Genomic DNA, 57,671 nt, shown 5'->3' with positions numbered 1-57,671 from the left:
TCTCGACCGCGACGGAGTGCACCACCGAGTCGTCATAGACGTCCGCAGAGGAGTCCGCTCCGCCGTCGGTCACCGTGGTCACGCCGGGGTCGGCCTGGACCGTGCATCCGGTGACGACCACCGACGCCACGGAGGCACCGGCGATTCCCTGGGCGGCCCGCCGCCTCAGTCGGCTCAGCGGGTTGCTCGGCGGGCTGCTCGGCGGGCGCTGGCCGGGCGTGGTCAGACGGTGGCTCATGGGTGCGGATCTCCTTCGGGCGGGGGAGACCATCGTCGAGAGACCACGTCACAAGACCCTTGAACCAGGCTGTGAGCCGGCTACGAGGCCGGCTCGGGGAAGGGGCGACTTCCGCTCAGCCTCAGGTGGGCTCTGCGTACAGCAGGCGTTCCTCGTGCGCGAACCCGTTGCGGGCGTACATGGCCACGGAGCCAGGTGAGGTGTGGACGGTGACGTGCTCGGCGCCGTGCTGGACCGCAGTGTCGAGCACGGCGCGGACGAGCCTGCCTCCGATGCCGTTGCCGCGGTGCTCGGGCATGACGTAGCAGGACTGCAGGTCACCCGAGAGGCGGTGGATGGCGCCGACCTTCGGCACCCGCGGGGCGAGCGCGAGCCAGGCCATGCCCACGACCGCCCCGGCCAGGACCGCGACGTGCGGCACGTGCGTGTCCCGGTGCTCGCGCGCCCACGCGGCGGCGGCCGGGACGTAGTCGGCCTCGTCGCCCGCCGCGGCGGCGCCTTCGCGCTCGGCCGTCCATCGCCAGCGCAGCCGGACGACCTCCTCCAGCTCCTCGTCGCGCGCGACCCGTACCTCGACCTGTCCGTCGGTGCCTTCGACCATGGCCGAAGCGTAGGTCTCGCACGGCGTGACCCGTTCACCGGACCCACCTGGGCGCGCGATGGCGACCACCGCCGGGTGGCGGTTGACTGGAACACACGGACGACCAGTCCCGGGCCGCCCGGTCATCCGAGCACAAGGAGGTGCGCCATGGGACAGGCACGCGAGTTGATGGACCGCGGCACCCGGGCGGGGATCGCAGGAGACCTCGACACGTTACGCGAGATCTACGACCCGGACGTCGAGGTCACGACGCCGGACGCAGGGACACTGCGGGGCGTCGAGGCGTTCATCGAGTGGAACCGCGGCTTCATCGACGCGTTCTCCGAGCGCGAATACCGCCTCGAGCGATCGCTCGACACCGAAGACAGCGCCATCGACCAGGGCGTGTTCATCGGAACCCACACCGAGCCGCTGGCGCTCCCCGACGGGACGAGCATTCCACCGACCGGCAAGCAGATCCAAGTCCGGGCCGTCGACATCGCCACGGTCTCCGATGGAAAGATCGTCCGTCACGACTTCTACTTCGACCAGCTCGAGATGCTGACCCAGCTCGGTCTGAGTCAGGGCGGCGCGCCGACCACGTAGCGGTGCTCGTGCGCCGGTCAAGCGGCGGGTGTGTGGGGCCGGGCGAGCCAACGGCTCGCCCGCCCCACACCGTGCGGTCACACCCTCGTTCAGATCCCGGTGAACGCGTCCTTGTGCGCGACCAGCCATTCCTTGAAGGACTGGAGCGACGGATTGAGCCGGCGCACCTCGTCGAGGTCACGCCTGCCCGTGAACTCGTCGGCGAACTCCGCGTAGTACTGGAACATGTTCCCGAGCTCGTCGGCGGCGGGGAATCCGGCCGCACGGAGCCCCTCGAACGGGACCGCGACGTAGCGGACCGGCTGGCCCAGCACCTCGGAGAAGGTCGCGGCGATCTCGGCGCCGGTGAGGTGCTCGCCCGCGATGCTCACCGTCTCGCCGACGAGCTCCTTGCCCCGCTTGAAGGCGCCGAGCGCGGTGCGGCCGATGTCCTCGGCGGCGATGCCGGCCAGCTTGCTGTCTGCCATCGCCATCGCGAGGACCAGGCTGCCGTCCTCCTGTCGCTGCGGCGTGAAGTAGGCCAGGAAGCTCTCCCAGAAGAAGGTGGTCTGGAGGAAGGTCGTCGGGACCCCGGCCTCGGTGAACAGGGCGTTGGCCTCGCCCTTGACGTCGAAGTGCGGGACCTTGTACTGCCCCATGAGGGTGGGCATGCGGTCGTCGTCGAGCGGGACGCTCTCGCGGGTGTCCTCCAGCGTGGACCAGATCGCGTGCTCGACACCCGCGGTCTTGGTGGCCTGGGCCAGGTTGCGGGCCTGCGCGTACTCGCGCTCGGGCGAGCCGTGCTCCCAGAAGTTGGTGACGAGGTACGCGCCGTAGGCGCCCTCGAAGGCCTTGGCCACGCTGGCCTCGTCGTCGAGGTCGGCCTGAACCACGTCGGCGCCGAGCCGGGCGAGGTCCTGGGCCTTGTCGGAGTCCGGGTTGCGGGTGAGCGCGCGGACCGAGAACTCGGATTCCGGGTCGGCGAGGATCGAGCGGGCGAGCCCGCCGCCCTGCTGACCGGTCGCGCCGACCACTGCGATGATCTTCTGCTCTGCCATGTCTTCCCTCTCTGGATGTCGCGTCGTGCCTGCAGGTAGACTATTTGCTGACGCACGCAAATATCTGCTCGCTTGGCAGAACCGCAGGTTGTCACCTGAAATTCCCGCACGACCGCTTCAGTAGGGTGGGCCGCATGAGCAACCACGAGGCGCCGTTGACGCCTCAGGAGGAGGCGGTCTGGCGCGCGCTCGCACCCTTGCTGGCGAGGCTGCCCAAGGCGCTCGACAACGACCTGCGGACGGGCGCGCGTCTGAACGTGGCCGAGTACGCCGTGCTGATGAACCTCTCCGAGGCACCCGACCGGCAGCTGCGGATGAGCGAGCTGGCCGGCCGGGTGGCTATGTCGGCCAGCCGGATCAGCCGGATCGTCGACGCGTTCGCAGAGCAGGGTCTGGTGACCAAGGCGCGGGTGGACGACGACGCGCGCGGGAACCTCGCCAGGCTGACCGAGGCCGGTTTGGAACGCCTGAAGGAGGCTTACCCGACGCACCTGGCGAGCGTCCGGCGCCGCGTTGTCGACCACTTTGCAGGGCTCGATCTTCGCGAGCTGGCGGCCGCCTTCGAGTCGATGTGCGACTCGCTGAGGGACTGAGCTGTACCGGGCGGGGGGGGGGGGGGCCGCCGGGCCCCCCCCCCCCCCCCCCGAGGACAGCGGGGCGGCCGGGGGGGCCCGCGCCGCGCGGGGGGGGGGGGGGCGGGGGGGGGGGGGGGGGCGCGGCGCCCCCCCCCCCCCCCCCCCCCCCCCGCCCGTTCGTCAGCGGGCGCTCCGTGCGGTCACGGCGTCCAGTGCTGGTTGGTGCCGCCGTTGCAGGTGTACTGCTTGAGCCGGATGCTGTTCGCCGTCGACGAGCCGGGCACGTCGAGGCACTTGCCCGAGTGGCGGGCGACGAGCTCGACGTATCCGCCGGTCACGCTGCGCAGCTGCCACTGCTGGTTCGTGCCGGTGCCGCAGGTGTACTGGATGATCGCCGCGCCGTCGACCGTCGAGGCGCTGTTGACATCGAGGCACTTGCCGGAGGACTGCGACACGATCTGGTGGTAGCCGTTGCCGAGGTTCTGGAGGCTCCACTGCTGGTTGGACCCGCCGCTGCAGGTGTACTGGATGATCTCGGCTCCGTTCGCGGTCGAGCCGGCGACGACGTCGACGCACTTGCCCGAGTTCCGGTTGACGATGTCGGTCACCCCGCCGGACCCGTTGCCGGCGTTGGGGTCGACGTTGTCGCCCCAGGCCCACCGAAGGCGGTTCGCCCCGGAGTTGCTGCGGATGGTCACCGAGAGGTTCGTGCCGCTGCCGCTCTTCATGTACATCGAGTACCCGTCGTAGCCGATGTCGCCGGGCTTGCCGCCGATCGCGGGCCAGTAGGTGCCGCCCATGCCGGTGTCGCGCATGACCTGCGTGACGGCGCGGATGTGGCGGACGAAGTTGTTGGTGCTGTTGGCGTCGCCGTAGTTCAGGTTGGCGTTCATCGCGCCTCCGAACTCCGTCACGACGGCGCGGGAGGCGCAGCTGCCGAGGCGGGTGTTGATGTGGCTGCGCCAGCCGTCGTACGTGTTCTCGCCGTAGAAGAAGGCGTAGTGGTGGAAGGACAGGAGCGTCCCGTTGAAGCGGCTGTCGTTGCACACGTCCCGCAGGTCGGCGCTGTAGCCGACGCCTCCGATCAAGACGCGGGCCGGAACCGCCGAGTAGTGGTAGTCGAGCCAGGCCGCCGCGATGTCCCGCCACTCGGTGGAGCTGTAGCCGTGGGGCTCGTTCATCGGCTCGAAGTACACCAGGGAGTTGGAGCCGTACTGGTAGGTCACGGTGGACCACATCGAGTTGAACGCCGACATGTTGGTGATCCGGCCGCCGGAGGCAGCGCCGTCCTCCCAGTAGGCGAGGATGACCTTCCAGCCCCGGGCGGTGGCGGCGTCGATCACGCCACGGTAGTTGGCCCACCAGGCGGTGCCGACGGTGTGGGTGTTGATCGGCAGGCGGACGGTGTTGATGCCGAGGGTCGACTCCATGTCGTCGAACACGGCGTTGGCCTTGGCCTGGACGGTGGCGTAGCTGTCGGAGCTGCTCAACCCCTCGATGACGAGCGGGCCGGTGCTGAAGTTGTCGCCCAGCACCGCCCAGTTCATGCCGCGGAACTGGCTGGTGGCCGCCGTCGCCGGCGTGGCGAGGGCCACGGCGGTCACCGGCAGCAGGAGCAGGGCGGCCAGCATGCTGACGACGATCTGGTGGAGGGGCCGCCTGGAGGGCGGGTGGGGTGTGTTCACGGCGTGGTCCTATCTCGTGCCTCGTTGCACATGTCCGGACTTGAGTTCACGACGACGTTGGGTGTCGGATGTTAACGTCAACATCGGGGCAAGTTTCACATCTCGGCAGGGTGTGGTCAAGGATTGGCCGGACCACGGGAACCTCACACCGAGGAAGTGCTTCGCTCGAGGGCATGGTCGACGGCGACGCCGTGGAGCGCATTTCGGCGCCGTGCCCGGCGACACCCCCCCGGGTCTACGCCTGCCGCATCTCGGTGATCGCCAGCGCGGAGTCCCACGCGAGCCGGCTCTTCGCCTCGCCGCGCCCGGTGCGCACACGGTAGGACGCCCAGCGGGCGTACGAGCCGTCAGCGCGCCGGGCGAGCACGGGCACCGCGCGCACCCGCACTCCCTCGCGGGGGATCTCCTCGCCCGGGAAGGTGAGCGGTGTCGGCCGCAGAGTGACGCCGGCCGCGAGCAAGGGCTCGCCGTCGCGCAGCATCGCGCCCTTCCGCAGCACGACCTGACCGGCGCGCGACGCGATCGGCACCAGCGGGATCCAGCTCGCGGGCACCCGGGACTGCAGGCGGTAGACGCGCTCCTCGGGGCTGAGGCCCGCGGGCCACGGGTCGGGCGGCGGCTGCAGCTCGGCCGACCGTTCACGCGGGTCGCCGCTGCGGCCCTGCACGGTCTGCTCGATCGCCCATGCCATGTTCGCCTGTTCGTCGCGGAGGAAGAGCACCTCCTCGAGCGGGGCGCCGCTGACCGTGCCGGCCGCGGTGGGCGGCAGCAGGACGCCCTGGAGCGCGCCGCCCCCGGAGGCCGCGACCTTGAACATGGTGAAGCGGGGGTCGTCGAGCTCGCCGACCTCGACCGTCTCGCCGAAGTCGTCTGTCAGCTCGACGCTCCCGATGCGGTTCAGGCCGCCGAGGAGCGCGTCGACCGGCACGACGAGCCAGTCGTCGCCCGACGACATCGCGAACTCCGCCAGGGCGAGCTTCGCGAGGTCGTGCGGTTGCGCCTCGATCGCGCCGAGGTCGACGGCGCCGTCCTCGAGCTGCCAGTAGCGGTCGGCGGGCATGCCCGGGTAGCGCAGCGGGGTCGCGAGCACCGTCGCGGTCGACTCGACCGGCGTGCCATCGGGCGCGCCCCCCGGAGACCCGACGACGGCGTCGGGCACCCACTCCAGGTCGCTCCACCGCACCTCGGCCGAGCCGAACTGTGTGCCTCGCGTGACGACCGCCTCGCCGCCCTCGCCGAACCGCAGCGCGAACCGGTACTCGAGCCGCTCCGTCGACCACGCCCCGCCCGAGTCGGGCGCGCCGAACAGCCACGCCAGCCACTCCTGCAGCACGAGCCGCACCGCGCCTGCATCGTCGGCGCCGGCGAGCCAGTCCGGCTCCGCAGGCGCGAGACCCACGAGTTCCTCGGCGATCGCGACGCCGTCGGCTACCTGCCCCGCGAGCAGCGACAGGAGGCGGGGCGCCTGAGGATCGAGTCTCGCCTCGGGAGCGTCCGGTTCCGGGTCGAGCGCGAGCGGGTGCCTCGTCAGGAGCGCCGCGACGACGTCGTCGGCGCCGGCGTCCTCGAGCAGGTCCGCGAGCTGGCGGCCCGCCTCGGCGCGCTGGCGCAGGCCGCGCTCGAACGCGAGGGCCGGCACGTCCTGCACGAGCTCCTCGAGCACCGAGCCCGCGCGCCACGGTCGCCACAGCGCGCCCTGAGGGGAACCGACGGTCGTGTCGTCGAGCGGTGCCCACGCCGTCAGCGGCAGTGCCGACGACCGCACCCGCACGCTCACGACCGAGCCCGCATCCTCGCCGATGAGCTCGCCCACCTGCCACTGACGGCCGAGCATCCAGGCAGGGTCGGCGATGCGCGCCTCGGTGCCGGGCCTCGGATCGCCCGTGGTCGAGTCCGGCTCCAGCCGGACCATCGCCGGCGGGTCGACGATCTGCAGCTTCCCGGCGAGGCTCGCGAGCTCGACGCTGTCGATGGAGCTCGCGACGAGCTTGATCGGATCGGCCATCAGTCCACCTCCGAGAGGAACGGCGCCAGCTGGGGATCCCATGCGACGGCGGCGAGCTCTTCGAACCCGAAGCCCTTCCTGGCCTGCAGCCACGGGCTCGCGACGTAGATCGCGGGCAGCACCGCCGCGTCGCCCGGCACATGCTCGAGCGTCACGAGCCGCGCCTTGGCGAGGTCGACAGCGTCGAGCACCGTCTGGACGACCGAGTCGGTCGTCCAGCGCCGGCCGTCGGGCGAGATCGCCGAGAGCAGGACCTGCGGCGCGCGCGCCGACGCCTGCCGGGCGCTGACGGCGAGTCCGGTCGCGGACCGCGCCGCGCGCAGCGCCGTCTCGGGTGCCCGAGGGTCGAACGCCTTCACGTCGGGCTGGAACGGGAGCGCCTCGACCCATGCCTCGATCGCGAGGCCCGCGAGCGGCCCGGCGACGTCGTCGGGGTCGGGCGGCAGCTCGACCACAAGGTGCGTGGCCGTCGAGTCTGGCCACGGCACCTCGTCGGCGAGGGCGCCCGCGAGCCAGCGGTCGGTGCCCGGCGCCGGCCCGGTCTCCGTACGCTCCGTGAGCTGTACGGCCGCGAGGTCGACGCGCCGACCGAGCGCCCCGCCGACGAGCTGCGCCTCGGCGAGGGCGGCCATGCCGTCGAGGACGGTCGCGTGGTCGCGCGCGAACGCGTGCAGGCGCGCCCGGCCCGGCGCCGTGAACGCCGGGTCGGTGACCGCCTGCGCGAACGCGTCGGGCTCGCCGGTCGCCGCCGCGGGCGGGCTGAGCAGCGGCAGCAGGCGGAAGCCGTCGCCGAGCACCGCCTCGGCCGCCGACTGGGCGGCGTCGCAGAGCTCCTCGGGACCGGGCGGCTCGGCGCCGACGGGCCGCGGCGCCCGGACGCCGTCGAGTGCGGCGCGCGCCTGCCGGAGCCGCGACGCCGCGGCCTGCCGGGCACCCCACGCCCACGCGACGTTGCCGACGAGGTCGGGGTCCGTAGGCGGCACGGTAGGCACGCCGAACGCCGCCAGCGGCCGCACGGCCTCGACGATCGCGGGCGCGTCGGCGGGTTCCACGGCGAGCGTGGCCGGATCGAGCGCGGCGATCACGCCGGCGCCCGAGTCGAGGGCGTCCTGGAACGCGCCGAGCAGCCGGTCGACACGCTCGAGCAGCTCGTCGGTGTCGACGGCGCGCTGTGCAGGCGCACCGACGCGCACGAGCGCCGACGGCCCGAGGCGGGTCGAGCGGGCGATCACCGTGCGCAGCGACTGCGCGAGCGCGACCACGTGCCAGAGCGGCTGCTGTCCGGCAGGCCACCCGTCACCGCGCTCGGCGGCGAGCGGGGCGTCGCCGAGCGCCGGCATCGCCGCACGGATCATCCGCTCGACGGCCGTCGGGTCGTCGGCGTAGACGAGGTCGAGTGCGGCCAGGCCGGAGGCATCCAGCGTGTGCCGTGTGCCACCGGCCTCGGCGACGACGACGTCGGCCGGGTCGCCGAGCCGCCGTGCGGCCCAGGCCTCGAGCCGCGGGTCGGCGAGCGCGCGCGGGCGCGTGGCCGACCACCCGGTCGCCCCCTGCGGCAGGACGGCGATCGCGGCCTGGGAGAGCTGCCGGCTCGGTGCACGGACGCTGAGCACGTCGAGCTGCGGGTCGACGCTCGCGCCGCTGCCCATGGCGTCCAGGGCGGCCGATGCCCGCGCCGCGTTGCCCGAGGCGTACTGCACGACCGACTCCGCGAGCAGCGCGTCGGAGAGCGCGTCGAGGGTCTCGGAGGCCGCCGTCAGCGCAGCCACGACCAGGGCCCACTCGTCGTCGCCGACGGCAGGCCAGGTCTCGAGGAACACGCTCTTCGGCCGGGCGGCGAGCCTTGCGCGGAGCGGCGGCTGCGGCCCCGAGAGCGACGCGACCGGGAACTGGCGCAGCAGCGACACGCCGTCCACGACGTCGGCGACCGCGGCGCGCGCCTGCGCCCGCTCGGCGTCGGTGTCGACCGCCGCGAGCTCGTTGCCCAGCTCGTCGGTCGCCATCGGCGCGAGCTCGCGAAGCGTGAGCTGGAACCGCGCGGCCTGCGTGCCCGCCAGCCCGCGCTCGATCTGGTAGCCGAGGAGCGCACCGATCGGCTGGCCGCCGTGCACGCCCTCGAGCACGCGCCGCAGGTCGGCGCCGCGCCGGCTGGTGAGATCGATCGCGAACGGGTGGGCGCCGTCCTTCGCGCCGATGTTCGACCGGTGCGCGCTCGCGAGCACGCCCGCCGCGACGGCGTGGGCGGTGCTCGGCGCGTGGATCCAGCCCTCGGGCTCCCCGCGCTCGGCCGTCAGGCGCAGGTCCTCCACGTACCCGAACGCGCCGAGGGTGAGGCCGGTGGGGTTCGCCACGGCGAGGGTCGCCCGGCGTGATGAGGCGAGCGCCGTCGCCCAGGCGTCGGCCCGGTGCGAGGCGACGTCGAGGGCGTGCGCGACCGCGGTCCGGCGTTCGCCGATCGGCGCGGCGGCGAGCGCGACCATGGCCGCGCGCACCTCGGCGCGCACACCGAGCCAGTCCAGCAGGCCGGAGATCGCGTGCGAGCCGATCCAGCTCGCGTGCGCGTCGTCGCCGAGGTCGAGGGCGACCTGCGCGAGCGACGTGCGTGCCTCCGCGACCGGCTCGATCGCCGCGATCGACAGCTGCTCGGCGGGCTGGCCATCGACGTGCACCACGGCGCGGACCGACTCGGCGGCCGCGAAGAACCGCGCCGAGACCGCGCCGGCGTCGCGGCCGCCGCCATCGACCTCGCCTCCCGGGCGGTCAAGGCCCGCGCGGACGAGCTGCACGACGTCGGGTGGGAGCTCGAGCCGCTCGAGCAGCGGCGAGACGAACTCGTCGGGCGCGACCCGTAGCCGCACGCGCTTCACGTCGTCCCAGGCGAGGTCGAGCAGGGCCTGAAGCACGCTGTCGACCTGCGGCGTGCGGTCGGCGAGGATCTCCGTCACGACGGAGGCGTCGCGCTCCGACACGAACGGCAGGTTGATCGTGCGGGTCTGGTCGTGCAGCGACGCGGGCAGCACGAGCCGGGCCGCGTCGGCCGAGTACTGCGCGAGCACGGCTCGCTTCAGCAGCACCTCGGCGTCGACCGAGGCCCCCGCGCCGGTCGCCGCGGCGAAGAGCGTGAGGTCCGGCCCGTCGACCGCGGGCCGCGCCCGCACACCGACGGCCTCGGGGCTCGTGCCGAGCAGGTCGAGGAGGGCCTCGTCGGTCACCGAGTCGCCGGGTCGCACGCGTGGGAGCGCCGCCGCCCGGTCGGTCCAGCGGCGGAGGGTGCGCCGGATCACCGCCACGAGCGAGGCGGTCGTCTCCCCGTCGCGCGGGCTCCATGCGTCGAGGTCGGCAACCGGCAGCACGCCGTACGGCTGAGCGCCCACGCGGATCGCGGGCGCCGGGCCTGCGCCCCGCACGTGGTCGCGGTGCAGGCGCCGCGCCGACTCGATCGTCGCGGGAGTGACGCCCGGCACCTCGGCGTCGTCCAGCCGCTGCAGCACGGGCTCCCAGGTCGCGAACCACAGCGCGGTGTTCGCCGAGCGCTCAGCGGCGTCGAGGCCCGATCGCGGGGCGGCCGGATCGAGGAGGTGCTCGATCGCGACCGGGTCGAGCCCGAGCACGGCCGCGAGGGCGCTGACGTCGGCGCCCGGCTGCGGGGCGTCGATCGGCGGCTCGCCCGGGGTGTCCGACGCGCGGTACGGCGACCGATCGGCGTCGGCGTTGTTGGTCGGTGTACCTGGGGCGAGCAGGCCGAAGCCGTCGCTGAACCGGTGGCTCAGCAGCAGGTCGGCGAGCTCGGCCGCGTTCTCGTCCTCGGAGGCGCTGCCGCGCACGCCGACGACGACGAGCCGGTCGACGACCTGCGTGCCGACCGGAAGCGTGAGCTCGACACCGAGCCCGACGGCCTTAGCCGCCTCGAAGTCGGCGATCCACTCCGAGCCCGCCGGCAGGGTGAGACCCTCCGCCGCGTTCGCGACGTCGTCGAGGTTCGAGAGAGCGACGGGGGAGATGGGGATGTCCCGCGCCAACGTCTCGCCGCGCGCCGTGACCGGCGCCGACCCTCGCGGGAACGCGCGCACGACGAACCTGTCCGGCAGGCAGCGGGCGACCGTGCCGCGCGTGACCTCCTCCGGGGTCTCGGCGAACACCGGTGCGCTGCCGGCGGCGCCGCGCTCGGCGAGGTTCCCGGGTGTGGTGGCCTGCGCGACCCAGCCGGCTCGCCGGGCGCCGACCGCGGCGACGAGGTCGCCCCACGCGGCGGGGTCGGCCTCGTCGTCCCACCGTCGGGTCCAGTAGGTGCGGCCCGCGGCCGTCTCGTCCGGCGTGACCGCGCGCAGCAGCGCGTCGACGTGGACCTCGTCGGGCGTGATCCGCACGCGCAGCGTCGACGTGCCCGGCTTGAGCTTCGTCTCGACGCGCACCGGCAGCAGCACGAGCGGCACCTCGGGTGCCGCGTCGCACGGGTCGACCCGGTCCCGCAGCGCATCGATGACGGTGGCGATGCCGAGGTCGACGCGGCCGAGCTCGGCGAACGGCAGCCGCCCGCCCGAGGCGATGAGCGTGCGCCGTTCCTCGGCGAGCCGAGCGACCTCGGCTCGTGCGGCGGCGAGCTCCGCGGGGATCTCGAGGGGCATGTCTACTCTCCCGTCACGACGAGGTCGGTCGCCTCGAAGGCGACCCGCGTCGGGTGGTGCAGCCGGTCGAGCGCGAAGGCGGCGCCGTCCGGCTTCGTGCTGCGCAGGTGGTCGGGCGAGCTCGGCGCCGCCTGCTCGCCGCCGGGCAGCTCGAAGCGCGTCGCGCTCGGGTGCTCGGCGATGACGATCCACCAGCCAGGCCCGTCGAGCTCCTCGACCGACAGGTCGACGCCGACGAGCGCGATGTCGGGCTCGAGGTGCTCGGCGAACAGCACGGTCGCCGTCTGCTGCGGGCTGCCGGGCGCCTCGAACACGGGATCCTCGGGCGTGCCCTGGTTGCGGATTGCCTGGATCACGAGGTCGGGGAACCGGCGCACGAGCTCGCTGCGCACGACGATCACCGCGCGGCCGAGCCGGTCGTCGCCGTCGTCGGGTGCGGCCACCCCACCGACCGCGACGTGCCGGCCGAGGCGGGTGCGCGAGAACGCGTGGATGGGCGTCAGCACCTCGTCGTGCTGGGGGCTCCAGAACCGGTGGAAGTACGTGCCGCGGCGGTCGGTGGGGTAGCCGCGCCAGAGCAGCTCGCGCCCGAACTCGTCGCTGAGGCCGACGAGGAACGCCTCCATGAACTCGTCGTTCGTGGAGAGGACCGTCACGAAGTCGGAGTCGGGCAGGAGTCCCAGGCCCGGCACCAGCCAGTCGCGGTCGTAGTCGTCGAGCGCGCGGTACATGGGCCGGTCGAACCGTGGGGCCGCCATGACGGGCGCGATGAACGGCTTCAGCCGCCACCGCTCGGCGAGCCGGCCGGAGAACCGCAGCCGCCCGTCGAGCGACTGCCGCACGGTGACGCGCGGATCGAGCGCGGCAGTCAGCTGCGCCGAGGTGACGCTCAGCCGGTCGCGGTGTGGCACCGGCGCGATCTGGAGCAGCCCGCCCGGGTCGACGAGCACGGTCATCGCCTCGCGGATCTCGGCGAGCTGGATGCCGCCGATGGACTCGACCACCGGCGCGAGCTTGCGATCGGCCTGCGCGCCCAGCGTGCCGAGCGCCTCGGTGCGCTCCCGGCCCTGCGCCTGCCCGATCCTCGTCAGCTCGCCGACGTCGATGCGCGTGCCCTGGCGGGCGAGGCGGTCGCGCCGGACGTCGATGCGGTCGATGCCGTCGGGGCGGGCCCGGCCCGGCCGCACCGGGCCACCGCCTGGCGGCAGGACCGGCCCACCGCCCGGCCGCACCGGGCCGCCGCCCGGCCGCACCGGGCCACCACCTGGCGGCAGGACCGGCCCGAGCCGGTCGATCAGCCCGTCGTTGATCCGCACCGCTGCTTCCTGCAGCTCCGTGCCGATGCGGGTGCCCGACGCCGGCTTCGCGAGCCCGAGCCCGGCGATCACCGGCCCGAGCCGCTCGGCGCGCACCGCCTCGAGCGCGGGGATCGTCGACCGTCGCAGCAGTCGTTTGCCCCAGCGCTCGGTGAACACGCGACCTGGTTCGAACGTCGTGTCGATCGCGCCCCAGCGCTCGGGACGGGTGAGGTGGCTCGCGAGCCCGCCGAGCACGAGCTTCGACGTCGCCGTCTCGAGCTGCGCGAGTACGGTCTCCGGCGCGAGGTCGAGTGCCTCCGCGATCACCGCGCGGTCGAACGTGCGCAGCACCTCGGCCGAGATCGCGGCCACGCCCTCGGGGTTGGCGTAGACGCGCGTGAAGTCGCGCAGCCCTGAGTCGTCCGCCACGAGTCGGCCCGCGCGCTGCCGGGTTCCGACGTCCGCCCGCCGCGCGAGCGGCCCGCCCGGCCGCGTGACACGCCGGAACGCGCCGAGCTTCACGGTCGACGGCGTCGCGCTGCGGTCGACGGCGGCCGAGAGCGTCGTGCCGGCGGTGAGCGTGACGCGCGAAGAGAGCGGGGCGACGACCTGCACGAGGCGGTCGATCGCGAGCGCGTCGAGGCGCGCGTGCAGCCGCGAAGCGAGCAGCTCGGCGAGCTGCGCGAGCGCGATCGCGCGGTTCGCGGCCTCGACCTCGCCGAGCTGCGCCCACGCCGACTGCATGAGCGGCTCCTGGTCCTTCTGCACGACGCGCGTGCCGACGCCCGCGACGATGCGCGAGACCGGCCGCAGGTTGAGCTCGGCGAACCAGTCCTCGTCCTCGTCGCCCGTCACGGACGCCACGCCGCGGTGCAGCTTCGCGTAGATGCGGGGGCCCACGATCGGCAGGTCGGGGATCTCCGGGGCCTCTCCGTCGCCCCCCGCCGCGCGCTCGATGACGCCGGCGCGGTCGAGCTCCTGCCGCAGGTCCTTGGTGAGCGCGTCCGGCCACGTCGCCGTCTCGGCAACGGCCTGCTCCGGCGAGCGTGGTGGCGTCGGCGAGAACAGTGCGCACCGGAGCACCTGCTTGCCGCCGGGCTCGCCGGCCTCGAGCGCACGCAGTGGCTTGCCGGGGATCGACGCGTCGATGAACCGCCGGCCGACCTCGTACGGCGCGACGACGCCCCGCAGCCGTAGCGCGAGCTCCTTGAAGTCGCCGTCGGGCCCGGTCGAGAACTCCCACCGGTCGAACGCGGGCAGACGCACCGGGTCGTCGGAGCCAGGCCCCCACGCGGGGTCGAGGGTGCCGCCCGTCAGCCCGAGCCCGCCGCGCACGCCTGCGTCGGTCGTGGGCACGAGCGCGGCGACGTACGTGGTGCTGTCGCGCAGCACGCGCGGCGAGACGATGCGCGACAGGTTGACGGGCGCGTGCGCGGGGGAGAGGCGCACCTCGAGCGGCTTGTCGGCGGCGACGTTGCGCGACGCCTGCGCGTGCGCCCACAGGTGCGACTGGGCGAGGTCGGGCAGCTCGTCGAGCGGCGCGTGCAGCACCGGCAAGGACCCGCCCGGCGGGATCGCCTCCCACTCGACGAGCTCGCGCGGCACGACGACGAGCGCGAGCCACGGCCGCACGGGCGCCCCGGCGGCGGGTGCGGGGCTGAAGGCCCACGGCACCTCTGGGCGGTCGAACTCGATGTGCGCGAGGACGGTCTCCTCGGCGGTAGCAGTGCCCGGCGTGGGGTACCGGCGGATCACCTGCGCGCCGTCGAGCGCGCGCACGTCGCCGGGGCCGAACAGCGTGACCGTGAGCGACGCGGTCTCGCTGCCGCCGTCGCTGTCGGCGAGCGGGACCGTGATCGTCGAGGTGGAACGGATCGCCCCGGCTGCCGGCGGCAGGGCCGCCGCTCCGAGCCCGCCGAGCGCGGACGCCACGAACTGCAGCCGCTCGAGCGCCACCTCGCTCTCGACGTACTCCTCGTCGGGCGAGAGGTCGAGCCTCCACGCGTCGCGCACGACCTTCGTGCCGGTGACCGTGGCGGCGAGCGGCGCCACGACGCTCTTCGCGACGGCGTCGATGTCGGCCATGTCAGCTCCTCACCGTGAGTCGGGTGGTCGGGATGCCGGCCGCCGCGACGGCGTCGGCGACGAGCGCCGCCTCGCTGGAGCTCAGCGCTCCGAACGCCGCGAGCGCGCCCGCCCCCGAGACCACCGAGGCGGACGAGAGCACGTCGGCGGCGCTCACCGCGTCGGCGACCAGGGATGCCCCGTGCGGCGCGACCTTCACCGGGTCGTCGGGCGGTGTGACGGGCAGGTACGGGTTACCGCGCCGCTCGAAGGCGCGACCCGCGACCGACGTGCCTGCGAACGCCGTCGAGACGGCCTCGAAGGCGCCGAGGAACTCGGTGAGGACGAGCCGGTCCGCGGGGTTGCGGACGTACGTGTGGTAGACGACGTCAGCGTCGACGGAGGCCCCCGCCTTCGGCGTCGTGGCCGCGGCCATCCGGCAACCGCCGAGGAGGTCCTCGAAGCCCGAGCGGGCAAGCAGCTGCTCGCCCTCGAGGTCGAAGTAGTGGCCGGGCGCGAACGCGGTGCGCGCCTCGCTGACGGCGGCGAGCTGGCCGGCCGACGTCGTCGGGTCGCCGATCGTGACCATGGCGGCCTTGACGGGGGACTCGCCGATGTGGCTGATCTTGACGCCGAGCGGCACCACGGACTGAACGACCTCCAGCGCGGCGAGCGGGTGTGCCATCCGGCCCGGCACGTCCTCGACCTCGGCGAGGGTCACGAGCTGCGCGGCGTGGTCGGGCAGCTCGATCTTCCAGGCGTCGTCCTCGCGCATCGCCTCGGCCGCGAGCACGAGGGCGTCGACCTTCGGTGCGATGGGCCGGGGCTTCTCGCCCCACTCGATCGGCCCGAGGTCCTCGTCGAACGTGGGCAGGAACCAGACGTCGATGCGGACGTGGCCCTGGAGCCGGTAGGGGGTGGTCCCCTCGAGCGCGCCCTTGAACTGCACCGACGCGAAGGAGCAACCGAAGACCTCGATCTCGACGCCCACGTCGATCGAGACCTTGAACAGGAACCGCGGCGACCAGACGAAGATCATGTCGAGCTGCAGCCACGCGTGCGCGCTCGCGATCGCGAAGTCGGCCCACAGGTCGCCGCGCACGCCGAGCTGCACGCTGCCGGCGGTGAGCGCGAAGTACGCCTTGATCTGGATCTTCAGCACCTTGACCGGCGAGATGTCGATGGTGATGCGCTCAAGGTCCTTCAGCCGCGGCTTCTGGCCGGTGAGCTTGTCGTACTCGGGGTGGTAGCCGCCGATCGAGAGCTCGAACGCGCCGCCCCCGGTCCAGCCGATGTAGAGGCCGAGGTCGCCCGAGATCTTGATCTCGCCGATCTTCGAGTCTCGCATCCGCGCGTACAGCTCGAGGTGGTCCTCGGTGACGGCGACGTACACGTCGGCGCGGATGTCGGTGATCGGCTTCTCCTTGGTCGGCACCCGCACGCGGAGCGACCCCAGGACGACGAACATGAAGTCGGGCAGCGCGAGCACCACCCCGACCTTGATCTCGACGAACTTGGCCTGCGAGCCCCAGCCGAGCTCGGCGATGGGTCCGAAGACGAACGCGCCCTCGCGCGGGGGGAAGACGTGCGCGACCTTGTCGAGCAGCTGCGGCGCCTCGGCGACTGGGTCGTCGGGGAACAGCATCTTGTCGATGACGTGCGTCTTCATGCCCTCGCGCAGCGCCTCGAGGTCGATGCCCCGGTCGAGGGCGATGATGCCGCCGACGCCGTTCAGGGTGAAGCCGAAGCTCAGCTCGATCGGCGTCGGGAAGCGCACGCCCATGACGAGCACGAGCGAGAACGGGTCGGGGGACAGTACGACGATCGCGTACACGCCGACCTTGAGGATCTCGAGCTGAACGACTCCGCCGAACTCGACGCGCTTGAGCTTCGTGCCGTCGGGGGCGGTGTACTCGCGCTCCACCCGCTGGATGAACCCGCCACCCGTGACCGGGCCGGCCTTGATCCGCAGGCCGACCTGGTCTGGCCAGCGGGGCGTGACCGGCAGGTCGGCGAACATCACATGGTGGTCGGCGACGCCGTTCATGTCGACGATGAACCCGGAGCCGACGACCTGCATGCCGACCGCGTCGCCGAGCTTCGCCGCGATCGACGTGGTCAGCTCGACGCCGGTGGCCTCACGCTCGGGGTTGCGCAGGATCCCGAGGGCGACCTCACGGAGCTCGACGCCGGGGAACGAGAACCGCACCGGCAGCACGGCGCGCTCGTTGCCGCGGCCGTCGCCGAGGTAGAACCCCTGCGCCGTGTCGAGCGAGACGGCCGTGTGGCTGGTCGTCTTCGGGTCCGACGAGCCCGGCATGACCTTCTTGAGCAACGGGTCGTTCGTGATGCCCGGCTCGAGCAGCGTGCGCAGCCGGACGCCGAGGATCGCGACGTCGCCGCGGAACCACTTGCCGTTCCGTTCGATCAGCTCCGGCTTCTCGGTCTCGATCGGGTTGGCGACCTCCCGGTCGCTGAACTGGAGGAACGCCTCGAACTTCACCTGGTCGAGCTTCATCGCCCCGAGGTTCGCGGTCGGCAGGTCGTCGAGCAGCGCCACGAGTATGAACTGCCCACCGGTGCGGTCGAGCGTGAGGACCTCGCCGAGCTTGCCGACGAGGTCGTCGACGCCGAGCACGCTCGAGCCGAAGGCGTTCAGCAGGTTCCCCGCGCCTTCGCCGAGGTCCTTCCACGGCTGCGCCCACGGATTCCAGAGGTCCATGAGCCCGTCACGGACGGCCGCGTCGACCGTGCCGTCCGCCTTCTTCGCGACTTCTTCGGCGATGATCGTGTACGCCTGGTCCATCGCCGCGAGCGCGGTGCCGATGCGCACCGCCACGCGACCGGCGACGTCAACGTTGAAATCGTCGTCCTGCAGGTCGGTGATCGACTGCTCGACGTTCGTCTTGATCGTCTTGGTCTGGTTCTCGATGCGCTTCGCGATCGCCTGGACGATCGGTTTGGCCGCCTCGATGTCAGCCTTCAGCTGGTCGAACCGGTCCTTGATCTCGCCCGCGGAGAAGCTCGTCACCAGCGACTCGAGGAAAGACCCCGTGTCCTTGAACGTGGTGCCGGAGAGCTCGCCGAGGCGCGAGTTCCCGAACGCCTCGATTCCCCTGATGAATCCGGTGCCGATATCGGTCATGGATCGCCCGCCGCCCTTGAGTTCCGCCGTTGGCGCGTCCGCGCGCCGCCGCCACCCTTCGGTGCGGTTTTGCTGCGAGCTCGCCCTCGTCATTCGCCGTGCGCCCAGAACGGGCAGACTCGCGCGACCATTGCGCGGATTCCGCAAGTTCCTGGCGTCGCCCCCCGGCAGGCGGCAAGTCCAAAGTTAGGCCCACTGTGTTCGGCGGGCGAGTCGGTGGCTCTTGTCGATGGTCCACTGCCACGATCCCGGTGTTCCAGTCCCTCGCCCAGGCGCGCGATCAATGGGGTGCGGAGAGCGCGACGGCGATCTGGGACTCCTTCATCGTGAAGGTCGCGCTGGGTGGACCTCGTCCGCCTCCGACCTGCGCGACCTGTCCGCCCTTCTGGGCGAAAAGGACGAGATCACCGACCCACTCACCGTCGGTTACGACGGGTCCCGCTCCCTGCAGCGGTCCCTGCGCCGGGTGCCGGTGGGCGCGGGTGGTTTCAGGTGCGGTGGATGGCCCGCACGGCTGTGTCGTAGAGGTCGAACAGGTCGACCTGCCCGCTCAGGCGCACCCACTCCTCGTTCGCCGCCTGCAGGCACGCGATCGCCGCGGCCGCGATCGTACGCGCTTCAAGGGCCCGGCGGTCGGATTCGGGCAGCCGTGGCTCGATCAGTGGTGCGAGCAGGTCTTGCCAGCGGGCTTGCTTCTCGGCGTGGCCGGCACGCAGGGTCTCGTTCCCGAACAGGAGAGTGATCAGCTCGAGCCGGCGCTCGGCCGTGGTCTCGATCTCCTCGAGCACCTGGAATGCCGCGCGTAGTGACGTCCAGGGGTCCTCGTCGGCCGGGCGCTCGGCCAAGCTCGCGGCGATCAGCTCGCCCTGTTCGGACAGGCCGCTGAGCGCAAGATCTTCCTTGTTGCGGAAGTAGTTGAACAGCGTCCGCCGGGAGACGCCTGCTGCTGCGGCGACCTCGTCCAGCGTCGTGTCGTCGTACCCCTGGGCGGCGAACAGCTCGACGGCGGTCTGGGCGAGCAGGGAGCGGACCACGTTGCGGGTCTGCTCCCGGAGAGGGGTCTGCTTCCGGTTCATTCACCGATGGTACGGCGATGCATTCTGCGTAGCAACGTGCACTGCGTGCAACGCTGTGCTTAGAGTGCACCCATGACCAACATCGACTACAGCAACCAGACCACCATCGTCACCGGAGCCAGCTCCGGACTCGGCGCAGAATTCGCACGCCAGCTGGCGAGCCGCGGCTCGAACCTCGTGCTCGTCGCCCGCCGGGCAGACCGGCTCAAGAGCCTGGCCGCCGAGCTCACCCGCGCCCACGGCGTCAAGGTCGCCGTCATCGCCCGTGACCTCGGCCGGCCCGACGCCGGACGCACGCTCCGGGCCGAGCTCGAGTCGCGCGGCATCCACGCCACCGCGCTGATCAACAACGCGGGCTTCGGCACCCACGACGCCTTCACGAACGAGGACCCTGAGCGCCTGCAGAGCATGATCGCGCTGAACATCAGCTCCCTGGTCGACCTCAGCCGCGCCTACATCGACCCGCTGACCTCGGCCGGCACCGGCTTCCTGATCAACGTCGCGAGCCTGCTCGGCTTCCAGCCGACCCCCTACATGAGCGTCTACGGCGCCACCAAGGCGTTCGTCCTCAGCTTCACCGAATCACTGTGGGAGGAGTCGCGCGGCACCGGACTGCGCGTCCTGGCCGTCAACCCCGGCGCGATGCAGACCGAGTTCTTCGACGCCGCCGGCAGCCAGACGGCCGACTACGGCGCACGGCGCGCCACCCCCGAGTCGGTCGTCAAGACGACCCTCGACACCCTGGGCCGCCGGTCGGCGCCGCCGTCAGTGATCACCAACGGCCGCCCGCTCGCCCTGGTCAGCAGGCTGCTCCCGCGCCGCCAGGTCGTCCAGCTCATGGGCCGACTGGCACGCCACTGACCCGACCTCCCGTTTGGACCCCCTGCAAACAGCCCAGCACCACCCCTCAACGGCTCGCCCCCTCGCCGCCCTCAACCGGTGGAGCCAGGGGCCTTCGGGTCCAGGCCCGCAGCCTGGCGGGCCGCGCTGACGAAGGCAACGCGCACGTTGTCCCACCCGTCGAGGTAGCCGCCGACCAGGGCGGCGTCGCGCAGCAGGACGAGCTGCCCGGCCTTCGTCACCGGGTCATCGGCGCCCGCCGAGCGGAGGACGTGCTCGAGCGAGCCGCGGAACCAGGCGCGGTGCTTGTCGACCGCGCGCCGGACACGGCTGCCCGTGTCCGCGTACTCGACGGCGGCGTTGATGAACGGGCAGCCACGGGTGTGGTGGCGAGCGACGTCTTCGGCGATGCCTTCTATGAGCAGTCCGACCAGCTCCACCGGGTCGTCGGTCGCCCCGTGCGCGCCCTCCAGCGTGCCGCGGATGTTCGCGTCCTCTACCCCGAGGTAGGCCTCGACCAGGTCCTCCTTGCTCGGGAAGTGCCGGTAGAACGTGGCCCGCGTGACGCCGGCCACGGCAACTATCCGGTCAACGCCGACCACGTGGATGCCCTCGGCGTAGAACAGCTCGGACGCGGTGCGCAGCAGCCGCTCGCGTGCCTCCGACCCTCCCTGGGCGGTCTTTCGCGGGGCGCGGGAGGCGGCTGTCCTGGGTGCCATGCCATTCAGCATAGAACGATCTTTCTCTTTAGGGGTTGACGCCCGCCCGGTGCGGGGCGTACGTTCGGGGACAACAGAGAAAGAACGATCGTTCTACCTAACGGCCGACCGGCACCGGTCCACCGAACCGAAGGAGCCCCACCATGAACGCCACCCCCGACGCCATCTCCGGCAAGCTACCGATCGTCCTCATCCACGGCCTCTGGATGACCCCGGCGAGCTGGGACACCTGGGCCGAACGCTTCCGCGCCGCAGGCCACCAGGTGATCGTCCCGGGCTGGCCCGGCATCGACGACCGCAGCGTCCAGGACGTCCGCTCCAACCCCGAACCGCTCAAGGGCATCGGCCTCAAGCAGATCGCCGACCACTACGAGCGCATCATCCGCACACTCCCGGTCAAGCCGATCATCATGGGCCACTCGTTCGGCGGCGTCATCACCCAGATGCTCGCCGACCGCGGCCTCGGCGCCGCCTACGTGGGCGTCGCACCCGGCCAGACCGCCGGCATCACCACCCTCCCGGCGTCCACGCTGCGCACCGGCCTGCCGATCCTGTCCAACCCGTTCGGCCGCAACGGCGCCAAGCCGATCTCGAAGGCTCACTTCCACTTCACCTTCGGCAACGACCTGTCCCGCGCCGCGTCGGACGCCCTCTGGGAGCAGTTCGCCGTCCCCTCGTACAACCGGGTCTTCTTCGAGGGCGTTGCCGCGACGCTGAACGAGAAGGGCGGCGTCACCCACGTCGACTACGCCCGTGCCGACCGCGCGCCGCTACTGGTGATCACCGGGCAGATCGACAACGTGGTCCCGTCGGCCATCGGCAGGGCGATCGTCAAGAAGTACACCTCGACGAGCAGCCCCGCAGTCGTCGCGTACAAGGAGTACGACGGCCGCACGCACCGCCTCGTCTCCCAGCCGGGCTGGGAAGAGATCGCGGACTACGCCATCAACTGGGCCACTTCCCACGCCGCGGTCGCCGCATAAGGGCCCTCCCCTCTCGACGCCGGTCGGTCTGACCTCGCCCGCTCGTCCGACCTCCGTGCGGGGTTGCGACGCGTCGCAACGGAATCACAGTGAGGCATAAGTGCGGCGTAACCCTTCTCACAGGGCTGCGCACCGGAACCAGCGTGGCCCTAATCCCCAGGTCAACCAGGGTTTCAGGGCCTCCAGAAAGCTCCCGCGGTAGGACTTGAACCTACGACCGTCCGAGTGGCTTCGGCCATGAACTCTCAGTCAGGCTGGGACGAACACACCTGTCACGACATGGGCCCGGGTACTAAGCCAACGGCCCTGCATCGCAGAGACGAGGTCCGTCTCGTCCGAACCATGTCGCCGGTTCACAAGCTCCGCACTGAATGTTCCGGCGAGGTCGAAGCGTAGCCGGATGTCCTCAAATTCGAGCCACGAGCCCACGACGGGATACCACGCCTTGTAGACGCTCTCCTTGGCACTGAACAGAAGCCGGTCCCACGCGGTTGACACCCGCCCAGCGGCCAGGACGCGCAGGTGCGTGAGCTCCGACGGAAGCGCGACCAGCGCAAGGACGCCGTCGGGCAGTGGCTCGATGGGTTCGGCGTCGATCCCGATCGACCGTGCGTCCAGCGAGCTGGAGGCAGCGGCCGCGCAGAATCCGTCGGTGTGCGTCATCGACCCGACGACGCCCGGGGGCCAGGGTGGCCGCCCCGCCATGCCCGGCACCATCGGCGGCCGGTTGATACCCATCTGCGCCAGCACGGTGCGTGCACACGCACGCACCGACGTGAACTGCTGGCGACGACTCTCCACGGCGCGGGCGAGGTAGGCGGCTTCCGAAGGGTGAAGCGTCTCGGTCAGCGGTTCCAAGGTGTGCCGCCAGCAAACACTTCTCGGAAGAACGTCTCGTGGGTCGATCGGTCTCACGGGGCCGCCAGAAGGAGGATCTGACGGGGTGGCATCGTGAAACCCCAACGCTGCCACTCGTGTGGGTACCTGACCGAGACCTCGCGGTACGGGACGCCGTCGATGCGCAGCGTGCCCTGACCACGCGAGCGCACGATCACACGCATGTCCCCTTGTGCGTGCACCGGGAGCTGCCTCCAAACTCCCCACGGATCCAGCCGCGGAAGCCCGCAACCGTCGGAACCCTATGGACTTGCTCTCCGTTGCGCGGTGTCCAGTATGGGAAGTATGGACAGGACTGTCACAAGGTGGCGGCGGAGCCGTCGGGCTTGTCCGTCTGGGCTCTGTCGCACTTCCGGCGATGGGTGGCGTTCGGTCACGTCAGGGCAGCAGGATGCGGGTCCTGACCTGCCGTGAGTGCGCAGTTGTACACCCGCGCGACGGCGCCGGCGGTCCTGCGCGGCGAACGCCCTCCCCGGAACCCACCCCCGGATGTCATTGCAGGTCAGCGCCTTTGCTGCTTATCGTGGATCGAGCCGCCACGGCAGTCGCGCTCCACCCACCTTCGCCTCAACAGGCGTCGGACTGCCGAGGCCGGCCATGCTGGCGGCCTGACCGCGGCGGTTCTGTGGGTGCATCGTCCACAAACCCGTGGGAGGGCACCATGCGATTCCGGATACTTGGGCCTCTGGAGGTCGAGGGGGCGGTCGAAGGCGGGACGATGTCGGCGGCCATGCCGCGGCGGGTCCTCGCCATGCTGCTGCTCAGCCACAACCAGACCGTCACTGTGAGCTCGCTGGTCGACGAGCTGTGGGGGTCGCACCCTCCCAAGCTGGCACGGAAGACGGTCCAGACGTACATCTACCAGCTGCGGAAGCACCTGGACCGCCCGGACGCGAGGACCAGCAGGATCGAGTCGTCCCCCCTCGGGTACAGGCTCTGCGTCGAGCCCGGGGAGCTCGACCTCTGGGAGTTCAAGGACGCCGTCCAGCGGGGCCGCGCCGAGGTCCGTGGGGGCGACCCTGTGCGCGCGCTCGAGCTGTGGCGAGAGGCCCTGGACCTGTGGCGAGGGCCGATGCTCACCGACGTCCACCTCGGGTCGTTGCTGGAGCCGCACGTCGCCCAGATCGAGTCCGACCGGATCAGGCTGCAGGAGCAGCTGATCGACGTCGCCCTCGACCTCGGCGAGTACCGGGAGCTCCTCCCGGAGCTGGAGAAGCTCGCCGCCGCCAACCCCCTGCACGAAGGTTTCCACGCCCAGCTCATGACGGCCCTCAGCGCGACCGGCGACCGGAACGGCGCGCTCACCGTCTTCACGGGCCTGCGCGACCGCATGGTCGAGACGCTCGGCCTGGACCCGTCAGCACGGCTGACCGCGCTCCAGAAGGCGATCATCGAGGGAACCCTCGAGCACACGCCGGCGACGACGACGGGCACGCCGCGGCCGGCGGTGTGGCCGGTGGCCGTCACTCCCGCACAGCTGCCCCCGGACAGCGCGGACATCGTGGGCCGCGGGCGTGAACGGAACGAGGTGATGGGGCTCTGCCGTCAGGCGGGCGGGACCGCACCCCAGGTCGTGGTCCTCGCGGGGACGGCAGGCGTCGGCAAGACCGCGCTCGCGGTCCACGCCGGTCACGCGCTGCGGCCGGAGTTCCCCGACGGCCAGCTCTTCGCCGGCCTCGGCGCGGTGGTCGACCCCTTCGACGTGCTCGAGCACTTCCTCCGCGCGCTCGGCGTGCCTCCCGCGCAGATCCCCGACAGGTTGTCCGAGCGCACGAGCCTGTACCGGAGCTGGACGGCCGAGCGTCGGCTGCTGGTCGTCCTCGACGACGCGGTGCACGTCGAGACCCTCGCCCACCTGATCCCGGCGGGGCCCGGCTGCGCCGCTCTCATCACCACCCGGGTCGGCCTACCGGGTCTGGCCGGCGCGTCGGTGGTGAGGGTCGGCCCGCTCCCGACCGCCGACGGCGTCAGGCTGCTGCGCCGGGTCACGGGCGACGCGAGGGTCGCCCGCGAGCCGGACGCGGCAGCCCGGTTGGTCGAGCTCTCCGACAACCTCCCCCTCGCGATCCGGGCGGCAGCCGAGAAGCTGTCCGCGCGCCCGGCGTGGACGGTGGAAGAGCTGGTGACCCGCATGCGCGACGGAGAGCACCGGCTGCAGGAGCTCGTCACGAGACGCCTCGACCCGGGCGCGTCGTTCGAGGACGCCTACCTCCGCCTCGCGCCGGCGTACCGGTGGGCCTTCTGGCGGATGAGTACCATCAGGCGGGCCGGTTTCACCCTGCAGGACGTCGCCGACGCCCTCGGCACCAGCGTCGCGAGCGCCGAGTGTCCCGTGGCCGAGCTCGTCGACGCGAACCTGCTGACGATCGTGGACACGCGCCCGGACGGCGGGACGTCGTACCGGTTCCCGGAGCTGATCCGGCTCCACGCCCTGTCGCGCGGCGAGCCGCCCCGCTCTCCCGTGCCGGCTGACGTACGCCAGTGGACGGCTCACGGCGCCCGGTGGACCAGGCCGCTGACGGCCCTGCCTCAGCCGGTCGCGAGAGGGGGCAGGGGGACGGACGCCACGTTGGCGTCGGCCGCGACGAGCTCCAGGCCGCCGTCGATGACGAAAGCCTGGCCGGTGATGTAACCGGCAGCGGGTGAGCACAGGAACGCGATGAGGGCGGCGACCTCGTCCGGGTCGCCGGGCCGCCCGGCGGGGAGCGCGGGGCGGGCGACCTCGCGCGGGTCGCGACCCTCCGGGTGGCCGTTCATGGGCGTCGCCGTCTCTCCCGGCGCGACCGAGTTCACGGCGATCCCGTGCCGGCCCAGCTCGAGCGCCATGACCTTGGTCAGCATCCCGAGCCCGCTCTTCGCGACGCAGTAGGTGCTGCCGCCCGTGATCGGGATCCGCTCGTGGACGCTGGTGACGTTGACGATCCGCCCCCGGATCGAGGCGTCCACCATCTGTCGCGCGACCTGCTGCGCGAGGACGAACGGGCTGGCCAGGTCCACGTTCAGGACCCGCTGCCAGTCGGCCAGCTCCTCCTCGAGGAACGCCGCGCGCCGGTTGACGCCGGCGTTGTTCACCAGGACGTGGACCGGCCCGTGCTCGCCGATGAGGCGCCGGGCGACCTCCTGCGTGGCCTCGGGCTGATCGAGGGGGACGTGCACGGCGACGGCGGTGTGCTCGTACCGGTCGGTGATGAGGGCGGCGACCTCGTCGGCCGCTCGTCTGTTGCTGCCGTGACCGACGAGGACGCGGTACCCGGCCAACGCGAGCGCCAGCGCCGTCGACCTCCCGATCCCCGAGCTGGCACCGGTGACGAGCGCAGTCTCTACCATCAGCTTCTTCCACCCTGTTCTTCGGTCGCGGACGCGGGAACCCCGGAGATCATGAGCTCGGGGTTGATCGTGACGACCAGGCGGACCACGAGCCGGCCGTCGATGTGGCGGGATCCTGCGGAGACCATGCGGTTCATCAGGTCGGCCCCGCCCTGCAGGTCGGTGCGGTGCGTGATGAGCGGGACGACGGCGGCGCCCAGGCTCGCGACGTCGGCCGCGGCCTTGCTCAGGGCCGCGCTGGTCACGCCGCGGTTCCCGGTGACCTGGACCTGCCGGGCGCCCTGGCTCCACACGACCCGGCGGGGCGGCCACGGACCGCCGGTGTTCGCGGCACGGACGCCGCCGAGGTCGACGCCCAGCAGGTGCCGGGGGTGGGCCACGGCCGGGACACCGCCGGACACGTGGACGGCGACGGCCTCGTCGCCGAGCGGTCCGGCCAGCAGGTCCACCATCTCCACGGTCCGGTCGCGGTGCGTGGCGACGACCGCGTCGAGCCGCTCGCCCCGGACGGCGGCCGGCAGGTGGTCGACCAGCACGTGCTCGATGTCGTGCTGTGCCCAAGCGGCCGCGGACCACTCCATCCCGGCCCGCGACGTGTGCGCGAGCACGACCCGGGACCAGCGGCCCTGCAGGACCGCCCGGAGCGACGCGAGGTTCCCGACGAGGCCGTCGCCGAGTACGGCGAGGGTGGTGCCCGTCCCGGGGGCGCCCTCGAAGGAGCCGGCGAGGCAGTCCAGGGCGTAGTCGGTGATCGCGAGCGGCTCGACGAGAGTCGCCGTGACGGAGTCCAGGCTCTCGTCGAGGGGCACGAGGAGCCCCGACGTGACCGCCGACCGGGCGATGCGGACGCGCTGCTGGAACAGCCCGTCCACGTTGTGCCCGAGCAGGAAGGACGGGTCGCCGGGGTGGGTCGGGTTCACCATGACCCGGTCGCCGACGGCGACGTCGGAGACCCCGTCGCCGACGTCGACCACGCGGCACGCGCCCTCGTGGCCGAGCACGGGGGAGGGGTCGTCGCGGATGCCACGCAGCATCTGGAGGTCGGTGCCGCACAGGCTGACGGCCTCGGGCGCCAGGACAACCTCCCCGGGCCGGGGTACGGGCACTGTCTGCTCGACGACGGAGCTTGCGCCCTGGGAGCGCCGGATGGCGCGGTTGCTGATCATGGAGTGCTGACGACCTCCTGGGCCCTGGTCACGACGAGTGATCGCTCGGCGAGGAGCTGCGCCCCCCGCAGGACGTCCACGCCTGGTCTGTCGAGCAGCCGGACCCGGCGTTCCCACGCGTCAGGCGAACCGGCGGCATAGCCGCCGGCGTCCCGGAGGTGGGTGAGGAGCGCTGACCGGTAGGCCGCGCCGACGCCCTCGACGACGCCGCCACCGATCCCCACGACCGCCATCCAGGGCTGGGTCACCCAGATCGTGCGCAGGAGCTCCGCGACTGGCCGTGTGACGGTCGCCAGGAGCGTCCCGGCCTCCTCGTCCCCGGCGGCGAGCGCGTCGCGGAACCAGTCGGTGCTGTAGCGGCCGACGCCCAGGGCGGCGGCCACGCGAGCGATGCCCGGTCCGGAGCCGATCGACGCCAGGTGCCCGGAGCCCCCGCACTCGCAGGGCAGCCGGCCGAGGTGGGCCTGCTCGAGCGGGAGCACGGCGGGCAGGTGGCCCACCTCGCCCTGCAGGCCGTCGTCGTCGACCTTGACCGTGCGGGTGCCGAGGTCGGCGATCTTGAGCCCGATCCCGCTGCTGATCGTGAGGTAGCCGACCGAGGCGGGGGACTCGTGCGCCACCGACTCCGCGAAGTCGGCGAGACCGCACGTGACGTCGTTGAAGACATGCCACTCCACCCCGGGCCGGGCGCGCCGGAGCTCGCCGACGAGGTCCCGGTCCATCCGCCAGTCGCCCCACAGCGGCCCGGAACCCCTGACGGTTCCTGTGACGTCGTCGGTCGCCGCCCCGAGCGACACCACCACCCGGCCGGTGTCCGGCGCGGCCGAGACCAGCTGGTCCAGCAGCCGGTCCACGAGCGCCGGGGCGGGGACGTCGGGATGGTTGATCCGGCTGGGGGCAGGCGTCCGCCGGAGCGCGCCGTCGGAGTCGATCCTGACCCACGTGCCGCCCACGTCGATCCGTACGAGAGGCGTCAGATCTCCGCGAGGCTCCACCGGATCACCTCTCCCGTGACGTCGATGTCGGTGAAGGAGCGCAGGTCCGGCACGCGGGCGTCGGCCTCGTGCGCGCCGGGCCCGACTCCCACCACCCTCGCCCCAGCAGCGTGCCCGGCCGTCACGCCGACGGCGGAGTCCTCGAGCACGACGCACCGCCCGCCGGGAAGACCGAGGCGCTCCGCGGCCAGCAGGAAACCCTCGGGGCTCGGCTTGCCGTGCGTCACCGACCCGGCGGCGACGAGCACCCCCGGCGCAGGAAGGCCCGCAGCGTCGAGGCGCGCCCGCGCGACGGACTCGGGCGCGGCGGTGACGACGGCCCACCGGTCGGGGTGAAGGGCCGAGAGCAGCCGGCGCGCGCCCGGGATCTCCCGCACCCCGGCCGCAACCAGCTGGCGGCGCTCCACCCGGGCGACCTCCTCGGCGATCATCGCCGCGTCGCTCAGGAAGAGCGCCAGGATGTCGCGGGCGGTACGCCCCGGGAGCGCCGCGAGCACCTCGGACCGTGGCAGGTCGTGGCGGACGGCGACCTCCGTCCACGCCTCGTCGATGACCGCCGCCGAGTCGACGAGGGTCCCGTCCATGTCGCAGAGGAGTCCCGCGGCGGACCAGCTGGTCGTCCTCCCGGCTCGTGCGCGAGCGACGTCGTGCATCCGGCGTTCCTCCTAGGCCGCTGGTGTGGTGGCCGGCTCGGCCTGGCTCCGGTCGCGTACGAGCTCCACCCCGGCGAGCAGGAAGCCCAGTGCCGCGACCCCCGCCCCCGCCAGGACCACGGCCTGCAGGCCGAGACCGGCCTCGAGCACCTGCCCGCCCAGCAACGAGCCCAGCGTGATCCCGATGTTCATCGCCGCGATGTTCACGGCGAGCGCGAGCGTGGGCGCCTTGATGCCCGACACGGACATCACCCTGGCCTGGAGCCCGGGCAGGATCGCCCCGAAGGCCGCCCCGAACAGGGCGAGGCCGACGACGGAGGTCCACGGGTGCGCGGCCATGACGGAGTATGCCGCCAGCACCAGGGCCAGGGCGCCGAGCGTCCCGCACAGGGCGGGCATGAGGGAACGGTCGACCCACTTGCCGCCGACGAGGCTCCCGGCGAAGGTCCCCACGCCGAACACGAGGAGCAGTGGCCCGATGGAGCCGCCGTCGAAGCCGCTCACGTCCTCCAGCAGCGGCGCGATGTAGGTATAGGCGGCGAAGGTGCCGCCGCACCCGAGCGCGCTGACGCCGATGGCTGCCACGACGCGGCCGCGGCCGAGCGCGCGGATCTCGGCCAGGGCGCCGGCCGGCTGGTCCACCTCCCGGTCGGCCGGGACGAGCGCAGCCACGAGCCACGCGGACACTGTCCCGCACGCCGCCAGCACCCAGAACACGGCTCGCCAGCCGAGCTCGGTGCCCAGCAGCGCGCCGAGGGGCACGCCCAGGACGTTGGCCATGTTCAGCCCGATCGCCAGCCGGGCGATCACCGAGCCCTGCCGTCCGGGCGGGGCGGTGCTCGTGGCGACGACGAGCGACAAGGCGAAGAAGGTGCAGTGCGCGAGGGCGCTCAGGACGCGCGCCGCCATGAGGGCGGCGTAGTCCGGGGCGAGCGCGGCGACGAGGTTGCTCACCGCGAACAGGGCCATGAGCCCGACCATCACGGGCTTGCGCCGCAGGCCGCTCGTGAGCAGCGTGAGTGCCGGTCCCGCGATGACGACGGTCAGCGCATAGACGCTGACGAGCATCCCCGCCGCGGAGATCGACACACCCAGCTCGCCGGCGATCCCGGGCAGCAGGCCGGCGATGACGAACTCGGCGCTCCCGACGCTGAACAGGCAGAACATCAGGACGACTACGGCTCGGTTCATGGTGGTCTCCCCTCGGAGATCGGTCGGCCCGCACACGGGCGCCCGTCCCCGGCGATGTCGTCGGGGACGGGCAGCCCTCGCGGGGGAGCGTCAGGACCCGACGGTCAGGACAGACCGCCCGAGGCGCTGATCGCCTGGCCCGTCACCCAGCGGGCCTTCTCGGACGCGAGGAAGGCGACGACCTCCGCGATGTCCTCCGGCTGCCCCATCCGGCCGAGCGGCGTCATGCCGACGATCGGGCCCGCGTGCTCCCGGATCTCCGGGCGCAGGCCCTCCGTGTCGGTGAGGCCCGGCAGCACCGCGTTGACGGTGATGCCCCGGGAACCGACCTCTTTGGCGAGCGAGAACGTCATCTGCTCCACAGCGGCCTTCGTCCCCGCGTACACCCCGATCATCGGCATCGTCACCCGGGTGTTCCCCGTCGAGATGTTGATGATCCGGCCGTTGTCGGACACCAGCTTGGCGGCGTGCTTCATGACGAGGAACGAGCCCTTGAAGTTCACGGCAACGGTCCGGTCGAACTCGTCCTCGTCGGTCTCCGCGAGCGGCGCCACCAGGTTGATGCCGACGTTGTTGACGACGATGTCGAGCCCGCCGAGCGCCTGCTCGGCCTCCTTGAAGAGGCGGGCGACGTCCTCGGTGACACCGAGGTCGGCCTGGATGGCGGCGGCCTTGCCGCCCCGGGCAGTGATGGCCTCGACGACCTCGGTCGCCGCGTCGGGGCTCGTGTTGTAGTTGACCACGACGTTGGCCCCGCGCTCGCCGAGCGCCAGGGCGATCGCCCGGCCGATGCCTCGCGAGCCTGCGGTGACGAGCGCGTTCTTGCCTTCGAGTTCCATCGTGTGGAGTCTCCCTGTCAGCGTGTGAGTTCGAGGCGGACCACCAGGTCCGCGCAGCGCGGCAGCGCGCTGCTGCCTCGCGCGACCCAGTCTCGGCGGGACCGTCCAAGTCCTGACCAAGACCCGTCCAACGGGCAGCGGAGCGCCGCCGTCGATCAGAGCCGGATCGACTGCGCGTGCCGGAACACGTCGCGCGGGTCCCACGCCCGCTTGGCCCGCTGGAGGCGCCCGTAGTTGCTCCCGAAGTAGAGGGAGTGCCACGGGACGCCGGAGGTGTTCCAGGTCGGGTCGTTCAGGTCGGCGTCGGCGTACCCGATGTAGCAGCCGTCCGTGACGTCGTCGGAGACCGGCACACCTCCGGTCGCGGAGTACACGTCCGCGTAGGTGGTCCGCACCCGGTCGAGGAGTGCGGCGTCGTCGGCCCCCCGCTCCCAGAGGCCGATGTACTGGAGCTTCATGATCGAGTCGCGCGCGACCGTGGCCGTGCTCGAGGGGTCGACGGCGTTGATGCGGCCGCCGTACGACGAGATCGACACCAGCGTGGTGCCGGCCGCCGGTCCGGGCACGGACAGGTTCCGCCAGAGCGCCGTCGCCTGCTCGGGCGGGAAGCCCGACCGCATGTACGCCGACTTGATCTTGAAGCGCATGACCGTCGGGTTCGACGGGTTGAACCCGTCCCACTGGAGGGCGTGGTGCCAGGGGCGGCGCATCGCCGGGGCGCCCACCGGCGTCCCGACGCCCGCCGAGACCTCGGCGACGAAGCGGTCGAGGAGGTCCTCCGCCCCGCTGACCCCGGCGTCCACCTGGACCGACATCGCCACGACCCCGGCGTTCGAGCTGAGGAGCTTCAGCTGGGCGAACAGGTCGCACCCGGGCGAGCCGGGAGCGCTGTTCGCCTCGTGCCAGGCACCGAAGTTCGTCACGAGCCGGACGAACGCGCCTTCGTCGAGGGTGCTCCACGGCCACACCACGGTCCGCAGCAGGACCTCGGCGGGCGGCTCCGGCAGGGGCTTGGCCGAGCCGGCCGGGGAACGGAACAGGTACCGCGTGGCGATGCCGAGGCTCCCGCCGCCCGCGCCGGTGTGCGCCCACCACAGGTCCCCGAGGGCGCCGGAGTCGTCGCGCGTCGCGAGGACCACGCGCGGGGTGCCCGAGGCGTCGACGACGACCAGCTCGACGCCGTACAGGTGGTCCGCCGTCAGGCCGTGCCGGCGGGAGAGCGGACCGTAGCCGCCGTTGGGCACGAAACCGCCGACGCCGACGGAGGGGCACGATCCCGCGGGGACGGCCAGGCCCCACCCGGTGAACAGGGACCGGTACGTGGTGCCGAGGGTGGCGCCGGCCCCGACCGAGAACGCGCCGTGGTCCTGGTCGTAGCCGACCGCGCACATCCGGGACATGTCGACGAGGTCCCTGACCTCGTCATTCGCCACGAAGCTCTCGTAGCAGTGCCCGCCGCTGCGCACGCCGACCCGCCGCCCGCCGCTCACGGCCTCCCCGACGAGCTGCACGACGTCGTCGGCCCGACCAGGGATCACGACGCGGCCCGGCGAGCCGACGAAGCGCTGGTTCGCTCCGCGGACGAGGCCCGGGTACCGCACGTCACCCGGCACCACGACGACGGCGCCCCCCGCGGGCTTCGGGCGGGCGACGGAGGCGACGGCCGGGGCGGGAGCGGCCAGCGCCGCTCCGCCCAGGACCGCGCCGCCCGCACCCATCAGGAATCCACGACGTGTGGTCTTGCTCATGCCACTGCCTCACTCCATAGGGACGAACCGGTCAGGTCGGAGCATCCCGGACCACGGTCAAGGAGGGTTCGAGCGCCCGCCAAGGGCCGAGACGCTCGGGCCCGCCGGGGCGTCACCACGCGGGCAGGCCGGTGATCTCCAGCACCAGGCACGTCCAGTTGAAGCCGCCTCCCACGCCGATGACCATGACGCGGTCGCCCGGCGCGACCTGCTTCTGCTCCACCAGGTGGTTCAGCGCCCCGAACTGGTCCGACGCGCCGACGTGCCCGATCTCGGCCCCCCAGGAGTGGGTCGTCCGCTCGAGCGGGACGCCGAGCGGGTCCAGCACCTGGCTGCGGAGCAGGGCGGCCCCGAAGTTCGGCACCACGTAGACCGACGCGTCACCCACCGCCATCCCGGCGTCGGTGGCAGCCCTCTCCGCCGCCCTCCGCAGTCCCCGCCGGCCGATCTCCCGGATCTCCTCCAGCTCCATGCGGTCCGTGAACTCCATCGCCCGCGAGTGCAGGTCCAGCGGGTAGGCGGCCGGGTCCGGGCAGGGCAGGAACGGCGCGTCGCCGCGGTGGAGCCCCTCGAGCTCTGCGGCGCTCTCGGTGGCGCTGGACAGGAGCCGCGCGAAGCCCGACCTTGTCGAGAGCAGCATGGCGCTGGCGCCGTCGCCGAAGACCAGGCCGGCGTCCGCCCGCCACCGGTCCCAGGCAGGCTCGGCGAAGCGCTCGGCCGCCGTGATGAGGGCGGCGTCGGGGCCCCCGGGGGCCCGGAGGAACGGCACCGCCAGCTCGACGGCCCCGACGGCCCCGTTGGACACCTGGCGCACCTCGAACGCGATGCCGGCGCCGTCCAGGATCTCGTTCTGCAGGTACGAGGCGGAGTTCCAGCCGTCGAGCCCCGAGTAGACGGCCACAGCGTGCAGGAGCAGACCGACGCTGCCCGCCTCGTGCGACGAGCGCGCGAGCGCGCTCCGGCCAGCTCGGACGGCCATCTCGGGCTGGCTGTCCCCGTCGCCGGCGATCGTCACCCACCTCTGCCCGGAGGCGCGCCGCGCGACCTCGTCGTACCTCCCGCTGACGATCGCGTCGTCCACGGGGACCGCCTTCGGGAAGTATGATCCGGTTCCCGCGATGTAGATGTCGTCGTGTCGCAAGGCGTTGCCTCCTGGTTCGTCGATCGTCAGGCTCGGGCGGACAGCAGGACCTTGGGGCGGCCCGACTGCCGGTGCGTGAGGGCGTCGAACGCCTCGCCCGGCCGGCTCAGGGGATGAGTGCTGTGGATGAGCGGATCAGCGCGGAGCAGCCCGTCGGCGAACATCTTCAGCGTCTGGTCGTAGTGGTCGAGCCCATGCCGGATGCCGTGCAGGGTCAGCCCCCGCAGCGTGATCTCCCCCGCGGGAAAGGCCGACAGGCCGCCGCTGACCACCCCGACGGCCGCGATGCGCCCACCGGTCCGCGCGAGCCGGACCGCCTCGAGGAAGCCGGACGGGCTGCCCGAGGCCTCGACCACGAGCGAGAACTCGGCGGAGGGCGCCTCGCCGTTCAGCAGCGCGCGGTCGGCCCCCAGCTCGAGGGCGAGGTCCAGCCCGGCGGGGTCGACCCCGACCGCGACCACCTCGCTCGCCATCGCGCGAGCCAGCATGACCGCGAGCAGGCCGATGGTCCCGGTGCCCACCACCGCCACGGAGTCGGCGAGCGAGCAGTGCGTGTCCGCGAGCGCCCTGGCGACCGTCACCGCCGGCTCGACCAGGACCGCGGCGTTGTCCCCGACGGAGTCCGGCACGGGCACGAGAGCGTGGCAGGGCACGCTGACGTACTCGGCCGCGGCGCCGTCGAGCCCGTACAGGCCGATCTCCCGCATGCGGAGACACAGGGAGCGCTGCCCCGAGCGGCAGCTCGCGCACGTCAGGCAGGGGACCATGGTCTGTCCCACCACCCGCAGCCCGGGGCGGATGTCCTGGGTCTCCCCGGAGGTCGCGAGAACCGTCCCGGTCCACTCGTGGCCGAACGTCCAGGGCAGCGCGATCCGGCCGTCGGTGATGTACGTCGCCTCGCCGTGGAGCAGCTCCAGGTCCGTGCCGCAAAGGCCGACCAGCTCGACCCGGACCAGCACGTACCCGGGTTGCGGGTCCGGTACGGGCACCGTGCAGGCCTCGACGGTGCCGACCGACGTGATCCGCGCGGCGGTCATCGTCCCGGTGGGCCAGGTGCCCTGCGTCCGGTCGCTCACTCGGCCCCGCTCGGGACGGCGCGGGCCACCTCGGCGACCGCCTCGGCGGCGAGCCGCAGCTCCTCGGCGCTGACGTCGTTCACGAACGCGGCGTCGCCGATCCCCACCGGCAGCGGGAGGCGCTGCAGGCCGTCCCGGTGCCTCGTCGTGTCGACGAGGGCCTTGACCAGCAGCTCGGGGGTGCAGCCCGCGTGGTGCACGGGGAGGCCGAGCACGTGCATGACGTCGATGACCCGGCTCAGCTCCGCGTCCGTGACCATGCCGCGCCGGTGGGCGATGTGCGTCGTCATCGCCATGTCGATGCACACGGCCTCGCCGTGCAGCAGCTCCGGGAGTCCCGCCATCTCGATGGAGGGGCTGAACGAGTGACCGTAGTCGACGAGCCGTTCCAGGCGGCCCTCCCAGAGGTTCGGCTGGAGCTCCTCCAGCATCCCGTGCACGGCGCGCCGCAGCACGTCGCGCGCCGCCGCCTCGGTCTCGGGCGTGGCGCCCTGCATGCGCTCGTCGAGCAACGGGCCGCCGAACCCCTCGAGGCGTTCGAAGAGCTCCCGGTCCTTGATGAGGGCGATCTTCAGGATCTCGGCGAGACCGTTCGACATGTTCCTCCGGTCCAGGGACCTGAGGAAGTTGCGGTCGAGCAGGGCGGTCGCCGGAGCCTCGTAGGTTCCCAGCCGGTTCTTGTGACCATTGAAGTTCACGCCTGTCTTGACCCCGACGCCGGCATCGACGAGACCGATGAGTGTGGTCGGCACGCGGACGTACGGCGTGTGGCGACGGTAGAGGCTGCTGGCCAGCCCCACGATGTCGAGAACGACGCCACCGCCGATCGCGATGATCGGCTCGCGCCGCCGGTCGACGCCGAACTCGTCGAGCCCGCGCACGACCTCCATGACGGACTCCATGGACTTCTGCTGCTCGTCCGCGTCGAGTACGCAGAGCTGCGCGGTCATGTCGTGATGACGCAGGTAGCTGTCCAGGAGCCCGCCGTAGATCTCGTGCACCGTCTTGTCGATGACCACGAACCGGCGCCGGGTGTTGTCGGCTCCGGCCGTCCCGGCGTCCGCGAGCGAGGGGTTGTCGGGGGAGAACACGTCTCGGGAGACCGAGATCGTGTAGCTGACCGTCCGTGTCGCCTCCACCAGCCACGACGTGGTGGGCGGGCGGCGCAGATCGTCGTCGGCGCGTGCCAGGGTGAGATTTCCGGGCATGGGTGTCGTCCTCCTTGGTCCGTCCGTCCTGGTCAGACGCGGCCGAGCCGGGACCTGACAATACGGGACAATGCGGTCTTGTCGGTCTTACCGACCGAGGTCTGCGGCATCTCGTCCAGGACGAGGAGCTGCTCGGGGATCTTGTACTCGGCGACGCCCGCGGCGGTGAGCTCGCGCCGGATGTCCGGCAGGGTGACCGTCCGGCCGCCCGCGGGCACCACGCACACGCACACGCGTTCGCCCAGATCCGGGTCGGGGGCGGGGATCACCGCCACCTCGGCCACGGCGTCCAGGGCCTGGACGAGGCGTTCGACCTCGTCCGCGGAGACCTTCTCGCCTCCCCTGTTGACGACGTCCTTCGTCCGGCCGACGACGACGAGGTTGCCGCTCGGGTGCCGTGTCACCAGGTCACCCGTGCGGTACCAGCCGTCGGCGAACGCCTCCGCGTTCTGCTCGGGCGCCCGGAAGTAGCCCCGCGGGGTGTACGGGCCGCGCACGAGCAGCTCACCGGCCTCCCCGGGCGGCACCTCCGCGCCGTCCGGGTCGACGATGCGGAGCTCGTCGTGCTCGCTGATCGGCCGCCCCTGCGTGACGGCAGCGACGTCGTCCGGATCCGTCTCCCGGACGTAGCAGAGCAGACCCTCGGCCATCCCGTACACCTGCTGGACACGGCACCCGAGCACGTCCACGGCCCGGCGGTAGGCCTCCGGGGCGAACAGGGACCCGCCCACCTGGACGATCTCGAGGCTCGCGAGGTCGGCGTCGCCCCCCTCGGCGGCCGCCACCCACCGGCTCAGGACGGCGGGGACGGCCGCGACGACCGTGACACGCTCCCTGGCGATCACCCCGAGCACGCGGGCCGGCGCGGGCGACGGCACCAGCGCGACGGTCCCGCCCACCATGAGCGTCCCGAGGATGCCCGGGCTCGCCAGCGGGAAGTTGTGGCCGGCCGGCAGCGCGGCGAGGTAGACGGTGCCCGGGCCGAACCCGCACACCTCTGCGCTGCGACGCGCGTTGTACTCGTAGTCGTTGTGGGTGCGCGCGATCACCTTCGACAGCCCGGTCGTCCCGCCGGACAGCAGGAAGACCGCGACGTCGGACGCCGACGGCGGCGTGCCGTCCAGGAGCGACCGGCGCTCGTGCACCTGGTCGTCGTCCGCCGGCTCCGCGACGGCCGACCGCAGGTCCACCGACCCCTCGCGGACGTCGTCCCCGCGGACGATCACCTCGCGCAGCAAGGGGACCAGCTCGCGGACCCGCTCCGCCATGGCCTGGTGGTCGTGCCCGCGGAACGTGTCCGGGACCGCGATGGCCTCCGCGCCGGTCAGCCTGCCGATGGCCGCGAGCTCGTGGTCCCGGTGCGCCGGGAGCATCATCACGGGTGCGACCCCGGCCCGCAGGCACCCGAGCAGGAGCACCACGAGCTCCCAGCCGTTGGGGAGCGCGACCAGGACGACCGACCCCCGGCCGAGCCCCCGGTCGCGGAGCATGACCGCCGCGCGGTCGGCCCGGCGCGCCAGCTCCGCGTACGTGAACCGGGTCGGCCCGTCGATCACGGCGATCTGGTCGGGCCGGGCCTCCGCCCACTCCCACACCAGGTCGCCGAGCGGCCGGTCGCGCCAGCACCCCGCCGAACGGTAGACGTCGGCGACGTCGTCGGGCCAGGGCGTGACGCCGTCACGAAGGACGGTCGACGCTGTCTGTTCCGTCACGAAGAGTCCTCTCGGTCGTGCCTCATCTCCCGGCCCCGGTGCGGTCGTTCGTGCCGGGACGGCTCAGGCGACGTTGTCGATCGCCTGAGCCTGCGGTTCCGCACCGGGCGAGTGCCTCGTTCCTCGGCCCTCACCCTGCGCTGCACCTCCGGCTCAGGCGACGTTGTCGATCGCCTGAGCCTGCGGTTCCGCACCGGGCGAGTGCCTCGTTCCTCGGCCCTCACCCTGCGCTGCACCTCCGGCTCAGGCGACGGGGACGCGTGCGTCGTCCTGGAGCCGCCCGGCCAGGTGGCCCGCGAACGAGCCGACGTCGGGGTGGTCCCACATGACTGCCGCCGGCAGCTTGAGGCCCAGGACCTTCTGCAGGCGACGACGGACGGCCATGGTCATGACCGAGTCGAGACCCAGCTCCGTGAACGAGCTGCGCGCGTCGAGGCCGGCGGGGTCCTGGCCGGTCTGCTGCGCGGTCTCCGCGACGACCAGCGCCGTCAAGGCCGACACGAGGTCGTCGCCGGCGAGGTCCCGCAGGCCGCTGCCCGCGTCGTCGCTTGTCGCCGAGGGCTCGGCAGCCAGGCCGCGCAGGACAGCCGGTCCGCCGGCCGTCACCTCGAGCACCCGCACCACCGCCGCGTGGGCCTCGCCGCTGCGGAACACGGTGTCCCAGGACCGGAACGCCTCGTCCCGCGAGATGTCCCCTGCGCCGAGGCCCGCGAGCTCCTCCGCGACGGCCGTGCTGTCCGCCATGCCCATCGCGCGCCACGACGTCCAGCCCAGGCTGACAGTCTCGGCACCACCGTTCGCCCGCCGGCGCCGGGCCAGGGCGTCGAGGAACGAGTTCGCGGCGGCGTAGCTGGTCTGCCCGGTCAGCCCGAGCAGGAGGCCGACGGACGAGAAGTACACGCAGAACTCCAGGTCCCCGGGCGGGAACACGTCGTCGAGCACGAGGGCGCCGTCGACCTTCGGCCGCATGACCGTGCGCAGCGAGTCCTCGCCGAGGGTCGCGAGCGTGCGGCTGTCCAGGACACCGGCCGCGTGGACCACGCCGCGGATCGGCGGCATGCCCAGCGCGTCCGGCGTCAGCGCCGCCGCGACCTGGTCGCGGTCGGTGATGTCGACGCTGACCGCCCGGACCGTGACCCCGCGCGTCTCGAGCGCGAGGACGGCGTCGATGCGGCGACGGTCGGCCGGGTCGGACACCTGGTCCCACGTGGAGCGCGGCGGCAGCCCGGAGCGCCCGGCGAGAACGATCCGCGAGGCACCGCGGCCGGCGAGCCACGAGGCGATCTCCAGCCCGAGCACCCCCAGACCGCCGGTGATCAGGTACGTGCCGTCCGGCGAGCAGGTGAGGGCGGGACGGGCCGACGACGCGGCGGCCGGCCGGAGCCGCCTGGCCCAGGCGCCCGAGCCGTCCAGGCGGACGACCGGCTCCGACTCCCGTCGGCCGAGGAACGCCGGGACGGCGGCCACGGCCCCCTCCGCGTGGTCCGGGTCGACGTCGAGCACGCCGCCCCAGAGGTCGGGGTGCTCCGTGCCGAGCACGGCAGACATGCCCCACACGGGAGCCTGCTCGACGGCGTTCGCGTCGTCACCGCGGTGCGTGACGGCCAGGACCTGGGCGCCGAGGGGGGCGGTGTCCGTCACGACCTGGACGGTGCGGGCCACCCTCCACGCGGCCGCGGCGGCCGCGGCGGCGGTGTCGCTCACGCCGCTGCTCGGGGGCAGGACGAGGATCGAGCTACGGTCGAGCGTCCGGCCCAGGCCGGCCAGCGCGTCCGGGTCCGCGACCGTGGTGACCGAACCGCCCCCGAGCTCCACCGCGTCCTGGATCGCGGCGGCGAGCGGGTGCCCGTCGCCGACCAGGACGACGCGCGCGCCGGAAGGCGCGGGCGGGACCGGGAGGCTCTCCCACTCGACCCGGTGAACCAGTGTTCCGCCCGAGCTGCCCGGCGGGTCGATCTCCGTGAACCGCAGGTTCCGGAGCTCGGCCAGGACGACGCCGTCGGTGCCGGCGATCTGGACGTCCACGGTGGTCGGGTCGGGCGCCCCCACGCTCGGGCGCAGGGTGATCAGCGCCTCCGCCGGCGCGGGGCCGAACAGCCGGAGCTCGCCCACACGGGACGGCATCCGGAGCACCGGGTCGCCCGGGAAGACCAGCGGCGGCACGGAGAGCACCGCGTCGAAGAGCGACGCCCAGTGGTCGGTGCCCTCGACGTCGTCGTCAGTGCTCGCGACGACCCGCGCGAACAGCTCCTCGCCGCCGGTCCGGATCTCCTCGAACCGCCAGGGGAAGCCGATGTCGGCCACACCGACGTCGCGGAGCCGCTGCGTCACCGCGCCCGGAGGCACCTGGGTGCCGCAGCGGGCCGTGACGGAGGCGACGTCGACCACGCCTCCGCCCGCCGTCGTCGCGGCGCCCCGGAGGGCGAACGTGTGCAGGGTCGGGACGTCCTGGTCGCCGTCGACCCGGCGGGACGCCAGGCGCACGGAGTCCTGCTCCCGGATGACCTGGACCTCACGCGTCCCGGTCACCGTCACCGGCGACCTCAGCTCGACGTCGCGGAGCCCGGCGCCGTCGAACGCGGCGACGAAGGTGGTGAGCAGGACCGCCGCGGGCAGCACCTCGGTGCCGCCGATGGGGTGCTCGCCGGGGTAGGGGCGGGTCTCGAAGTCCAGCTGGGTCTGCCAGACCCGGGTGCCGGACCCGTCGGCCAGCTCGACGAGCGCGCCCAGGAGCGTGCGAGAGCCGGGGTCGTGCTGCTGCGCCGACACCGCCGAGCCGGGCGCGCGCCAGTAGTCCTGGTGCTGCCACACGGTGGTCGGCAGCGGGACCGGACCGGCGTGCTCCTCGGCCGCCGCCGCCCAGTCCACCGTGACGCCCCGGACGTGCGCGGCGGCCACGGCGCCCAGCAGACCGGCGACCTCCGGGCGCTCGCGCCGCAGGGTCCCGGTGACGAAGACGTCGGCCTCGGACGTCTCGGCGACCGTCTCCTCGATGGAGTGCGCGACGACCGGGTGCGGCGCCAGCTCGACGAACGAGCGGTGACCGTCCTCGAGGGCGGCCCGCACGGCGGACGTGAGCTGCACGGGGTTCCTCAGGTTGGCCGCCCAGTAGGCGCCGTCCCGCGGCGCGCCGGAGCGTGTCTCGGAGAGCGCCGTGCTGTAGACGGGCACCTGGGGCTGGTGCGGCACCAGGTCGCTCACGGAATCCGCGAGCCGGCCGCAGAGCGGGTCCATCTGCGGGCTGTGGAACGCCACGTCGGACGAGACCTTGCGGACCCGGATGCCCTCGGCATCCCAGGCCGCGCTCACCTCGTCCACGCCGTCCGGCGTGCCGGCGATCACCGTCGAGCCCGGGGACGCCGAGATGGCGGCGTGGACGTCGGGGTGGTCGGCCAGCCGCCGCTGCACCTCCTCGAAGGGCAGCGTGACCATCGCCATGGCGCCCGCCCCGGAGACCTCCGGCAGCAGCGCGGACCGGCGGCAGACCAGGCGCGCGCCACTCGTGAGGTCGAGCATGCCGGCGGCGACGGCGGCGGCGATCTCGCCGACCGAGTGGCCGATCACCGCGGCAGGGCGGAGCCCGCGCGAGCGCAGGACCGCCGCGAGCCCGACCTGGAGAGCGAAGATCATCGGCTGGATGCGGTCGGTCCCGCCGAGGTCACCCGTCACGATGACGTCGCGCGGCGAGTAGCCCGCCTCCTCCTGGAAGACGGGGTCGATCTCGTCGATGACCGCGGCGAACACCGGCTCGTTCGCCAGGAGGTCCCGCCCCATCCCTGACCACTGCGACCCGTGACCGGAGAAGACCCACACGGCGTCGTGCGCCCGCACCGCCGTCGACGGGCCGTGACCGGAGTCGTCACCGGCCGCGAGGAGGTCGAGCCCGGCGACGAGGTCCTGCGTCGTCTCGGCGACCACGGCCGCTCGCACTGCGGCGTGGTCACGGCGGGTGGTCAGCGTGTGGGCCACGTCGGCGAGCCGGACGTCGTCCGACGCGCGGAGCCGGTCGGCGAGCCGGGCCGCGTAGCCACGGACGGCGTCGGCGCTCGTTCCGGAGACCGGGAAGACCCGCTGACGCCGGTCCTCGCCGGCCGGCAGCAGGCGCTCGGGCGCCTGCTCCAGCACCAGGTGCCCGACCGTCCCGCCGTACCCGAAGCTGGAGACACCGGCCCTTCGCGGACCGGACCCGGCCGGCCACGGACGCCGCTGGGCGACGACCTCCAGGCCGGAGGACTCCCAGTCCACGGCGGGAGTGGGCTTCTCGTGGCGGATGGTCGCCGGGATCTCGGCGTGGACCAGGCTGAGGACGGTCTTGATCACGCCGGCGATGCCCGCCCCGGCCTCCAGGTGCCCGATGTTGGGCTTCACCGAACCGATCAGGCATCGCGAGCCGGCGTCCCGGCCGACGCCGTACACGGAGCTCAGGGCGTTCGCCTCGATGGGGTCCCCGGCGCGGGTGCCCGTGCCGTGGGCCTCGACGTAGCCGACGGTCCGCGGGTCGACCGACGCGGCCTGCAGCGCCTGGCGCGCCACCGCTGCCTGCGCCTCCCCGCTCGGCGCCATGATTCCGTTCGTCCGGCCGTCCTGCTGCACGGCGCTTCCGCGGATCACCGCCAGGACGAGGTCGCCGTCGCGCTGGGCGTCGCTCAGCCGCTTGAGCACGACGACGCCGGCACCCTCACCGCGGCCGTAGCCGTCCGCCGACGCGTCGAACGACTTCGAGGTCCCGTCCGGCGAGGTCGCGCCGGCCGCGTCCAGGACCATCGGGAGGCCGGGACCCGCCATGATGTTCACGCCGCCGGCGAGAGCGAGCTGCGTCTCGCCGGACCGCAGCGCCTGGCAGGCCAGGTGGATAGCCACGAGCGACGAGGAGCACGCGGTGTCCACGGCCATGCTGGGCCCGCGGAGGTCCAGGTGGTACGAGATGCGGTTCGCGGTGGCGCACATGGACGCGCCGATGCCGGTCCACGCCTCGATGCGAGGCAGGTCCTCGAGCATCTGCCGGCCGTAGTCGTCCGAACCGACGCCGATGAACACGCCGGCGTCGCCCGCGGCCAGGGACGTCGGCGGGACACCGGCGTTCTCGAGCGCCTCCCACGCCGTCTCCAGGAGGATGCGCTGCTGGGGGTCCATCTGCTCGGCCTCGCGCGGGGTGATGCCGAAGAAGGCGGCGTCGAAGGCCGCGGCGTTGTCGATGAACCCGCCCCGCTTGGTGGTCGCCCGCAGCTGGCTCGGGAAGGCGGCCGCGTACGCCGCCCAGCGCTCCTCAGGAACGTCCCGGATGCCGTCGAGACCGTTGACGAGCATGTGCCACAGGTCGTCCGGAGAGTTCACACCGCCCGGAAAGCGGCAGCCCATACCGGTGATGGCGATCGGCTCCGCGGCCGTCGTCGGGTCTGCGGTCCTTGATGTGCTCGTCATGGCGCCTCCTCGTCGTCGCGTGTGCGTTCCGCGAGGCGCTCGAAGTGTCTGGCGCAGGCCTCGTCGGACGGCACGACCGAGGATGACGGGCGACAACCAAGAACTGCCCAAGGGTTCGCCTAGGAACATCCCCTTTCGCTCGACCGGGGTGGCAGCACACGTGGTTGTCCCGACGCAGGTGTTCTTGGAAGGCAGGTGTGCTCGTGTCGTCGAGGGGGTGCAGGCCCGGGTGGGCCGGAGCGTTGAGCCGCGTTGCGTTTTGCCTGCGGTCACCTACATTCGTGCTCACGCGGTCTATCGGGGGGATTGTCATGGCGCAGGACACGACAGCACCAGCGAAGTCGGCCGCTCCGGTGCGACGGCGTCGGGGGCGTCTGCTCCGGTGGACGGGCTGGTTCGGGGCCGGTGTCCTGGCCCTGGTCCTGGCCTTGCTGGTTGCGTTCCAGGTGAGCTACTGGCCCACGACGCTGCTGCTGCGCTACTCGCCCAAACTCAACGGGACCGCAACGCTGCAGGCGCTGGAGAAGCACGTGCCCGAGGGGGTCGACGGCCTGGTCGATGAGCAGTACCGCGACGGGGACCCGGACGGACGCCTGGACGTGTTCTGGCCCGAGGACGCCGCCGGGCCGCTACCTGTGGTGGTGTGGGTTCACGGCGGCGCGTTCGTGGCCGGGACCAAGGACGGCACCTCGGCGTACCTGAAGATCCTCGCGGCGCACGGCTACACCACCGTGTCGGTCGAGTACACCAAGGCGCCCGAGGCTCACTATCCGTACCAGGTGGAGCAGATGGCCGCGGCCCTGGAGCACGTCGTCGCGAACGCGGACCGATTCCATGCCGACATCGCACGGATCGTTCTGGCGGGTGACTCCGCAGGAGCGCACCTGGCCGCGCAGACCGCCCTGGCCATCGCCGACGACGGTTACGCCGCCGCGGCCGGCCTGCCGCAGCCGCTCGACCCCGCCCAGGTGCGGGGGGTCGTCCTGGCGTGCGGCGCCTACGACCTGACGATCCCCGACTACTCCGACGGCCTGGTCGGCCGGCTCGTACGGGACATCCTGTGGGCGTACACCGGCGAGAAGGACTTCGACACCGACCCGCGACTCGCGTACGCATCGATCCCGCAGCACGTCACCTCGTCCTTGCCCCCGATGTTCATCACCGCCGGCAACGGTGACCCCCTCGAACCGCACTCCCGGGCGCTGGCCACAGCGCTGCAGCAGCAGGGCGTCACGACCGACACGCTGTTCTTCCCCGCCGACCGCGAGCCCGTGGTGCCCCACGAGTATCAGTTCGACCTTGACGACGAACCGGGCCAGGAAGCCCTCCAGCGGATCCTCGCGTTCCTCGCAACCACCACCACACCCTCCTGACCTCCCGCCGGGAGTCTCCTATTTCGTGTCCAGACCAGGCCCTGCTGAGGTGGGCCTTCCGCGGCCGGGTGCTCCCGGGGCAGGGCGTTCCGGCGCGGTCCGTTTGCCGGGCAGCGCTGCGGGTTCGAGGTCGATGCGACGGGGAAGGTGAAGACCCAGTACTGCATCCCGAACTTCATCCGCCGGTACCTGCTGATGAGGGCGATCTGGACGAAGAGCATGATGAAGAGCACGCCGGTCAGGAGGCTCTGAGGATCGTCCAAGGGTCCGGGCCCCGGGTGGGCGACGAGCCACGCGATCGAGGCCGTGGCCGCGGCGGCGAGGAAGGCGGCCAGGGTGGGTGTCGCGGAATCCGGCACCTCGCCGCCCGAGATGTGGCGATACATCACCGCGGTCCCGAGGGTCAGCCAGAAGAAGAGGCCGGCGCCGAAGGCGTACAGGGCAAGCGCATGCAGGCCCACTGAGCTCAGGCCGATGCTGGCGATGAAGGGGCCGGCAACGACGGGGGGGAAGTACCCGCCGTGAAGTGCCTCGGCGCCGGAGAGCCCGCCGGAGATCCAGTGCGCCGCGAGTCGCGCTGCGATGAGGGCGACGCGGCCGCCCAGCCGCCGCCGAGACCGGCCAGACCCAGCGCGAGCCCGAAGACGCCCAGCGACAGGGTCCGCCGAGCGGGCGCGGTCGCGCTCGGAGCGTGGCCCGCCGGTCGCAGCGTCGCGGTCATTCGCCGATCTCCCGCTTACCGACGGGTTCGGTGCGGACGGTGTCGCGGGTGACCGGCCGGCCGCAGTGGTGGCAGAGCAGGTCGACCTGGACCGGCTCGCCACAGGCGTGTCGGCGGGTGACGGCCGGGGCGTCCACCGCCCATCTGTCGCCCCACTGGGAGAGGGCGAGCATGGCCGGGAACAGCTCCTGGCCGGCTTCGGTGAAGTGGTACTCGTGGCGGGGCGGGTGCTCGCTGTACAGCCGGCGTTCGATGACACCGGCAGCCTCGAGCTTGCGCAGCCGGTCGGCGAGTATGTCGCGGGACACCCCGGTGTAGCCGGCGATGCGGGCGAAACGATGCACGCCGTAGCCGATCTCGCGCAGGGCCAGGAGCGACCACCGCTCGCCGAGGACGTCCAGAGCGGCGGCGAGCGAGCAGGGACGGACCTCCAGGGGCAGCTCGGCCATGCGGACGGTACGAGGGTCGCGTTCGTTCATCAACCCAACCTAGACCGGTGTGTTGCCCTTTCCAACTCACTAGGTCTACGGTTGCGGCCAGTCGGTAGGAAATCACAACACAGTGGCTTCCGCTTGAGTTCAGGAGTTCATGATGACGACAGCTCGGCCGGTAGCCCTCGTGACAGGTGCGTCCTCCGGCATCGGGAAAGAAGCCGCGCTCGGCCTGGTCAAGGCGGGTTTCGACGTCGTAGGCACCAGCCGCGACACCTCGCGAGTCACCCCGCTGGACGGGGTGACGTTCCTCGACCTCGACGTGGCCAGTGACGACTCCGCCACCGCAGTGGTCAAGCAGGTGATCGAGAAGTTCGGGCGGATCGACGTCCTGGTCAACAACGCCGGAGTCGGCTCGATCGGCGCGGCCGAGGAGAGCTCCGTCGCGCAGGCCCAGGCGGTCTTCGACATCAATGTCTTCGGGGTCCTGCGCATGGTGCGGGAGGTCCTGCCGCACATGCGGGCCCAGGAACGCGGTCGCATCATCAACCTCTCGTCCGTGCAGGGGTTCATCCCCGCGCCCTACATGGCCGTCTATGGCGCCTCCAAGCACGCGATCGAGGGCTACACCCAGTCCCTGGACCACGAGGTCCGGGAGTACGGCATCCGGGCGCTGGTCGTCGAACCCGCCTATACCAGGACCGGGTTCGAGGCCAACAGCACGCAGCCCGACCTGCCGCTGGAGGTGTACGCGCAGCAGCGGCAGACCTTCGGCCGCATGATGACGGCGGCGGTCGAGGACGGCGACGACCCAGCTGTCGTCGCCAAGGTGATCGTCGCGGCGGCGACGAACCCGAAGCCGAAGCTGCGCTACACCGCCGGCACCCTGGCCGGACGCGCCAGCGTGCTGCGCCGCTTCGCTCCCTCCGGGATCTTCGACAGCCAGATCCGCAAGATGAACCAGCTCGCCGGCTGACATCCACCCGAACCGCAGACACTGACGCTCCACCCGTCCCGGGAGAGACCCGTGCCAGACACTTCACGCTCCGCCGTCACTACCGTCGCCCGATGGCGCGCCGCCGCAGAAAGCGGTGACGTCGACTCCGCGGTCGCCTGCCTGAGCCCAGACATCGTTCTCCGCTCGCCGCTCACCGAGCAGTTCCGCCTCGAAGGATCCGACCAGCTACGTGACTTCCTGACCGAGGCGTTCATCGCGATCGAGGGCATCCGCTTCCACACCGAGACCGGTCAGGGCGACACCTACGCGCTGGTCTACCGGGCACGGGTGGCGACCCAGCCGTTCGAGGAAGCGCAGCTGCTGCGGTTCGACGACGACGCGCGCATCGGGGAGATCACGCTCTTCGGGCGCCCGATGCCCGCCCTCACCGCCCTGATGACCACGCTGGGGCCGGCGCTCGCCCGCGGGCAGGGCCGCCCCGGCATCGCTGCGCTCCTGCGCGCCAGCGCCGCACCGGTGCACGCGATGGTCACCTTCGGGGACCGCAGCGTGGTCCCTCTGACCCGGCCCGGAGCCGGGTCAGACTGACAGATCGCGCGCGCGCTGAACCGCACCCCGTACCTCGGCCGCGTGACCGTCGGCGAGGGCAAGAGCTGGTTCACGCCCGATGGCGAGCCGGTACCCGTGAAGGCGATCCGCTGGGCCGCCCGTACCCGGTTCCGGGACAACGACGGCCGCACCCGCCCCGTCGAGGCGTGGGGCGCTGCCGGTCACGTCGCAGAGGGTGGCCGCGGGAGGCCGCATCGTTGACGACTCACATGCGCCCGCCTGGTGGACGCTCGCGTCACCGGACAACCACGGTATCGACATCGCGGCCTGGACAGACACCTACGAATAGATTCGGGGATGCCCGCCCGCGACCCGCACCCCGGCAACCCGGCTCTGCCGGCCGGGAACCCAGCGGACAAACGGCAGGCCGACTCCTCGGACGGGCCCCTCAATGACGTGTGAAAGTTCCAGGCGCTCGGGTTCGGGATGAGCGTCGAGTTCGCCAACCGCAGCGTGGGCAAACTTGACGACGACGCCGCGGCCTTCGGCCGGCCAGCCGCACAGCAGGCCGAGCCCGTCGGCGACCTCGGCGTCACCGCCGTCGAGGTCGCCGACGACCACCCCCGTCAGCGCAGCGGGGTGAACCGGAGCGTGATCGTGCGGGCTTCCGGCCGCAGGATGTGGTCGGGCCATACATCGGGCCCGCAGGCCCGCGAGCCCAGGCCGTTCTGGGCGGCGTCGATCCACAGGTAGACGTGGTCCGAGGCCGGCAGCTCGTGCGGGTGCCCGGCGGCGGTCACCTGCTCGGTCGTGTGCCGTCGCAGCGTGAATCCGGGACGACGCCCCAGCAGGTCCGGCGCCGCCTCGATCCGCAGCCAGGGGCTGCCCCCCTCGAACAGCACGAGCTCACGCAGCCCGCTGCGGTGCCCGCTCTCCTGCGGGCGGGCGTAGTCGACGGTGAGGTCGTGGACGTGGGAGTCGAACCGGCCGACGAGGGCGGACCGCGAGCTGTCGGGGTACGACTCCCGCTCGCCCGCGCCGAACCAGGCCGCGCGGTTGACCGAACCGGGGAGCGTGAACCGCACGCCGAGCCGCGGCCAGTGGATCCGCCAGCCTTCGGTGGGCACCAGGTCGACCCGGAGCACCTCCGCGCCTCCATTGGTGGTCCACCGCTCCTCTGCCAGCAGCGCCTGCTTGGAGTCGGCAGCGGCGTAGCGCAGCCGGCGGTGCCTGCCGCCGTCGTCGACCGCCTCGGTGCGGGCCGTGAGCCGTTGCAGCCCCGCGTCGGTCCAGACGTCCCTTGACGACGGCGCGGCGATCCCGCGCCCGAGGTCCGCCCACGGATCGGCCAGGTCGTAGCTGCCGAAGCCGCTGCCCTTGTCGTTGTCGGTGGGAGCCCGCCAGAGCTCCGCGCGCGGTCCGGAGACGGGGAGCCCAGCGAGGACGCTCAGCAGGCCGTCCTCGAAGGACGCGTGTCCCGTACCGGGGGAGGTCTGCGTCGCGGAGCCGCCGCTCCGTGCCCAGGCGGGAACGGTCGCCGGCCGGGAGAGCTCGAGCTGAGCGGCCGCGACCACGTGCCCGGCCTTGGCCCACACCGTGTCGGTGGCGAGCACGGCCTCGACCGTCAGCCAGGTCTCGGCTCCGTCGTCGGCCGGCCGGCCGGGCCGTGTCACGCGGGTCGTGGAGCCGGCCGCGAGCGGTTCGCCGAGGTCCAGGACGCCGCCGTCGGCGGGGTGCCCGTCGTGCGACACCGACCAGCGCAGCTCGAGGTCGCCGAGGTCGGCGGAGTGGCGACGGTTCTCGACCACGATCCCGTCCGTCTTGTCCGTCCCGCAGGCGTCGAAGGTGATCCCGACCGGCGCCACGACGTGCTTCCACTCGTGCAGGCCCGGCGTGGGGGTGTCGTCGGAGAGCACCATGCCGTCCATCACGAAGTTCCCGTCGTGCACGACCTCCCCGAAGTCGCCGCCGTAGGCGAAGAACTCGGTGCCGTCGGCGGTGCGGGTGCGCAGACCGTGGTCGCGCCACTCCCACACGAAGCCGCCGTGCAGGCGGGGGTACTCGCGCACCAGCTCCTCGTACTGGTCGATCGCGCCCGGTCCGTTGCCCATCGCGTGGACGTACTCGCAGAGCAGGAACGGCTTCGTGCGCTGACGGGCCGACTCGGCGGCGGTGCAGCCTTGCAGAGCCGCACGGTCGTCGTCGCGCCCGATGGAGCGGGTCTCGGCGATGGAGGAGTACATCCGCGAGTACACGTCCGTGTAGGCGCCGGTGTAGTCCCCCTCGTAGTGCACGGGGCGCTCGGGGTCGCGGGCGTGCACCCATGCGGCCATGGCGGCGAGGTTCGCGCCGCGGCCCGACTCGTTGCCGAGCGACCACATCACGATGCTCGGGTGGTTCTTGTCCCGCTCGACGGTGCGCTCGATCCGGTCGAGGTAGGCGTCCCGCCAGCGCGGGTCGTCGCTCGGGTTGTCGCGCCACTCCTCATGGGCGCCGCCGCTGTTCTCGAAGGCGTGCGTCTCGAGGTCGCACTCGAGGATGACCCAGAAGCCGAGCTCGTCGGCGAGATCGAGCAGCCGCGGGTGCGGCGGGTAGTGGCTCGTGCGGATCGCGTTGACGTTGAACCGCTTCATCATCGCGAGGTCGGCGCGGGCGAACTCCTCGTCGAAGACCCGGCCGCGGTCGGGATGCGTCTCGTGCCTGTTCATCCCGTGGAAGACGACCCGGTGCCCGTTGACGAGAAAGAGGTCGCCCCTGATCTCGACCGTGCGGAAGCCGATCCGGAGTGCTATCGACTCGGCCGCGTTCGCGACGGTGACGTCGTACAGGCGCGGGACCTCGGCCGACCACGGTTCGACCGAGGGCAGCCGCAGCGGCTGCACCTCGTCGGCGGAGTCCCAGGTCACCGAGAGGTCGAGCTCCTCGATCGTGAGCGTGAGCGGGAAGGACGCCCCGCGCAGCTCTGCCTCGAGGGTTCCGGCTCCGTCGTCGTAGCCCGCGCGCAGCCACACGTCCTCGATCCCGCCGGCGGGGCGGGCCTGGAGCGACACCGAGCGGAAGATCCCCGGCAGCCACCACTGGTCCTGGTCCTCGACGTAGCTCGCGGCCGACCACTGGTGCACCCGCACCACGATCAGGTTCTCGCCCGGGCGTACGAGATCGGTGACGTCGAACTCCTGGGCGAGCCTGCTGCCGCTGCCCACGCCCACGGCGGAGCCGTTGACCCACACCTTGTAACGCGACTCGACGCCGTCGAAGCGCAGCGCCACGGCCTCGGCGTCCGACCACGACCCGGGCAGGGAGAAGGTGCGGCGGTAGTCGCCGGTCGGATTCGCGTCGGGCACGAAGGGTGGTTCGAGCGGAAACGGCATCTGCACGTTGGTGTAGATCGGCAGGCCATAGCGGCCGTCACCCTGCAGCACCCAGTGCGCCGGCACCGGAAGGGTGTCCCAGCCGGAGTCGTCGAAGTCCGGTTCGGCGACGGCCTCGATGCCCTCGCCCTCGGGCAGCACCCCGGCCGCGCCGGGCGTCCCGGGAGCCCCAGGGAGCAGGCGGAACCGCCAGTCGCCGTCGAGCGAGAGCGTGGGGGCGTCGGTGCTCAGCCAGGAGCGTGCGGTGCGGCGCTGTCCGAGACCGGGGCCGGTGTCGGTCAGGTAGGTGGTGGGGTGCAACGGATTCCTCCCGAGTGCCGGTGGTCGTCCGGGACACAGTAGCGGCATTTTCGAGTGCATACTCGAAAATACTGGGGTCGTCTGGCAGCAATACGCTGACGGCACCCCCTCAGAGATCGCTGAAGGAGAGAAGCCGTATGCCGACCGGGCGCAAGCAGACCCCACGCCAGTCGACCGAGCGCACGACGAGCGAGCACAGGCCGGTCGCTCGTCGTGGCGCGGGAGCGAGATCGGCCGAGCGGCGCCGATCCATCGTCGAAGCGGCTCACGCCGTGTTCGCCGAGCGGGGCTACCACGCCGGCTCCTTCCAGGAGATCGCCGATCGCGTCGGGATGAGCCAGACGGGCCTGCTGCACTACTTCCCGACGAAGAGCGAGCTACTGCTCGCAGTGCTTCATCGCCGCGACGAGATCACCGTCGACGCGGCTCCCGAACCGGAAGGGCTCATCCAGGGCATCGTCGGCCGGGCGCGCGCCAACGAGAGCCTCCCGGGCGTGATCGAGCTGTACTCCGTGCTCTGCGCCGAGTCGACCACCGAGGGACATCCGGCGCGCTCCTACTTCGTCGGCCGGTTCGCCGCGATCCGCACCACCTACGCCGCCGAGCTCCGCGCCCTGCAGGCCGAGGGCCGGGTCCGACCCGGGATCGACCCTGAGCGCGCCGCGGCGTCACTGGTCGGCCTGTGGGACGGGCTCCAGGTGCAGTGGCTGCTCGAACCGGAGCAGATCGACGTCGCCGCGTGCTTGCGCGACTACCTCGAGCTGCTGCTCGAGCCGAGCTGACGTTTCCGGGTCAGCCTCCGAGATCGCGGCGACGTGTCGCCTGGTGGGCAGGCGACGGTGACCACGGGAGAGGCGATTGCGACGGCGAGCGGACTGCAACGTGGAGCGGAGCGCAGGATGCGCTCAAGGATGAGCGGAGGTGATCGGGATGGCCGAGCTGCTAGGAAGTCGCTGCCGTGCTCCCGGGCCGCCCACCAGGACCCACCCGGAAATGACGAATGGCCCGAACCTACGATCCGTAGGTTCGAGCCATTCCGATGTCGTGCGACATCACAAGGCTCCCACAGTAGGACTTGAACCTACGACCGTCCGGAACGCATTCCGTGATCCCTGTGCGCAGCCAGTCTGTGCTCGATTCGGCTGGAAACGACGTGTCACCTGCGGTGGAGGAACCCCTGCGGTGACGAGGTCCGTGCCGTCCCGACTCGTCGCGACGTGGTGCGGCGTGGGGATGAAGAGGACAACATCTGGGTGCTCCTTGAGCCAGGTCATCACCGGGCAATCTTGGCGCAGGGTGTGTCATGATCCCGACATTTGCGCGGGTCATGGCCGGTTGGGCAGTGCGCTCAGTCCCGAAGGTCCGAGCCCTGCCTGGCCGCCGCAGCCCGCTGCCTCATCCCCAGGTGATGCACAAGAGCCGGGCGGAGGTCCGCCCGGCTGGGAGACACTTGTGGTTCTTGTGGTTAGGAGTCCGATTTGTGCTGGCGCAGCGGCGAGGTGTCGCCGACGAGCCAGATGTGGCCGTACGGGTCGACGAAGCCGCCCTGGCGGTGCTTGCCCCATCCGGTCTCGTGGTCCTTGACCGGGTCGGAGCTGCCATCGGCGCCGGCCTCGACCGCGCGCCTGACGAACGCATCGGGGTCCTCGATGAACACCTCGACGCGGGTGGTGGTGCTGCCCGCCTTCGACGGGGGCTTCCAGTCGTCGTTCGACGGCTCGGCCACGAAGAACGGCGCACCTTGAACGTGCAGTCCGACGACGCTGCCGAAGTTCCACATCTGTTCGGCGCCGACGGCTCGCTCGTACCAGGCGACCGCCCCCGCAGCATCCGGCACGCCGAGCATGAGAGAGATCACGACCGGTGGCTGGTCCGGCATCGTTCGCCCCATTCCTCGATGTTCGCCTGGGTCCGAAATCGCACGGTACCGCAGTGGTCCGGGCCCGGACAGTCGATGACGGCCGACGTCATTCGACTGGTGAGTTTGGCGAGGCGCAGCCGGGTCGGTGCGTGCCAGTCAATTCAGGTATTGAACCGCATTCGACTGCTGACCCTCGGCAGTTGCAGGGCGGGCAGCTTGAGGAAGGCCGCCACGGCCTTCGCGCAGGTCAGCCGCCACGCGGGGCCACATGTCAGAAGTCAGCCACAGGACCTTCCACGCGAGCTGCAGGTCCGGCGAGGCGGCGAGCATCCGGGCGCCCGACGACGTCAATGCCACCTGTACCGGCGACCCGGGCAGCGGCTCGTCGAACACGAGGCCCAGCCGGATCGCGCCAGCGGGCTGGTCGCCCGGCTCGGCCACGTCGTACGGGATCACGAGCCGTCGTCCGTCCGCCGCTCGTAGGTCCAGATCTCCTCACGCGCAGCGTCGGCCGCACGTAGCCCAGGGCCGGCGTCTGCGGTGAGCGCCGCGACGATCCCGTCGAGCATCTCCCGCGCGGTGGCGCCTGGCACGGCACTACGGGATCGCGAACCTGCTCGTGTTCCACAAGCTGTCCGACCTGGACAACGTCGGCGACCAGGGCTCGGCCGCCCGCGCCATCGCCACCAGCCTGCTGGCGAAACGCCGAGGATCATCTACCGCCAGGAGACCGGCCAGCTCGGCCCCACCGCGACCGCCCTCGGCCTGACCGCCGCGGAGCGGGCGAGGCTGCCGTTACTCGGCCTCGGGGAAGGGCTCTGGAAGATCCGCAACGACACTCGGCAGATCCAGCATCAGTTGCATCTCGTTTCGGACGTCGTCCGTAAGGAGCTGCGGGGTCATTCGCGTTCCGAGCAGCGAGTTGGCGAGGGCCCAGGAGTCAGAGCCGTACCTGGGGGCGAAGCCGACATCCGCCCGGACGCTGATCGCCTTCGAGACTGGCCCCTCGAAGATGAGTGAGTGGGCGCGGGACGGCCGGGCGTACTGAAACCAGACCGCCGCGACGGACATGCCGCTCGACAGGACGCGCTGCCAGCCGTCGCGATCGGAGACCGGCACCATCCCGAGTGGCTCGAGGTGAGGAGCGAGACCGCTGCGCACGGCTCGCATCACGCTGCGCAGACCCAGGAAGTCTTCGGCCATTACGTCATCCTTGCCGTGTGCGTGTTGCTGCTGCCACCGGTGTAGACCGGTGGGCTTCTCCCGCGGCCTTGCGGCGGAGTACCGACACGCTAGACGGTGACCACCAGGCACCACGTCGCACCGCCGGTCTTGGGTCCCGATCACCGGGCGATCCTGGAGCGTTTCGGCGAGGGATAGCGCTGGGATTCCGCTGGGGCCGGGCCTTGTAACAGAACGAGCGAGGCCCGGAATCCTGAGGATTCCGGGCCTCCAAGGCTCCCGCGGTAGGACTTGAACCTACGACCGTCCGAGTGACTTTGGCCATTAACTCTCATGATCGCTCGGGAGGTCGCATGAGGTTTTGGAGCAGTTGAGAGCCGACGCGCCGTAACGCCCAATGTGACCCGTGGAAGGCCATGAGGTCTCGTGAGGTGGCGCAAAGTAACCCGAAAGTGTCCCGGGATCGGTGCCATGCTCAGTGGCGCTCACGGCGGCCCACGTACACCTAGCTGGTGACGGATCGAGCGGCGCCGCGGGCGCCCGTGAGGGACGGAGTGCACCATGACGGATCTCCCCGAACTGGCTACCACCCAGGAGGCTGCCGACTACCTGCGTGTCTCGGTGGGGCACCTCCAAAACCTGCGCTGCGCCGGCGCCGGTCCGGCGTTCGTGAAGATCGGTGGGGGCGTGCGGTACCTCCGTGAGGACCTCCTCGCCTGGGTGGCCGCGCGGCGCATCATCCCAGCGGAGCACTCACACCTGGTGAGCGCGGCATCGCGTCCGTGACCTTCTTACGGCGCACGACGGCCAAGGTGCGGGAGCCGACTGGCTCCCGCACCTCACGGCCGGGCCCGTATCCCGATTCCAAGGCAAGCCGATCTCGTTATCTACGCTGGCGGTACCGCTGGACCAATTGGTCGGTTGTCGACGGGGCACCGGAAGCAGTCGACGTCGAAGATCGCGGCGACGTCGTGATCGATGCAGAACCTGGACGGATGTGGGGGACGGGCTCGGGGTTCGCCTTGCTGGAAGGCTGGGTCCCCGAGCTGGCGTATGGCCTCGGCGTGCGAGACGGGGTCGTCGGTGTATCGGCGCTTGTTGGTGCGTGTCACGGTCGTGTTCCTTCTTCTGTTGGTCACGCGGCGGTCGCCGGCGCGGGGTGGAACGGGACGGGGATCTCGATGACGGTGTGAGCGGCGAGGCGAAGGCGATGGCTGAGGCAACCAGAGGGGGCGACGACGGTCGTGCGGATCCCCTGCGCGGCGATGGCTGCGATGCGGTCGGCGAAGATTCCGTCGCCCGAGCAGATCGTCACGGCAGAGAAGCGCGCGACGCGGTCGTCGGAGAGGGCGTCGAGGAGGGCGAGGTCAGCGCCGTCATGGCCGAGATGGGCGACCCGGAGCGCGGGATGCCAGGTGCTGAGGGCGAGCATCGCCTGTGAGCTGCTGACGCCGACCACCGTGGCGTCCGTCTCCGCGAAGGGCACGACTCGCGTGACGACCTGGCGGGCGTAGCGGACTGCGTCGGAAGTGAGCGCGCCGGTTCCAAGGAGGTTCTCGACGTCGACGACGTGGAGTGTGCGTCCAGTGGCGAGTTTCAAGATGTGGATGTGGTGGCGGGTCTTGCGCTGGGTGGTCATCAGACTCCTTGGGTGCATAGATATCTAGCCCGACTGGGGACGTAGTAGTCCCCTGGGCCTCGTACGGGTTTTCTTTTTCGAGCGAGAAGCAAAGAGCGCCTCGCTCCGAAGGAGCGAGGCGCGAATGCCAAACGCATAACAGAAGGCCCCCCGAGTGAGCTTCGGGGGGCGTTATTGCGGCGAAGTTACTAACTGGACTTGCTCGGCGGACTGGAAGTGCTAGCGGGCTAACGTGACTCGACTTTCGTCCCTATCCAATGGATAGGCTGTTGCGGTATCCATTGGATGCCGACGCCCGCAGCCCGACCGTTCCCACAGTGGGAACCGGGCCAACAGAAAGCCTCACCTCCGACTTAAACCGGTTTACAGTATGAAATGCTGATCCACGTTGAAGCAGGATTCGGTGCGCTAGGAGTACACTCGAAACCGTCTAAGGCTCCCACATGGTGGCAAGCCCGTCAAGCCCGGCTTTCGTGGCGTTTGTTCGGACAATATGACCCACGTATGAATGGTGTGCCAAGCGGCCGAGTGTTCCCTCCTCGACCGCAGCCGAGGAGCTCAAAGTGTTCGTGAAGACCTTCCGGCGGCGCGCCGCCGACGGGGCGGTGCGGGCCCACGGGATCGGCCGGCTGATCCGTGCCGACCTCGACGAGCTGCGGTCCAAGCTGCTCAGCGTGGTGGTCTCGAGCTGCTGAGCAGGCGCGGCGAGGGCCGGGCACACGGAGCCCGGCCCTCGCCATCTGACGGAGCAAGTGCAGAAAGCAGGTGCGGTCCTGTCGTTCGGGCTACAGGAACGGTTCCGGGTTCTCGGTGCGTGGCTCGCGCGCTCGCGGCGGTGGCTCGGGGGAGGGCTTGGCGGGGTTTAGGTTCTCTTGGCGCCGTTCGGCGCGGATGCGGCCGATCTGTTGGCGTACGGTGTCGAGGTCGTGCCGGTCGACGAGGGTGTAGGGGATCGGTGCGTTCGGGTCGTGCCGTTGGGCGTCGCGGAGGCGGGCGTCGATGGTGGCGCCGGTCTCGGCGGTCAGGCCGGTGGTGTGTGCGTGGCCGAGGACGTCGTCGAGCCCGCGCGCGAGGCTCGTGTGCAGGCGGTGCTCGGGGTTGGCGTGCACGGTGACCTCCGGCTTGCCCCAGGGGTTGGGCCGGGTCGCGAGGATGCCCAGGACGTGCTGCGGGTTTGCCAGCCAGTACTGGTTCACCTGGGCTACCTGGTCGCCCATGTGCAGTGGCCATACCGGCAGGAACTGGCATGGGGTGATGGGGCTGGCGGGCACGAGGGGGCGGCGCAGGATGAGCAGGTCGACGCAGGCGTCGTTCCCGGGCAGGCCCGGGCGTAGGGACCCGGCCGGTAGGCGCAGCGCGCCGACGAGCTCGCCGCGTTCGGCGATGAGCATCCGCCCCTGGATGTCGGGGTCGTCGAGGACTTCCCGGGACGCGAGGGTGATGAGGTATCCGCCGGGCTCGGTGTGCTCCAGGCAGCCGAGGATCGTCAGGGTCTGGGCGACTCGCCGCGCTGTGGTGACCCCGGGTCGGTGCAGGGAGACGTCGAGGTGCGGGGGGACGGCGATGACGACGTCGTACTCGTCGGGTGCGTCGTCGTCGAACGCCCGCAAGGCGAGCCCGGGGTGAGGCTGCCCCTCGCGCGGGACAGCCTCCGGGATTGCGGCGACGAACGCGTTCGCGTCTCCTGGTGGGAGGCGGCGCTCGCTTGCCGGCAGGCCCGCGAAGACCTCGGGGTCCTGCCCGATGACGAGCATCCTGCCGCCGCGGATGCCCATCTCTCGAAGGGTGCGCCAGACCAGGCTCGCGATCGTCTCGTGCGCGCTGGTGGCCTCCACGGCGTGGTGGTCGGACATGGCCGTGATGTCGGCGCGGGCTGCGGCCTTGGCGTGCTCGTCGTTGCGGTAGGCCTCCTCGAGCAGCCGCTCGAAGTCCGGGCCGAAGTCGGGGCCGGGGCCAAGGTTGGGGTCGTGGTCGAACATCACTCGGCCCTGCCTGCGTCCCGGTGGAGCATGTGACGGCCCAGCATGGGTGCCCGTAGGTCGGCGCTGGCGCGTGCCTCGACGGCGCGGCGCCGGGCGACGTCGTCGGCCATCCAGGCCTGGAAGTCGGCGTTCCGGTCGGTGATCGGTGTGGGGTTGGCGGCGTCCTTCCACGTCTGCTCGGCGCCGAAGCCAGCCTCGCCCGGCCAGAGGGTCACCGGGGTGGGGCGGTCCTCGGTCAGCGAGGTGCCGGATTGGGAGACCCACTCGTGCAGCCGGTGCTTGGCCTCGGCCAGCTCACGATGCCAAGTGATGGGGGATCCGGCGTGGGCCTCGGGGTCGTAGGCGGCCAACCACGCGGTGTGCAGGGCGGACAGCTCCCAGCGCAGCTCGGCGTGCCGGTGCCACAGCGGCGGGATGATCGTGATGCCGAGCCCGTAGTCGCGGCGCAGCCACT

At 72.0% G+C, this 57,671-nt stretch carries 45 protein-coding genes and 2 pseudogenes (1 of these 47 running past the window's edge); 13 read left to right on the top strand and 34 right to left on the bottom strand.

Annotation, left to right across the window (positions count from 1 at the left end; all coding sequences use genetic code 11):
- Together L1785_RS20690 and L1785_RS20685 are read right to left on the bottom strand one after the other, a co-directional pair.
- Positions 1-238: the 5' portion of a CotH kinase family protein gene (locus L1785_RS20690; RefSeq protein ID WP_236091200.1), read on the bottom strand. Its footprint begins 1,175 nt before the window's first position; the window shows 238 of its 1,413 coding nt (coding positions 1-238); its start codon is at positions 236-238; its stop codon lies off the left edge, out of view.
- Positions 239-359: 121 nt separating this feature from the next.
- Complete coding sequence (locus tag L1785_RS20685; protein WP_236091199.1) at positions 360-839, bottom strand: GNAT family N-acetyltransferase; 480 nt, start codon at positions 837-839, stop codon at positions 360-362.
- Positions 840-986: 147 nt separating this feature from the next.
- On the opposite strand from L1785_RS20685, the gene L1785_RS20680 reads away from it, so the two are divergent.
- Positions 987-1,424 (top strand): ester cyclase, encoded by a 438-nt coding sequence (locus L1785_RS20680; protein WP_236091198.1) that lies wholly within the window; start codon positions 987-989, stop codon positions 1,422-1,424.
- A gap of 89 nt (positions 1,425-1,513) precedes the next feature.
- Here the strand turns inward: L1785_RS20680 and L1785_RS20675 are convergent, their stop codons facing one another.
- Positions 1,514-2,461 carry an NmrA/HSCARG family protein gene (locus L1785_RS20675; protein ID WP_236091197.1) on the bottom strand — a complete coding sequence of 316 codons (948 nt, stop codon included), beginning with the start codon at positions 2,459-2,461 and terminating at the stop codon, positions 1,514-1,516.
- A 134-nt stretch (positions 2,462-2,595) separates the two neighbouring features.
- On the opposite strand from L1785_RS20675, the gene L1785_RS20670 reads away from it, so the two are divergent.
- A complete protein-coding gene (locus L1785_RS20670; RefSeq protein ID WP_236091196.1) occupies positions 2,596-3,054 on the top strand; it encodes a MarR family winged helix-turn-helix transcriptional regulator in 459 nt (152 codons plus the stop codon).
- A gap of 182 nt (positions 3,055-3,236) precedes the next feature.
- On the opposite strand, the gene L1785_RS20665 is transcribed toward L1785_RS20670, so the two are convergent.
- From L1785_RS20665 to L1785_RS20635, 6 genes are all read right to left on the bottom strand, one after another.
- Positions 3,237-4,721: an RICIN domain-containing protein gene (locus tag L1785_RS20665; protein ID WP_236091195.1), complete on the bottom strand. Its 1,485-nt coding sequence runs from the start codon at positions 4,719-4,721 to the stop codon at positions 3,237-3,239.
- 235 nt (positions 4,722-4,956) lie between these two features.
- Positions 4,957-6,726: a hypothetical protein gene (locus L1785_RS20660; protein ID WP_236091194.1), complete on the bottom strand. Its 1,770-nt coding sequence runs from the start codon at positions 6,724-6,726 to the stop codon at positions 4,957-4,959.
- Positions 6,726-11,351 (bottom strand): hypothetical protein, encoded by a 4,626-nt coding sequence (locus L1785_RS20655; RefSeq protein WP_236091193.1) that lies wholly within the window; start codon positions 11,349-11,351, stop codon positions 6,726-6,728. Before L1785_RS20655 ends, L1785_RS20660 begins: the two co-directional genes overlap by 1 nt.
- Before the next feature lie 2 nt (positions 11,352-11,353).
- A complete protein-coding gene (locus tag L1785_RS20650) occupies positions 11,354-14,734 on the bottom strand; it encodes a hypothetical protein (protein WP_236091192.1) in 3,381 nt (1,126 codons plus the stop codon).
- A gap of 1 nt (position 14,735) precedes the next feature.
- Positions 14,736-17,858: a DUF6603 domain-containing protein gene (locus tag L1785_RS20645; protein ID WP_236091191.1), complete on the bottom strand. Its 3,123-nt coding sequence runs from the start codon at positions 17,856-17,858 to the stop codon at positions 14,736-14,738.
- A 488-nt stretch (positions 17,859-18,346) separates the two neighbouring features.
- Positions 18,347-18,934: a TetR/AcrR family transcriptional regulator gene (locus L1785_RS20635; protein ID WP_236091190.1), complete on the bottom strand. Its 588-nt coding sequence runs from the start codon at positions 18,932-18,934 to the stop codon at positions 18,347-18,349.
- A 72-nt stretch (positions 18,935-19,006) separates the two neighbouring features.
- On the opposite strand from L1785_RS20635, the gene L1785_RS20630 reads away from it, so the two are divergent.
- Positions 19,007-19,795 carry an SDR family NAD(P)-dependent oxidoreductase gene (locus L1785_RS20630; protein WP_236091189.1) on the top strand — a complete coding sequence of 263 codons (789 nt, stop codon included), beginning with the start codon at positions 19,007-19,009 and terminating at the stop codon, positions 19,793-19,795.
- A gap of 71 nt (positions 19,796-19,866) precedes the next feature.
- On the opposite strand, the gene L1785_RS20625 is transcribed toward L1785_RS20630, so the two are convergent.
- Positions 19,867-20,493 carry a TetR/AcrR family transcriptional regulator gene (locus L1785_RS20625; RefSeq protein ID WP_236091188.1) on the bottom strand — a complete coding sequence of 209 codons (627 nt, stop codon included), beginning with the start codon at positions 20,491-20,493 and terminating at the stop codon, positions 19,867-19,869.
- A gap of 143 nt (positions 20,494-20,636) precedes the next feature.
- Between L1785_RS20625 and L1785_RS20620 the strand changes: the two genes are divergently transcribed.
- Positions 20,637-21,476: an alpha/beta hydrolase gene (locus L1785_RS20620; RefSeq protein ID WP_236091187.1), complete on the top strand. Its 840-nt coding sequence runs from the start codon at positions 20,637-20,639 to the stop codon at positions 21,474-21,476.
- A gap of 249 nt (positions 21,477-21,725) precedes the next feature.
- Here L1785_RS20620 and L1785_RS20615 read toward each other — a convergent pair whose 3' ends face one another.
- The gene (locus tag L1785_RS20615; protein ID WP_236091186.1) at positions 21,726-22,334 is read right to left on the bottom strand and encodes a 4'-phosphopantetheinyl transferase family protein; all 609 of its coding nucleotides are present in this window, start codon (positions 22,332-22,334) and stop codon (positions 21,726-21,728) included.
- A 700-nt stretch (positions 22,335-23,034) separates the two neighbouring features.
- Here L1785_RS20615 and L1785_RS20610 point away from each other — a divergent pair.
- A complete protein-coding gene (locus L1785_RS20610) occupies positions 23,035-25,005 on the top strand; it encodes an AfsR/SARP family transcriptional regulator (RefSeq protein WP_236091185.1) in 1,971 nt (656 codons plus the stop codon).
- Here the strand turns inward: L1785_RS20610 and L1785_RS20605 are convergent.
- The 12 genes from L1785_RS20605 to L1785_RS20550 all read right to left on the bottom strand — a co-directional run bounded on the left by L1785_RS20605 (position 24,903) and on the right by L1785_RS20550 (position 42,850).
- A complete protein-coding gene (locus tag L1785_RS20605) occupies positions 24,903-25,700 on the bottom strand; it encodes an SDR family oxidoreductase (RefSeq protein ID WP_236091184.1) in 798 nt (265 codons plus the stop codon). The genes L1785_RS20610 and L1785_RS20605 overlap by 103 nt on opposite strands.
- Positions 25,700-26,866: an alcohol dehydrogenase catalytic domain-containing protein gene (locus tag L1785_RS20600; protein WP_236091183.1), complete on the bottom strand. Its 1,167-nt coding sequence runs from the start codon at positions 26,864-26,866 to the stop codon at positions 25,700-25,702. Before L1785_RS20600 ends, L1785_RS20605 begins: the two co-directional genes overlap by 1 nt.
- Positions 26,863-27,861: an ROK family protein gene (locus L1785_RS20595; RefSeq protein ID WP_236091182.1), complete on the bottom strand. Its 999-nt coding sequence runs from the start codon at positions 27,859-27,861 to the stop codon at positions 26,863-26,865. Before L1785_RS20595 ends, L1785_RS20600 begins: the two co-directional genes overlap by 4 nt.
- Positions 27,840-28,514 carry an HAD-IA family hydrolase gene (locus tag L1785_RS20590; protein WP_236091181.1) on the bottom strand — a complete coding sequence of 225 codons (675 nt, stop codon included), beginning with the start codon at positions 28,512-28,514 and terminating at the stop codon, positions 27,840-27,842. The genes L1785_RS20595 and L1785_RS20590 overlap by 22 nt, the downstream gene beginning before the upstream one ends.
- Positions 28,515-28,526: 12 nt before the next feature.
- Entirely contained in the window at positions 28,527-29,705 is a 1,179-nt protein-coding gene (locus tag L1785_RS20585) for an MFS transporter (RefSeq protein WP_236091180.1), read from the bottom strand.
- A gap of 104 nt (positions 29,706-29,809) precedes the next feature.
- The gene (locus L1785_RS20580) at positions 29,810-30,544 is read right to left on the bottom strand and encodes an SDR family oxidoreductase (RefSeq protein ID WP_236091179.1); all 735 of its coding nucleotides are present in this window, start codon (positions 30,542-30,544) and stop codon (positions 29,810-29,812) included.
- A 155-nt stretch (positions 30,545-30,699) separates the two neighbouring features.
- The gene (locus tag L1785_RS20575; protein ID WP_236091178.1) at positions 30,700-32,292 is read right to left on the bottom strand and encodes an FAD-binding oxidoreductase; all 1,593 of its coding nucleotides are present in this window, start codon (positions 32,290-32,292) and stop codon (positions 30,700-30,702) included.
- Positions 32,293-32,404: 112 nt separating this feature from the next.
- Positions 32,405-33,433: a ketoacyl-ACP synthase III family protein gene (locus tag L1785_RS20570; protein ID WP_236091177.1), complete on the bottom strand. Its 1,029-nt coding sequence runs from the start codon at positions 33,431-33,433 to the stop codon at positions 32,405-32,407.
- Between the two features lie 26 nt (positions 33,434-33,459).
- Positions 33,460-34,509 (bottom strand): zinc-dependent alcohol dehydrogenase, encoded by a 1,050-nt coding sequence (locus L1785_RS20565; protein ID WP_236091176.1) that lies wholly within the window; start codon positions 34,507-34,509, stop codon positions 33,460-33,462.
- Positions 34,506-35,717: a sedoheptulose 7-phosphate cyclase gene (locus L1785_RS20560; protein WP_236091175.1), complete on the bottom strand. Its 1,212-nt coding sequence runs from the start codon at positions 35,715-35,717 to the stop codon at positions 34,506-34,508. Before L1785_RS20560 ends, L1785_RS20565 begins: the two co-directional genes overlap by 4 nt.
- A 32-nt stretch (positions 35,718-35,749) precedes the next feature.
- Positions 35,750-37,429: a (2,3-dihydroxybenzoyl)adenylate synthase gene (locus L1785_RS20555; protein WP_236091174.1), complete on the bottom strand. Its 1,680-nt coding sequence runs from the start codon at positions 37,427-37,429 to the stop codon at positions 35,750-35,752.
- A 243-nt stretch (positions 37,430-37,672) separates the two neighbouring features.
- Positions 37,673-42,850 (bottom strand): type I polyketide synthase, encoded by a 5,178-nt coding sequence (locus L1785_RS20550; protein ID WP_236091173.1) that lies wholly within the window; start codon positions 42,848-42,850, stop codon positions 37,673-37,675.
- Positions 42,851-43,161: 311 nt separating this feature from the next.
- Between L1785_RS20550 and L1785_RS20545 the strand changes: the two genes are divergently transcribed.
- Positions 43,162-44,223, top strand: coding sequence for an alpha/beta hydrolase (locus tag L1785_RS20545; RefSeq protein ID WP_236091172.1), 1,062 nt, complete (start codon positions 43,162-43,164; stop codon positions 44,221-44,223).
- Here the strand turns inward: L1785_RS20545 and L1785_RS20540 are convergent.
- Together L1785_RS20540 and L1785_RS20535 are read right to left on the bottom strand one after the other, a co-directional pair.
- On the bottom strand, positions 44,139-45,047 hold the full coding sequence (locus L1785_RS20540; protein WP_236091171.1) for an SLAC1 family transporter: 909 nt from the start codon (positions 45,045-45,047) through the stop codon (positions 44,139-44,141). The genes L1785_RS20545 and L1785_RS20540 overlap by 85 nt on opposite strands.
- On the bottom strand, positions 44,941-45,423 hold the full coding sequence (locus tag L1785_RS20535) for a winged helix-turn-helix transcriptional regulator (protein ID WP_236091170.1): 483 nt from the start codon (positions 45,421-45,423) through the stop codon (positions 44,941-44,943). The genes L1785_RS20540 and L1785_RS20535 overlap by 107 nt, the downstream gene beginning before the upstream one ends.
- 112 nt (positions 45,424-45,535) lie before the next feature.
- On the opposite strand from L1785_RS20535, the gene L1785_RS20530 reads away from it, so the two are divergent.
- From L1785_RS20530 to L1785_RS20520, 3 genes are read left to right on the top strand one after another with little or no spacing between them, the layout of a single operon-like run.
- Entirely contained in the window at positions 45,536-46,351 is an 816-nt protein-coding gene (locus L1785_RS20530) for an oxidoreductase (protein ID WP_236091169.1), read from the top strand.
- 51 nt (positions 46,352-46,402) lie between these two features.
- The gene (locus tag L1785_RS20525; RefSeq protein ID WP_236091168.1) at positions 46,403-46,921 is read left to right on the top strand and encodes a nuclear transport factor 2 family protein; all 519 of its coding nucleotides are present in this window, start codon (positions 46,403-46,405) and stop codon (positions 46,919-46,921) included.
- Positions 46,922-46,963: 42 nt separating this feature from the next.
- A complete protein-coding gene (locus tag L1785_RS20520) occupies positions 46,964-47,143 on the top strand; it encodes a hypothetical protein (RefSeq protein ID WP_236091167.1) in 180 nt (59 codons plus the stop codon).
- Between the two features lie 78 nt (positions 47,144-47,221).
- Here L1785_RS20520 and L1785_RS20515 read toward each other — a convergent pair whose 3' ends face one another.
- Positions 47,222-47,503 (bottom strand): hypothetical protein, encoded by a 282-nt coding sequence (locus L1785_RS20515; RefSeq protein WP_236091166.1) that lies wholly within the window; start codon positions 47,501-47,503, stop codon positions 47,222-47,224.
- 5 nt (positions 47,504-47,508) lie between these two features.
- Complete coding sequence (locus tag L1785_RS20510; RefSeq protein ID WP_372461896.1) at positions 47,509-50,601, bottom strand: glycoside hydrolase family 2 TIM barrel-domain containing protein; 3,093 nt, start codon at positions 50,599-50,601, stop codon at positions 47,509-47,511.
- Between the two features lie 89 nt (positions 50,602-50,690).
- Here L1785_RS20510 and L1785_RS20505 point away from each other — a divergent pair, with 89 nt between their 5' ends.
- Positions 50,691-51,335 carry a TetR/AcrR family transcriptional regulator gene (locus tag L1785_RS20505; RefSeq protein WP_236091164.1) on the top strand — a complete coding sequence of 215 codons (645 nt, stop codon included), beginning with the start codon at positions 50,691-50,693 and terminating at the stop codon, positions 51,333-51,335.
- 683 nt (positions 51,336-52,018) lie between these two features.
- On the opposite strand, the gene L1785_RS20500 is transcribed toward L1785_RS20505, so the two are convergent.
- The 3 genes from L1785_RS20500 to L1785_RS20490 form a co-directional block, all read right to left on the bottom strand.
- Positions 52,019-52,432: a VOC family protein gene (locus tag L1785_RS20500; RefSeq protein WP_236091163.1), complete on the bottom strand. Its 414-nt coding sequence runs from the start codon at positions 52,430-52,432 to the stop codon at positions 52,019-52,021.
- A 138-nt stretch (positions 52,433-52,570) separates the two neighbouring features.
- Positions 52,571-52,870, bottom strand: a complete 300-nt coding sequence (locus L1785_RS20495; RefSeq protein WP_236091162.1) for a hypothetical protein — start codon at positions 52,868-52,870, stop codon at positions 52,571-52,573.
- Positions 52,867-53,007, bottom strand: coding sequence for a hypothetical protein (locus L1785_RS20490; RefSeq protein ID WP_236091161.1), 141 nt, complete (start codon positions 53,005-53,007; stop codon positions 52,867-52,869). Before L1785_RS20490 ends, L1785_RS20495 begins: the two co-directional genes overlap by 4 nt.
- Between L1785_RS20490 and L1785_RS20485 the strand changes: the two are divergent.
- Positions 52,989-53,278 (top strand): annotated as a pseudogene (locus L1785_RS20485) (ATP-binding protein); the annotation flags it as partial. The gene L1785_RS20490 and the pseudogene L1785_RS20485 overlap by 19 nt on opposite strands.
- On the opposite strand, the gene L1785_RS23430 reads toward L1785_RS20485, so the two are convergent.
- The gene (locus tag L1785_RS23430; RefSeq protein WP_372461895.1) at positions 53,210-53,617 is read right to left on the bottom strand and encodes a hypothetical protein; all 408 of its coding nucleotides are present in this window, start codon (positions 53,615-53,617) and stop codon (positions 53,210-53,212) included. The pseudogene L1785_RS20485 and the gene L1785_RS23430 sit on opposite strands and share 69 nt — an antisense overlap.
- A gap of 540 nt (positions 53,618-54,157) precedes the next feature.
- On the opposite strand from L1785_RS23430, the gene L1785_RS20480 reads away from it, so the two are divergent.
- Complete coding sequence (locus L1785_RS20480; protein ID WP_236091160.1) at positions 54,158-54,382, top strand: helix-turn-helix domain-containing protein; 225 nt, start codon at positions 54,158-54,160, stop codon at positions 54,380-54,382.
- A gap of 349 nt (positions 54,383-54,731) precedes the next feature.
- Here L1785_RS20480 and L1785_RS20475 read toward each other — a convergent pair whose 3' ends face one another.
- The gene (locus L1785_RS20475) at positions 54,732-55,235 is read right to left on the bottom strand and encodes a PIN domain-containing protein (RefSeq protein WP_236091159.1); all 504 of its coding nucleotides are present in this window, start codon (positions 55,233-55,235) and stop codon (positions 54,732-54,734) included.
- Positions 55,236-55,798: 563 nt separating this feature from the next.
- Here L1785_RS20475 and L1785_RS22970 point away from each other — a divergent pair.
- Positions 55,799-55,930: a hypothetical protein gene (locus L1785_RS22970; RefSeq protein WP_268915532.1), complete on the top strand. Its 132-nt coding sequence runs from the start codon at positions 55,799-55,801 to the stop codon at positions 55,928-55,930.
- 90 nt (positions 55,931-56,020) lie between these two features.
- Here the strand turns inward: L1785_RS22970 and L1785_RS20470 are convergent, their stop codons facing one another.
- Both L1785_RS20470 and L1785_RS20465 read right to left on the bottom strand, forming a co-directional pair.
- A complete protein-coding gene (locus L1785_RS20470) occupies positions 56,021-57,214 on the bottom strand; it encodes a hypothetical protein (RefSeq protein ID WP_236091158.1) in 1,194 nt (397 codons plus the stop codon).
- Positions 57,214-57,671: pseudogene (locus L1785_RS20465) on the bottom strand (hypothetical protein); the annotation flags it as partial. The gene L1785_RS20470 and the pseudogene L1785_RS20465, both read right to left, overlap by 1 nt.

Source organism: Antribacter soli, assembly GCF_021568775.1.
Classification (GTDB): Bacteria; Actinomycetota; Actinomycetes; order Actinomycetales; family Cellulomonadaceae; genus Antribacter; species Antribacter soli.
The sequence above is the reverse complement of the archived record's forward strand: the minus strand, read 5'-3'. Positions and strand labels throughout refer to the sequence as shown.

Coding starts and splice junctions, on each gene's coding strand:
- L1785_RS20505 (WP_236091164.1), top strand. CDS start 50,691: ATGCCGACCGGGCGCAAGCAGACCCCACGCCAGTCGACCGAGCGCACG.
- L1785_RS20680 (WP_236091198.1), top strand. CDS start 987: ATGGGACAGGCACGCGAGTTGATGGACCGCGGCACCCGGGCGGGGATC.
- L1785_RS20550 (WP_236091173.1), bottom strand. CDS start 42,850: ATGACGAGCACATCAAGGACCGCAGACCCGACGACGGCCGCGGAGCCG.
- L1785_RS20685 (WP_236091199.1), bottom strand. CDS start 839: ATGGTCGAAGGCACCGACGGACAGGTCGAGGTACGGGTCGCGCGCGAC.
- L1785_RS20625 (WP_236091188.1), bottom strand. CDS start 20,493: ATGGCACCCAGGACAGCCGCCTCCCGCGCCCCGCGAAAGACCGCCCAG.
- L1785_RS20605 (WP_236091184.1), bottom strand. CDS start 25,700: ATGGTAGAGACTGCGCTCGTCACCGGTGCCAGCTCGGGGATCGGGAGG.
- L1785_RS20475 (WP_236091159.1), bottom strand. CDS start 55,235: ATGACCACCCAGCGCAAGACCCGCCACCACATCCACATCTTGAAACTC.
- L1785_RS20470 (WP_236091158.1), bottom strand. CDS start 57,214: ATGTTCGACCACGACCCCAACCTTGGCCCCGGCCCCGACTTCGGCCCG.
- L1785_RS20510 (WP_372461896.1), bottom strand. CDS start 50,601: ATGCCGCTACTGTGTCCCGGACGACCACCGGCACTCGGGAGGAATCCG.
- L1785_RS20620 (WP_236091187.1), top strand. CDS start 20,637: ATGAACGCCACCCCCGACGCCATCTCCGGCAAGCTACCGATCGTCCTC.
- L1785_RS23430 (WP_372461895.1), bottom strand. CDS start 53,617: ATGGCCGAAGACTTCCTGGGTCTGCGCAGCGTGATGCGAGCCGTGCGC.
- L1785_RS20670 (WP_236091196.1), top strand. CDS start 2,596: ATGAGCAACCACGAGGCGCCGTTGACGCCTCAGGAGGAGGCGGTCTGG.
- L1785_RS20585 (WP_236091180.1), bottom strand. CDS start 29,705: ATGAACCGAGCCGTAGTCGTCCTGATGTTCTGCCTGTTCAGCGTCGGG.
- L1785_RS20650 (WP_236091192.1), bottom strand. CDS start 14,734: ATGGCCGACATCGACGCCGTCGCGAAGAGCGTCGTGGCGCCGCTCGCC.
- L1785_RS20530 (WP_236091169.1), top strand. CDS start 45,536: ATGACGACAGCTCGGCCGGTAGCCCTCGTGACAGGTGCGTCCTCCGGC.
- L1785_RS20610 (WP_236091185.1), top strand. CDS start 23,035: ATGCGATTCCGGATACTTGGGCCTCTGGAGGTCGAGGGGGCGGTCGAA.
- L1785_RS20675 (WP_236091197.1), bottom strand. CDS start 2,461: ATGGCAGAGCAGAAGATCATCGCAGTGGTCGGCGCGACCGGTCAGCAG.
- L1785_RS20500 (WP_236091163.1), bottom strand. CDS start 52,432: ATGCCGGACCAGCCACCGGTCGTGATCTCTCTCATGCTCGGCGTGCCG.
- L1785_RS20535 (WP_236091170.1), bottom strand. CDS start 45,423: ATGAACGAACGCGACCCTCGTACCGTCCGCATGGCCGAGCTGCCCCTG.
- L1785_RS20630 (WP_236091189.1), top strand. CDS start 19,007: ATGACCAACATCGACTACAGCAACCAGACCACCATCGTCACCGGAGCC.
- L1785_RS20655 (WP_236091193.1), bottom strand. CDS start 11,351: ATGCCCCTCGAGATCCCCGCGGAGCTCGCCGCCGCACGAGCCGAGGTC.
- L1785_RS20560 (WP_236091175.1), bottom strand. CDS start 35,717: ATGCCCGGAAATCTCACCCTGGCACGCGCCGACGACGATCTGCGCCGC.
- L1785_RS20545 (WP_236091172.1), top strand. CDS start 43,162: ATGGCGCAGGACACGACAGCACCAGCGAAGTCGGCCGCTCCGGTGCGA.
- L1785_RS20575 (WP_236091178.1), bottom strand. CDS start 32,292: ATGAGCAAGACCACACGTCGTGGATTCCTGATGGGTGCGGGCGGCGCG.
- L1785_RS20645 (WP_236091191.1), bottom strand. CDS start 17,858: ATGACCGATATCGGCACCGGATTCATCAGGGGAATCGAGGCGTTCGGG.
- L1785_RS20660 (WP_236091194.1), bottom strand. CDS start 6,726: ATGGCCGATCCGATCAAGCTCGTCGCGAGCTCCATCGACAGCGTCGAG.
- L1785_RS20480 (WP_236091160.1), top strand. CDS start 54,158: ATGACGGATCTCCCCGAACTGGCTACCACCCAGGAGGCTGCCGACTAC.
- L1785_RS20590 (WP_236091181.1), bottom strand. CDS start 28,514: ATGCACGACGTCGCTCGCGCACGAGCCGGGAGGACGACCAGCTGGTCC.
- L1785_RS20635 (WP_236091190.1), bottom strand. CDS start 18,934: ATGAACCGGAAGCAGACCCCTCTCCGGGAGCAGACCCGCAACGTGGTC.
- L1785_RS20580 (WP_236091179.1), bottom strand. CDS start 30,544: ATGGAACTCGAAGGCAAGAACGCGCTCGTCACCGCAGGCTCGCGAGGC.
- L1785_RS20600 (WP_236091183.1), bottom strand. CDS start 26,866: ATGATCAGCAACCGCGCCATCCGGCGCTCCCAGGGCGCAAGCTCCGTC.